The following is a 57671-nucleotide window of genomic DNA, read 5'->3' as shown; positions in this document are numbered from 1 at the left end:
GATGTGGCAGGTATATCAGGGGATAAACTGCCTGAGCTGATTGAAACGGGTCAAGTCATCGGTCAAATCTTACCTGAACTTTATGACAGCTACGACTTGCCTCAAGCTCAAGTCATAGCAGTAGCGACTCATGATACAGGTTCTGCGGTCGTTGGTGTTCCTGCCACGACTGACAACTGGGCTTATCTCTCAAGTGGCACTTGGTCTCTGATTGGGGTAGAAAATGACAAGCCTATGGCCACTGAAGCAGCCTTTGCGGAGAACTACACTAATGAGTGGGGAGCTTACAAAACCTACCGCTTCCTCAAAAACATTACAGGTATGTGGGCCGTACAAGAAATTGCTCGTATGCTGGATTATCAGTATTCTTTTGCGGAAATGGCAGAGCAGGCCTATCAGGTTGAACCATTCTTACAATACATCAACCTCAACGATGACCGCTTCACCAATCCTGACAATATGATTGAAGAGATCCAGGCAGCTTGCCGTGAAAGCAATCAAATCGTTCCTGAGACCGTGGGTGAGCTGGTCATGTGTGTCTATTCTAACCTAGCACTAGCTTACGCTCATGAATGGAAGGTTTTGGAGCGCTTGACAGGTCGTGAGCTGGAAGTACTCCATATTGTCGGAGGCGGCAGCAATGTTAAATTGCTTAACCAATTGACGGCGGACGTTATCGGCAAACCAGTTGTTGCTGGTCCGGGCGAAGCGACAGCTCTGGGCAATATTATGGTGCAGATGCTGACATCTGGTGAGTTGAAAGATTTGAAAGAAGCTCGCCATTGGCTTAGCCAAAACCAAGAATTAAGTCGCTATGAGCCACAGCCTATTGCAGATAGGGATCATTTAAAACAATATCAAAAAACAGTATTTTAGGAGAAAAAACATGAGAAATGCAGAAACTGTACAAAAAGCTTATGAAATTGCTAAAGAGCAATACGCAGGTATCGGGGTAGATGTTGATAAGGCTATTGAGGCCTTGGACAAGGTGAGAATTTCAATGCACTGCTGGCAGGGTGATGACATCAATGGGTCTCTTTTCCCAGATCAAGAGTTGTCAGGGACTATCTCTGTAACAGGTAACTATCCTGGTAAGGCTCGTAATGCTGATGAGCTTCGTGCAGACTTGGATAAGGCCTTGAGTCTGATTCCTGGTACCCACAAGGTTAATCTTCATGCTATTTATGGGGAATCTGATGAGCCAATTGATCTTGATCAAATTGAGCCAAAACACTTTGCCAAATGGGTTGAGTGGGCTAAGGAACGTGGTCTAGGTTTGGACTTCAATGGGACTTTCTTCTCACATCCAAAAGCTGAGTCAGGCTTCACACTTTCATCAGCTGACCCTGAAGTTCAGGAGTTTTGGATTGAACATCTTCGTCGTGTGCGTGAGATTTCTAACTACTTTGGTCAAGAAACTGGCATTGTTTCTTGTAACAATATTTGGATTCCAGATGGTTACAAAGACAATCCAATTGACCGTGTGTCACCACGTAAACGTTTGATGGAAGCTTTGGACAAGGCGCGTGAAGTGGACTATCCTGCTGAAAATACCTTGGATGCTGTTGAAGGGAAACTTTTTGGTACAGGTGTGGAAGCCTACACTGTTGGGACTCATGAATTTTATCTTTCTTATGCCATGAGTCGTGGCATCCTTTGGACAATTGACTCAGGTCACTTCCATCCGACTGAAGATCCTGGTGATAAATTTGCAGCAGTAGCTCCTTTCAATCAAGGTCTATACCTCCATGTTTCTCGTCCAATGCGCTGGGATTCTGACCACGTTGTTATTGCGGATGATATGCTCCGTAACATTACCAATGCCTTGGTTTACAATGACTTGATTAAGACAACTCATATTGGTCTTGACTTCTTTGATGCAACCATCAACCGTGTAGCGGCTTATGTTGTCGGAACTCGCAATACTCAAAAAGCCTTGCTTCAATCCTTCTTGACACCGCTTGAAGACCTTAAAGCAGCTGAAGCTGAAGGTGATTTGACAGCTCGTTTGGCTCTTGTTGAAGAGTATAAATCTTTCCCATTTGGTGCGGTTTGGGATTACTATTGCTTGACTAAGGGTGTGCCAGTCGGAGAAGATTGGTTGGCTGAAGTTCGTCAATATGAAAAAGATGTTTTGAGCAAACGTGCATAATTGTAAAAATTAAGAGTAACATTCATTAGAATAAGCAGGCTAATGCAGTCAAAGCTCTGCTATTTTCAAAAAAGAAAGGAATTGAACCCGACCGGAAGGCTCGGAAAATAGATGCAAGTATCTTGGTTGCGTTTCCTATTTTTCAGTCACCTTCTGGTCGGCCTTGGTATCTGATATTATGGCAAAATTTATTGATTCTCCTTATGTAACTAATATGCGTGAAGTGACGCGTGAATCTTATCTTCGTTATTGGGATGAGCGTAACGGTGGTAATGTTTCTTACCGTCTTCTAGCAGAGGAAGTTGAAGTCTACGAGGATGTGACTGAGGTCTCAGCTACTTATGAACTTGGTTTTGATGCCTCAGCTCTAGCTGGCTACTACTACCTTGTAACGGGTACTGGTCGTTACTTCCGTAATGTTTATGCTCGTCCAACACTTGATCTTGGATTGGTTAAGATTTCTGCAGATGGTCAAAGCTATGATGTTGTTTGGGGCTTTGAAGATGGTGGTAAACCAACTTCTGAGTTTCCAAGTCACCTTATGAGCCACATTGGACGCCTCAAGGTTAACCCTAATCAGCGCGTGGTCTTCCATTGCCACCCAACTAACTTGATAGCTATGAGCTTTACACAGCCTCTAGAAGAACGTCATCTGTCTCGTATCCTTTGGAAAATGCAGGCTGAATCTATTGTTGTCTTCCCAGAAGGTATCGGTGTGATTCCTTACATGACACCAGGGACTAATGAAATTGGTGTTGCAACCTCTGAGAAAATGTCTGAGTTCCAAGCGGTGCTTTGGCCACACCACGGTCTCTTCGCTTCAGGTGTAACCCTTGATGAAACTTATGGTCTTGTTGAAGTTATCGAAAAAGCAGCCATGATCTTCTCACAAGTAGGAGCTCAAGGTGGTGTTATCAAACAAGAAATCACAGACCAAGAACTCCAAGAAATCGCAGAATTCTTTGGCATGACCCCTCATGAAGGATTCTTGGATTTGTAAGAAAAAATTGAATAGAGTGTGAAACCCAAGCTGAGTGGCTTGGGTTTTAGTGTTGATTCTTTCTGTATTCAGATGGCGTACATTGGTAATGCTTTTTAAATTGTCTGAAGAAATAACTGCTGGAGTTGAAGCCTGATTCAAAAGAGACTTCTTCCAAGGATAAATTAGTGTTAGAGAGTAAGTCGCAGGCAATAAGGAGTCTCTTTTCTAGAAGAATTTCCTGAAAGTTTTTTCCCGTGCTTCGCTTTAACTTGTTACTAAGGTAATTGCTGTTATAGCCAAATTCTTTAGCTAATTTTTCAAGTTTTAAATCTTGGTAATGTTGGTCTATATAATTGAGGATTTTAGCATAATTAAAATGGTTCGTACTATTTAAACGATAAGTTTCTTGGCTATAAATTCGCATTAATTCCATAAGGATTAGCTCTAGATAGTGTGACAGAAATTCATTTCCTTGAGCTTTGTAAGACCAGTATTCGCAAAGCATGAGCTGAATCTGATTATGGATAAGGGAGCTTTCTTTGGCCTCAAAGATAATGAATTGATTGTGCTTGGCTTCTTGGTTGAAGGCATCTGCTAGGAAGTTTGCTAGTAGATTAGTTGTGTTTTGAAGCTTTAGTAGAAAAAGTGAAGAAAAGGTCTCCTCATTAATCAAGATATTAATCAAGATGTCTTCTTCTCCGAGAGCTTCAATAGAATGGGGGACGTCACGATCAAGAACGCAGAAGCTTCCTTGATGGAGTTTAATTTTTTTACCATTAATGTTCTGAGTGCACTGTCCAGAATAGACATAGGTCATTTCAATAAAATCATGAATGTGTTCAATCATAGGAGCAAAGCGGTTATGACGGCTGATGTATATATTATTTCCCTGAGTGAAGAAAACAGATTTTGGGAAACGCACGATATTAAGGACGGGATCTATATATGAATAATCCTTTTTTGAGCTATCTAAGATAGGAATATCATTTTGAGAGATTCCCGTTTCTCTTTGTTTTTTTTCAAAAATATTAATATGGTGGAGGTAGGTTTCAAGTTCACTTAGATTCATAAAATTCCTCAATAATCTGTAGATAGTTCATTATAACCTATCTTTAATGCATTGTAAACGATTACTTCAAAGTGTAAAATAATCTTATAAAAGCGCTTTAAAACATAACTTTGAAAGGAATGCACAAGCATGACTAAAAATACTTCAACAACTAAAGTTCCTTTAGGTGAAAAAGTTACCTTTGGTTTTGGTAATCTTGCAGCCAATCTCATGATTACCACAGCTAATGGTTTCATTACCTATTTCTACACAGATGTCGTTGGTTTAACTATGGGTGTCGTTGGATCTATCCTTCTATTTGCCCGTGTCTTTGATGGCGTATCAGATCTCTTTATGGGAGCGGTTGTTGACAGAACAGCGACAGCGACAGGTAAGGCTCGCCCTTGGATTAAGCGCATGGTTATTCCTTACGCCTTGGCCCTTGTTTTACTTTTCACCTCACCATCCTTCTTGCCTGAAGGGATGAAAGCTATCTATGCCTTTATCACCTATGTTATAGCACTTGCTGGTGTCTACACAATGACCATGGTACCCTATAACACCCTGATGGGGACAACCAGCTCTGATTCAAAAGAGCGTGGTTACCTTTCAACTTCTCGTACCCTATTTGGTTTTGGTGGTGCCTTCTTAGTTAATGGGGCTGTGCTTAAAATCGTAGAAAGTTTTGGCCAAGTTACAGCAGCTTCTTCATGGACCAAAATGGCTGCCACCTTTGCCCTTGTATCCGTTGTTCTTCTGACTGTTCTTTATAAAAATTCAAATGAACGTGTTCTTGAAACTAGTGAAGCTCTTGGAGCAGATCAAGCCCATAAAGTTTCAACTAAAGATAATATCAAAGCTCTATTCCAAAATAAATACTGGGTTATTCTTATTTTGACCATGCTTATCAGCTTTATTGTGTCAGGTCTCGGTGGTATTAACATCTACTATGCTCAGTATATCTTGGGAGATGTGTCAAAAGTCGCAATTATTGGGATGCTTTCTTTTGCTCCAATTATTGCTGGAAGTCTAATTGTTCCCTTTATCATGGCTAAACTTTCAAAACGTGCAGTAATGATTTTAGGAAATATTGTCATGCTTATTGGAACAGGTATCATTGCTCTTTTCCCAACTAACTTTTCAATGGTGATTGTGGGCTTAGTAATCCGCGGATTGGGAATTGCACCAGGTGCAGTAGCAGGATTTGCTATGCTAGGTGACGTTGCAGACTACGGTGAGTGGAAAACTGGTATTCGTTCAGATGGATTGATTTTCTCAGCAGCAACCTTTGGTGAAAAGGTTGGTTCAGGTATTGGTGGTTTGATTCTTGGTGTTGTCATGTCAATTGGTGGTTATGTAGCTGGTGCAGCTACTCAGTCAGTAGCAACCATCTTTGCTATCAAAGCAGTCTTTGCCTACATTCCAATTATTTTATCAGTTTTATCAATTGTATTGATGCTATTCTATGATTTAGACAAAAACTTGCCACAAATTGTTAAAGAAATTCAAGCCCGTCATCATGGTGATGACCAAGATTAATGTTAACAAGGGAGTTGGGTCGTGGACACACTCCCTTGTGATTTTTACAAAGGAGACGAAATGAATTTAAAGGGAAATCCATTTTATTTAGATGATGAAGCAATCGCTTGGGTTGCAGACACACGTGATAGTTTAACGACAGATGAAAAAATTGGGCAGCTTTTTTTGCCAATTGGTTATTCTACAGAAACTGCTTATCTTGATCACCTTGCCTCAGTCAACATTGGTGGCCTCTTTTTCCGACCTGGGGAAGCCAAGGAGGTTCAGGAGACTTACAGCTATATCCAAAAGAAAAGCAAAGTTCCACTTTTGACAACGGCAAACTTAGAAGATGGCGGCAATGGTGCTGCTTTTGAAGCGACAGCCTATGGTCGTCAAATGGCGGTCGCTGCTACAGGTGATGCCAAGGATGCCTATACATTGGGTAAAATCGCTGCGCGTGATGGAAAAGCGGTTGGTGTCAATTGGGGGTTCTCACCCGTTGTTGATTTAGATTTTGATTTTAGAAATCCCATTACAAATGTACGTACTTATGGCAGCAACGTTGAACACGTTATTGCTAATGCTAAAGAATACATTCGTGCCTTTCATGAGAATAATCTTATGACTTCTATCAAGCATTTTCCTGGGGATGGTGTTGATGAGCGAGACCAGCACTTATTAACGTCTGTGAATACATTATCCGTAGAGGCATGGAAGAAGACTTTTGGAAAAGTCTACCAGGAGTTAATTGGCTTTGGCTCTAAAGCTGTTATGATTGGTCATATTGCATTTCCTGCTTATTCAGGAGACAATATGCCAGCAACACTTAGTTCCAAACTTTTGAATAATCTTCTTCGTGAGGATTTGGGTTTCAATGGTTTGACCATAACAGATGCTAGCCCCATGGTTGGCTTCTGCTCTGCTATGAAACGCAGTCAAGCAGTACCTTATACCATCCAAGCAGGATGTGATATGCTGCTCTTCAATCGTGTCTTTGAAGAAGATGTTCAATTTATGAAAGATGGTCTCAAAAATGGTATCCTAACACATGAAAGACTGGATGAGGCAGTTACTAGAATCTTAGCGGCTAAAGCTTCCCTTGGCTTGCATAAGACTGTAGATCATGGTACAGCAAGTTTTGAAGATTACACTGCCGAGCAAGAAGATTTAGCAGACCGCTCTGTGACCCTTGTCAAAGATGAGCAAGCACTTTTACCGTTATCAGCTGATAAGCAAAAACACCTTTTAGTTCAAATTCTTGGAAGTTTTGAATCTAATGCACGTGTGTCTAAGAAGGTAAAGGCGGAGCTAGAGAACCGTGGATTTGATGTTAGTCTCTACGAGCCAGAAACTAATTTCTGGGATTTAGATACAGTAGGTGACTTTTCTAGCAAATATGATGCGGTTCTCTATGTTGCCAATGTTGAAAATGCTAGCAATCAAACCGTCGCTCGTATTAATTGGCATACACTTTTTGGCTTGGGAAATAATTTACCTTGGTTTGTCAAAGAAATTCCTACAGCTCTGATTAGTTTTGGCAATCCTTATCATATTTTTGATTTACCCATGGTTGATACTGTTGTCAATGCCTACTGTAACTATGATCACTTTATCGAGGCGGCCATTGCTAAATTAACAGGTGACAGTGATTTTAAAGGGATTAGTCCTGTGAATCCCTTTTGTGAAAATGATATTTTGGAGGAACTCCAGCATGAAGATAAGTAATTTAAAGGTTAATGGTATCAATGAACCGCTTGGTTACCAGTTTGACTATTTAACATTTTCTTGGGATTTAGAGGCTGCAACTGTGCCAGACACTCTTTCATTCTCGGTTGATGTTTCAGAGGATGCAGACTTCCAAAACATTCTTTGGCAAGGTGAAACTGATAGCAGTTTTAATAATTTGTCAACTGAAGCTGAATTTTTAAAACCTCGCAGCAGATATTTTTGGCGTGTATCAGCTGGGAATAGCAGTGCTAGAAGTTGGTTTGAAACGGCAAAAATGGACGAAGAGTGGCAAGCAGACTGGATTTCATATGAGGAAGAGAGTCTAGCTAGTGTTAGCTTTTCAAAAGTATTACATTTTTCAAAAGCTATTAAAAGTGCCCGACTTTATACGCTTGCTTTAGGTCTTTACGAGTTAGAAATTAATGGAGAAAAAGTCGGTCATGAATACCTAACGCCAGGATATCACAGTTATGATTTAATGAAACAATATCAGACCTATGATGTGGCTGATTATTTAGAGGCAGATACAGACTTAACCTTTTTGGTTGGTGATGGTTGGTATCGCGGACGTTTTGTTTTTGAAGGTGGTTTTGAAAATATTTATGGAGATAAGCAAAAACTTATTGCCGAACTCCATATAGCTTATGAAGATGGTAGCGACGATGTCATTGTAACTGATGGCACTTGGTTGACAAGAAGCAATCATACCCAAGAAAATGCTATCTATGATGGTGAGACTATAGACTACGCCGCTAAAATTCAAAAGTTGACAACAGTAGTTGAAGAGGCGGGAAAAGAACTATTAACAGCACGACTTGATTTGCCAGTGGAGGTTGCTGAAACCTTGAAAGCACGTGCCTTCTTTGATTCCAAGGGAGATTTGATTCTTGATTTTGGTCAAGAAATCACAGGTTGGATTAGTGGGCCTCTACCTGCTGATAAATCCAATGTTAGTTTCCAATTTGCTGAAGTCTTACAAGATGGCGCTTTTTATATCGATAATCTTCGGACTGCAAAGCAGGAATTTATCATCCGAAATAATAAGGAAGAGCGTCAGATTCGACCTCACTTTACTTTCTTTGGCTTCCGTTATGTCAAGGTTACAGGCTTGTCTGAGGAAGAAGCTCTGAAATTTACAGCTCAAGCCCTTCAAAGTAAGATGGATGGGACCTTTACCTTCAATTCCTCACATGCGAAACTCAATCAGTTATTGAGTAATATCCGTTGGAGTCAGAGGGATAATTTCCTTAGTATTCCAACTGACTGCCCACAGCGCGACGAACGTATGGGCTGGACTGGGGACATCACAGTCTTCGCTAATACTGCCTCCTATAATATGGAAACCAGAGCTTTTTTGGGACATTTTATGAAGAACCTTCGACTCGAGCAAAAAGAATTGAAGGGTGCTGTTCCTTTCTTTGCGCCTTATCCTAAGATTGCTCCACAAGAAGGCTTAAATCCATTTTTAGCTTCAGCAGGAGCTGCAGTCTGGGGAGATGCTGGTACGGTTCTTCCTTACACCCTTTACAAACACTTCCGTGACAAAGGGCTTCTTGCTCAGCATATTGATGCCATGACAGACTGGGTGGATTATATTTATGAACAAGACCAGGCGCGTGGTGGAAGGAGACTTTGGGACTTTGGCTGGCAATTAGGCGACTGGTTAGCCCTGGATTCAGGTATTGCTGGTTCTGTTTTTGGAGCTACAGATTCCTCTCTTATTGCAAGTGTTTATTATTATATTTCTGCTACTTATACTGCTCAAGCTTTGGCTGTTTTGGGTGATAGCAGAGCTAGTTTCTATCATGAATTATCTAATCAGGTTAAGCAAGCTATTTTGGAGACCTATTTCATAGAAGACGAGCTTAACCTAACTCCTGTCACGCTTCAATCTGAGGTTGAACTCATGCGTCAGCAGATGGCTCAATCTTACGGAGGTGTTCAAATTCCAACAGCTATCGATACCCAAACAGGACTGGCACTTTTGCTCCGCTATGGCCTTTATCCAAGCCAAAGAGCCCAAGAAGCTCTAAGCCAAAAATTGCAAGAAAAAATGGCAGAGCACGATGGCTTTCTAACAACAGGTTTTGCAGGAACGCCAGCTTTGCCACATGCCCTTTTGGAAAATGGCTTGAGGACTGAAGCTTTTGAACTCCTCTTTAAAGAAGCAGCTCCAAGCTGGCTATTTGAAGTAAACATGGGAGCAACCACTACTTGGGAACGTTGGGATTCTATCTTGCCTGACGGAAGCATTAGTGGAACAGGTATGAATAGTCTAAATCATTATGCATATGGCTCTGTACAAGATTTTGTTGTTGAAAAAATCTTAGGTATTAACTTACCAGAAGTGGATGATGTAACTGATACCTATAAGATTCAACCTCATTATACTAAGCAGCTGGACTGGATAAAAGGTGGTTTGAAAACTCCTAATGGGAACCTGAATGTTAGCTGGAAAATTGAAGGTGATATTGTGACTGTAACCATTGACTTACCTGTTCGCACAAAAGCACACTTCGTCTTGTCAGACGGTAGTATTCGTGATTTAGAAGCTGGTCAGTCACAGATCCAAGATAAGGTGGTTTGAGATGAAGGGAATCTTATTTGATTTAGATGGTGTTATTGCTGATACTGCTGTCTATCACTTTAGTGCATGGAGACAGCTCATTAAAAAGCATTTCAATTGTGACTTACCAGATGAATTGGAAGTGAAAACCAAAGGGGTTAGTCGCGAGGATTCCTTAACAGCTATTTTAAGCTACCTCAAGATAGATATTTCTGAGGAAGAATTTGAAGCTTTAGCTATTGAAAAAAACCAACTTTACCTTCAATCTTTAACTACAATGACAGAAACAGATATCCTACCTGGGATTAAATCTTTAATTGATGACTGTAAGTCAAAAGGCCTTAAACTAGCCTTGGCATCAGCCAGTAAGAATGGTCCAATTATTCTGGATAAATTAGGCCTAGCTCATGTTTTTGATGCCATTGTAGACCCCTCAGAAGTGAGAAAAGGAAAGCCTGCCCCAGATATTTTCCTAGCAGCAGCTCGACAATTAGACTTGCTTCCATCAGAATGTGTTGGTCTAGAAGACTCAGTTGCAGGTATAACTGCTATCAACACAGCAGGAATAGTATCAATCGGAGTAGGCGGACCTGAACTAAATCATGCTAAGGCACGCTTTGAGACAACTAAAGATGTGACTTTGGAGAAGATTGAAAAAGTTTTTAAAAGATAGGAAAAGAGGGTATAAAATATCCCAAGTACACAAAAGGTATAGGATTACGTCATCTAAACGTTGATTCTATACCTTTTTTAAATATTCATTTTTCGAAAGTCAAACTAAGACTCAATTTTCTTCGCAGCCTCGTCTGCACTCATCTTGTTTTTCGATATTGGGCTGGCGTCAGGCCATAGGCTGCTTTAAAAAGTTTGTAGTAGTGATTTAGATTGGAAAAGCCAACTTCCAATGAGACGTCTCTTATGGATTCTTTACTATGAAGAAGGAGAGGTAAACTTGCTTCTAAACGCTTGTCTTGTAATAATTGCATGAAGGTTTGACCAGTGTAGTCTTTGACTAGACTACTAAAATAGCTGGAGTTGTAACCGAAATGCTGAGCGCATTTTTCAAGGTTGGTTTGACTATAGTGAGAGTTGATATAGGAAAGGATTTCTAGGGTTAGTTGTTGCTTATGGGAGTCTTCGCTGGTGCCATTGACCTCTACGGAAAAAGATCGAATTAATTCCAATAAGATGAGTTGTAGGAGATGGTTCTTGTAGTCAGAATCTAGTAGTTTGGGATCATAGACTTCACAAAGTAGTTGCTGAAAGAGTAGTTTTAGATTTTGGGAATTTTGACTTCTAAATAGTAGGTGTTGGTTATGGTTTTGGCTTTTTGAAATGGCCTGAGAGAGGAAATTACTTAGGGCAGATTGATTTTGAAGGTGGTTAAGGAAGTGCTCCTTGAAGAAGGATTGTTCAATGTTAATACTGATGATAATGTCGTTGTAATCAGCACTTTCAACTTGATGGGAAACTTCTGTATCAATAAGAATGAGATCACCTTCCAGGAGGTCAACTTTTTTACCGTTGATGTATTGGGTGCTTTCGCCGTGGTAGACATAATTTAATTCAATAACATCAGTGATATGGGCTGGGACTGGAGCAAAACGGCTTTGTTTTCGAATATAGTAACTGGTGCCATTGTTTTCCTGATCAATCATATGCTTTAAAGAAAATTGGAAGAGTCGACTATCTTTAGGAGATGTGGTCAAGGCTGTCGCCCTGTAATCTATATAGTCATGATGGAGATAGCGTTCTTCACTGTCGGTTAGGCGATAAAGTTCTAGGTCTAGTTCTTCAAAGTTCATAGAGTCTCCTAAAAAAGTGATATTCCTTATATCAAGAATTGATATTTCTATTATAGCATGAAAGCGCTATAATGATATCGAAATAAGAAATAATCTTGGATAAAGAAAAACAAAAAAATGATATTTGATTTAAACTAAGAAGTAATCTTGGAAAGGAGTAGCATGTTTCAAATAGCAAAGAATCAGCGTCACTTTGAAAAAGATGGAAAAGCTGCATTTTACCTAGCGGACACCTGTTGGTCAGCTTTTACCAATATCGATGACAAAGATTGGGATTATTATCTAGATTACCGCAAATCGCAGGGCTTTAATGTTTTACAAGTCAACATGTTGCAGCAATGGGATGCTAGTCAGACAGAACTTGATATGAAGCCTTTTGAAGTCCATGCAGATGGAAGCTTTAATTTTGGCAGCTACAATGACACCTATTTTAAACGGGCTGAGTACATGTTTGAAAGAGCCTACAGTAAGGGCATGACCATTGCCCTAGTTCTACTATGGGCTAATTATGTTCCAGACACCTGGGCCAGCCAGATTCCCATTAAGCAATTAGGAATTTTTCCAAAAGATAAAGTGAAATCTTATGTCGATAAGGTCATGAATCTTTTTGACAAGTATAATCCTATCTATGTCATTAGCGGAGATACAGATTTTCAAACGGATGAGGTCATTGAGGACTACTATAATACTGCCCTTGACAGTGTTAAGAACAATAATCCTCATGCGGTGACGACCTTCCATATTCGTGGTCGTGAGGCCGATTTGCCTAAGGCTATAAAAGAAAATCCTAATTTAGATTTCTATATGTTCCAATCGGGACATAATAGCGAGTTCAAGGAGATGAGCTATCAGTTAGCGGAAAGCTTCTACCAAATGGAACCCAAGCGTCCCTTGCTCAACTCTGAACCTTGTTATGAAATGATGGGCTACAGTCGCCGTGTCTACGGTCGTTTTTCTAGGGAAGATGTCCGCAAGGCGGCATGGCAGAGCGTCTTATCGGGAGCCACTAGTGGCTTAACCTACGGAGCTCACGGCATTTGGTCTTGGCACAATAGTCAATTAGACTTTGATTCCAGTGTTGGCGAGGCCTTTGAAAGTCCCTATGATTGGCATGATGCTCTGCATTTTAAAGGAGCATGGGATTATGCCTTTATCAAGGATTTCATTGAGAGTCAAAACTTATTTGACTTGCAGCCAGCTCAAGAGCTTTTGCAAAATGAGACATCAGAAATTCGTCTTGCTCAAAATGACAGACTTATCCTGGTCTACATTCCATCAAACATCACCCTTAAATTATCAGGTGACTTGACGGATGCTCAGATGACTTATCTGGATCTTGAGTCCAAGGATAGGATGGTTGCGACAGCTCATTACGCTGCTGAAAAGAATCAAACTCAAGTGAACATGCATCGTTTTACCAAAGATGCTCTGCTTATTATTCAAAAATAAAAACTTAAAGGAGAAGATCCATGGCTTACGAACAATTAGTTACAGATATTCTTGCTGCTGTAGGTGGTAAGGATAATATTACACGGGCAACTCACTGCGCAACCCGTCTTCGTCTGGTTTTAAAAGACGAGAAAGCGGTCGACAAAGAGAAGGTTGATAGTTTGGAAAAGGTTGCTGGTTCGGTCTTTTCAGGGGGACAGTATCAAATTATCATTGGAATGAGTGTACCTGATGTACACAAAGAATTTTTGACAGTAATGGGAGCTCCTGAAGTTGATGAGGAAGTGGTAGAGGAAAAAGAAACCAACCTTTTCAATCGCTTCTTTAAAGCCATCGTTGGTATCATGTCACCTACCTTTGGTGTAATGGCTGCTGCCGGTATTATCAAGGCTTTTGTTTCCTTGGCTTTATCAGCTGGTCTCTTAGCAGAAACTGATGGTGCTTATCAAGTGTGGTATGCTATTTCAGAAGCTTTCTTCTATTACCTTCCAATTTGGGTTGGTTTTAATGCCAGCAAGGTATTTGGAGGAAACCAATTCATTGGTGCGGCTCTAGGTGCAGCCCTCATTTATCCAGATATTGTTGCGCTACAGTCAGCTGGAGAAGCCATCAGTTTCTTTGGTATTCCGATTGTCCTAGTTAACTATACGCAATCACTCTTCCCAGCCATGCTTGCAGCTTGGGTTGCAGCCAAAATTGAGAAATTCTTTATGAAACACATCCATGAAACCATTAACTGGATGCTGACACCAGCCTTGACCTTCTTAATTACAGCACCTTTGGCATTTCTTGCTATTGGTCCTGTCATGACTTGGTTGTCAAATGCATTGGCGACAGTTGTTATGGCTATTTATGGTATCAGCCCAATTCTCTTTGGTATCATCGGTGGTGCTTTCTGGCAATTGGTGGTTATCTTTGGTCTTCACTATGCCTTTGTACCAATCTTGATTAACAATACTTTTAACTTGGGACAAGATCCACTTAACGCTGTATTTAGTGTAACCGTAACAGCACTTGCAGGGGCAGCGATTGGATTTGCCTTGAAAACAAAAAATCCTAAAAATAAATCACTTGGTTACTCGGTTGGGGTAACAGGTCTAGTTGGTATTACAGAACCAATTATTTACTCAGTTGCTCTTCCATACCGCAGACAGTTTATCTATGCCATGATTTCTGGTGGTATTGCTGGTGCTATTCAAGGATTTAACCATGCGGTAGCTTATGCCTTTGGTGGCGGTGGTCTCTTTGCCTTCCCTCTCTTTATTGGACCTGACGGCAATATGAAGAGCTTCTATTCATTCTTAATTGCTTCAATTATCGCTTTCTTCGGACCAATTATTCTCAACTTAGTATTTGGTACAGGTGAAGAGTCTAAGAAATAATGTCACTTAATCCTGCTCAGAAAGAAAATGCTTTGGGCAGGATTTTCTAGTTTAGTATGAGGTGTTTATGAAAAGTTCTAATCATTTATTCCCATTCTTCTGGCAACATGGAGAAGAAGAGGAAATTTTAGTAGAATACGTTGAAAAAATCTATCAGTCCGGAATGAAGGCTGTTTGTGTTGAGTCTCGTCCCCACCCTGATTTTGTAGGGGATAAATGGTGGACAGACCTAGGTATTATTATCCGTGAGTGTCAAAAGCGGGATATGAAGATATGGGTCCTTGATGACTCTCATTTTCCAACTGGCTTTGCTAATGGAAAAGTGAAAGAGGACTATCCTCAATACCTTAAACAATATCTAACCATGCGTCGTTTTGACGTGGTAGGTCCAATGGCTGGCGCTCGTATTGATGCCGCTCAGCTTAAAGGTCGTCCATGGGAGCCTGGACAAACTGAAATGATTGATGTCATTGGTGTTTACATGGTTAAACGCCATCTGGATTACAAGACATCTGGCGACCCAATTGATATGACTAGTCTGGTTGATATTTCAGACGCCTTCAAAGACGACACCATCTATTTGGATATTCCTGCTGGACATTGGTCTGTCTTTGTCGTCTTTTCAACTCATGAAGGTGGTGAAGCTAGTACCAAGGATTACTTGAATCCACTTGTTGCTGAAGCGACGCAGGTTTTGGTTGATGAAGTTTATGAGAAGCATTTGGCCCATGTTGGAGAACACTTTGGTTCAACCATTACAGCATTTTTCTCAGATGAGCCTCGTTTTGGTAATGCTTCTGGGTCAGAAGCACCAATTGGCAAGCCTGATATGGTCCTTCCTTGGCGACCTGGTCTTGAAAAGGATTTAGCTTTTGACAAGTCACTCCTTCCTTTGCTTTGGGTTCCTTCTGCTGATGAATCCGAGCGTGAGGTTCGTTATGCCTATATGGACTTGATTACTAAGGAATACAATAAGAATTTTGTAAAAGTTCTAGCTGACTGGTGTCAGGCTCACGGCCTTGATTATTTGGGGCACAATATTGAGGATAATGGAGCCCATGCTCGCTTAGGATATGGTGCTGGACATTTCTTCCGTGGTCAAGAAGCCCAGCATTTTTCAGGAATTGACGTTATCGGCGGTCAAGTCGTTCCAGGTATGAATTACCACCACGATTCCTTCCAATCAGTGGGCAGTGATGGTCAGTTTTACCACTATGCCCTTGCCAAATTGGGTGCTTCAGAGGCGGACCTCTACCCTCATAAAAAAGGCCGTGCCATGTGTGAAGCCTACGGGGCTTATGGATGGAATGAGGGTCTAAAAACCATGAAATGGATTACAGACCACCTGATTGTCCGCGGTATCAATTATATCGTTCCCCATGCCTTTAGTCCAAAAGACTACCCAGATTGGGATTGCCCACCGCATTTTTATGCCCGTGGCAACAATCCTCAGTTTAGATACATGAATCAATTGACGGATTACATGAACCGCCTCATGACCCTCTTTAGCGATGGCCACCACAAGGCTCCTGTGGCACTCTTTTACCCTGCTGAGTTTGAGTGGGCTGGCGCCTACATGCCGGTCGAAGTTCCTGCTCGGGTTTTGACCCAGGCACAAATTGATTTTGATATTGTTAGTGCCGATCTTTTGGAAAAAGCGGAGCTTTCTTCAGATAAATTGACCATTAATCAGCATGACTTTAAAGCTTTGGTGGTCCCTTATGCAGAGTACATTCCAGAAAAAGTGATGGGAATCCTTAACAAGCTTATGGCAGCTGGAATTCAAGTTGTCTTCCTTGACGCCCTTCCTAAAAACAAGGCAGAGCTTCATAGCCAGGCGGAAGTGGTGGCCCTGGAAGAACTCAGTCAAAAAATGGCAGTTCATGTAGAATTGCAATTAGATCAAGAATTCCCTGAATTAGTTTATTACCACTATCAAAAAGATGGCAAAGATTATTGGATGTTCTTCAATGAAAGCTTGTCAGAGACTGTCAATACTAAGGTCAACTTTGCAAGTAACCAGGGCAGAGCTATTGCCTATGATGCCTATAAGGATTGCTTTAAAGTAGTCAATGATAATCAACTTGTCTTAGAACCCTACCAAACCATCGTCTGGGTCTTTGGTGAAGAAAACGAACTTGACGAGGAGGTTCAAGCAAGTCATGAGCTACTATTAAGCGCAAACTGGCAAGTTGATTTGGCAGATGCGCAAAGCTATCCAAACTTTGAGCCTGTAACGACCATGTCAGCTCTCAAACCAATTAATCTCCTTGATGGTTATGATCGCAAGAGTGGAACAGTTGCTTATTCTGCGACAGTTAACCTTGACAAGGCCAGTGATATCATTGGATTGGATTTAGGCCACGCCTATGAAATTGCTCAAGTCTTTGTCAATGGACAGTCAGCTGGGATTCAGATTGCCCCACCTTACCGCTTTGATGTTGCAGGTCTTTTCCATGATGGTGAGAATGAGCTTCGCATTGAGGTGACAAATACCCTTGGAACAGTTTTCCGTGGAGGACTTAACCAGTATTTGCTGGTTGAGCCATTTGGATTGACTGAAGAAATTACATTACTTAGCAAATAAGCTAATAGGAAGAGGGATTAGGGCTACATGACCTGATCCTTGCTTTCTTTACTGATGAAAGTGAGACAATGATGATTATTGAAAAAATATCGTTAGATGAGACCAAGCCGGAATTGACATTAACCACTTATCTTTTAGAAGATTCTCAGGAACTCCTCAATGGCAAGAATAGGCCAGCGGTTATCATTTGCCCGGGAGGTGCTTACCTCTACTGTTCGGATAGGGAGGCTGAGGCAGTCGCCTTGCGCTTTGCTGCTATGGGCTATCATGCCTTTGTGCTGCGTTATCAAGTCTTGTCGGATGGTAGGGGAGAAGGCAGAGCTAGGGACTTTGATTTTTCACAGCTGAGCCAGATTTCTCTAGAAGATAGGGAGGAGGACATCTTTCCTGCTCAAATGAGAAATATTGCGCAGGCTTTTACCATTATCCACCAAAGGGCAGAAGAATGGCTTGTGGATACCGATAAATTAATCCTCTGTGGATTTTCAGCTGGTGGGAACAGCGTCACCAATTATGCAGTACATTGGAATAAACCTGTTTTAACACAGGACTTTGATGTGGCAGTTTTGAAGCCAGCAGCGGTCATAGCTGGTTACCCTATTACTGATTATCTCTCTCATCAAGCGTATGTTGATCAACAAGAGGACTGGATGAAGGGGCTCTTTAAGCTTTCGAATTTAGCCTTTTTTGGGGCTGAGAAACCAAGTGACCAGCAACTACTAGCGGCAAGTGCCAGTCGTCTGATTGATGAGGCAACTCCTCCCATGTTTATCTGGGCAACAGCAGGTGACCAATTGGTTCATGTTAGTCAATCTACAAGGTTAGCTACAGCCCTGGCCGAGAAAGGAATTCCTTTTGAACTCCATATCTTTGAAGAGGGTGAACATGGCCTTGCTCTTGGTACTCAGGCAACAGCTTCAAAGAGCTCTCACCTCAACTCAGACGTTAGCAAGTGGATAGACTTGGCAGAAGCCTGGTTGGAGAAGCGCTTTAGCTTAGATATTTAGAAATGTAGCAATGGACTGTTTTCCGTTGCTTTTTCTTATTAGTCCAATCGTCAAAAATTAGCTTAAATACAGTCACAAAATCAAAATATTGGCAACAATTTTATAATATATTTTTGTAAATGTACTCTAAAATAAGGATAAACGAGTCGATAAGGAGTTTGAGATGAAGAACTATAGCCTTTTACTTGAACAATTGACCACCCAAGAGAAGGTGGCACTGGTCTCAGGAACAGAATTTTGGAAGACTAATCCTATCCCACGATTAGGAATCCCTTCAATTAATTTAACTGATGGTCCTTGTGGGGTAAGGCGCCAGGAAGACAATGCAGACCACTTAGGATTAAACGAGAGTCAACCGGCTACCGCCTTTCCAACAGGATCGTGTACAGCTTCTTGTTGGAATCCTGAGCTATTTGAACAAATGGGTCAGGCCATGGCTGAGGAGGCAAAATTTTATGATGTTCAGGTGCTTCTTGGGCCAGCTGTCAATATAAAGAGAAATCCCAGATGTGGTCGAAATTTCGAGTATTTATCAGAAGACCCTCTCTTAAGTGGAAAATTAGGTGAAAGGTTTGTTGCTTCAATTGAGAAGGCTGGTGTCGCCACTTCACTCAAGCATTTTGCCGTCAACAATAACGAAAATTTCCGTTTTAATGGTGATTCACGCCTGGATCAACGTGCTCTTCGTGAAATTTACTTGAAGGCTTTTGAAAGGATTGTGAAAAAGGCTAAACCTTCTACAGTTATGAGTGCCTATAACAAGGTCAATGGTCTCTATTGTTCAGAGAACGGATACCTTCTAAATGACATTCTGAGAAAAGAGTGGGGTTATCAAGGACTTGTTGTTAGTGATTGGGGTGGTGTCAATCATCGGGTGAAGAGCCTTAAGGCTGGAATGGACTTGGAAATGCCTGGTGATGTTGAATTTTACCGTTTTCAATTGCTTGAAGCAATCCGTTCTGGCGAATTGTCAGAAATAGAGCTGAATCAGTCAGTTCTTAGAGTCTTAGAGTTGATTGACAAAACCGTTTCGACAGAAGAAGTGATAGAACCTGATTGGAAGAGGCATCATGACTTGGCCATTGAACTTGCTACTGAGGGGGCTGTCTTAATGAAGAATGATGGGATCTTACCTCTTTCAAAAGATAAGAAGTATCTCCTTGTTGGCGACTTCTTTGAAGACATGCGCTTCCAAGGTGGAGGATCTTCTTTAGTCAATCCCCGACAAATCACAAGTCCAAAAGAGGCTTTTGAAATGCGAGGACTTAATTATTCTTTTGCAAAAGGTTATGATCAAACTGGCCTAGCAGATTCAGAAGTCTTGTGGTCGGAGGTTGAGTCTAAATTAGCTGATGCAGAAATCATACTTTATTTTATGGGGCAAACGGACTTCACTGAGAGTGAGGGCTATGACCGTGATGATATTTCTTTACCAGAAAATCAGTTAGAGTTACTAGACAAACTTCTCTTAACTGGGAAGAAGGTTGTAACCATCCTATTTGGAGGGTCTCCTGTTGAACTGTCTAAAGTGAATCAAACTAACGCAATATTAAATATGTACCTACCTGGTCAAGGTGGGGGTGAAGCAGCAGCTAGACTCCTTTTCGGAGAAAAGAACCCATCTGGAAAACTGGCGGAGACCTGGGTTAGCAGTTATGATTCAGTGCCCTTTGGAAAAGATTATGTTACTGGTAAAGTCGAAAACTACCGTGAGTCTATTTTTGTTGGCTATCGCTATTACGACGGAGTTGATAGGAGTAAAGTTGCTTATTCATTTGGCCATGGCTTATCATACACTAGCTTTGATTATTCAGATTTCAAGGTAGATTATCTAGATGAGAAAATAATAGCGTCTGTAAAAATAAAAAATAGTGGTAAGTTTGCTGGTGCTGAGGTTGCACAGCTCTATGTCTCAAATCCAAAGTCAGATGTTTATAAGCCTGTTAAGGAACTTAGGGCATTTGAAAAAGTCTTTTTAGAAGTTGATGAAACTAAAGTAGTGACCTTTGAGTTTGACTTAAAGGACCTTGCTTATTACCACACACAACTAAAGGACTGGGTTGTTGAGAATGGTAAATACTTATTTCATATTGCCACTTCAAGCCAAAAAATCTTAGATACAAAAGAGATAAGAATTGAAGAACAGCCGGATATAAGAAGTCCTTATCAGCGAGATATTTTAGAAGGATATTATGACCTTGCCTTGATAGAAACCATATCTTTGGAAACTTTTGAAACTTTGCTAGAAAGTAGCGATTGTTCAGAACTGACCCAATCCGAAAAGTATTCTCTGGACAGTAAGTTAGATGAATTCAAGTCTCATTTCCTTGGTAAGTATTTTTACCGAGCGGTAGTTGGTGTTGGTCAGAAACAGTATCAAAATGCGCTTAAACTTCCTGATGGGCCTGAGCGGACCACGCGCTTAAAGAATGGGGTCTTCATTTCCAAAATGATGCCAAATAATAGCATCCGATCCATGAGTGCTGCCTCTGCGGGTCAATTCAAATACCAAATGGCGCAGGGAATCCTTGATCTCATGAATGGACATGTCATTAAAGCCATGTTCTACTTTTTCAAAAAATATAAGGTTCCAAATCTACCGAAAAATCAGAAATAGAGGAAAGATATGAAAGTATTAATGACGGGTGCCTCTGGTGCCATGGGGCAGTGCAGTTTAAAAGAAATTGTAAAGGGGAATATGAACTTTGAATTGGTCTTACCCATTTTAGACACGGAAAAAGACAAAAAGGCTGTCAAAAACTATTTGGATCATCCCAAAATCAAAATGGTCTATGGGGACTTAACCGACAAAGGCTTTGTTCAAACCATCGTTAAAGAGATTGATTTGATTGTTCACATTGCAGCATTTGTATCGCCTGCAGCAGATTACTATCCTGAAAAGGCCATGCAGGTCAATTATGGTTCCATGAAAAATCTGGTTGAAGCCATCTATCACTGGGGCCAGGAGAAAAGGACTAAACTAGTCAGCATTGGGACAGTTGCTGAGACCGGTGACCGCATGCCTGGAATTCATTGGGGGCGGGTTGGAGATCCCATAAAGCCTTCTATTTTTGACTACTATGCCGTTTCTAAGGTGGCTGCAGAACGTTACCTAATTGAATCCGGCCTGTCTTATTGGGCCAGCCTTCGTCAAACAGGAATTATGGGACCAGCCATGGCAAGTATAGATGACGCCATCATGTTCCATAACTGCTTGGACAATGTCTTAGAGTATGTTTCAGATAGGGATTCGGGCAGACTGGTCGCCCATCTTTGTCAGTATGTTGCAGATTCTAGTCTTCCCGACGACTTTTGGAACCATGTCTATAATATCGGTGGGGGCGAGTCCTGTCGGGTCAGTACCTATGAGATGTATCAAGTCATGTATGGCGGTATGGGCTTTACCAACTTAGACCATGTCATCAATCCTAAGCTCTACGCGACGCGAAATTTTCATGGCCAATATTATTTGGACTCAGATAAGTTAGAAAACTACCTCCATTTTCGCCAAGACAGCATCCAGTATTTTTATGATTGCTTAGACAAAAATGTTGAGCGTACCAAACCACTGATTCGCTTCATCAATAAATTGCCTGGTGGGCAAAAATTGATGGGTAGTATCATCCAAAGGCGTTTTAAAAAGGTGGCTAGAACTCAATTTGGTACCCTTCGCTTCATTGAAGATAAGCTGGACGATAAGGTTGAAGCCTATTGGGGTGGTTGGGAAAAATGGCAGAGCCTTCCGACCAAGCTAAGTCAGATGACTCATTTTACCAACTGGTCAGAAATTCAGCTATTGGATCATGGCTATGATGAATCAAAACCAAAAAATCAACTATCTCTTGATGATGTCAAAAGCGCAGCTAAATTCCGGGGTGGGGCTTGCCTCTCAGATAGGATGATTATGGGGGACTGGACTACAAAGCTCCGCTTCCAATGCGCCTTCAATCACCACTTCCAAGCCAGTCCTAAACTAGTACTAGAGGCGGGGCATTTCTGTCCCGAATGCGAAAGCAAATCATGGAATTATGGCCAGAGAGCCTTGAAGGAGCCCTTCTTTGCCCAAGTCTGGAACCCACTGCATGATAAGACAGAATTAAGAGAGTACCCAAAAATTGTTTCAGAAAAGAATGTGAGGTAGGCAAATGAGAGTATGTATTATTGGTGGAACAGGTCTTTTAGGGGCCCAAGCTGCTCAAGAATTAATAGACCGGGGCCATGAGGTGGTAGGGGTTGCCCTTCCTCCTTTACCTGAAGGGGCCATTCTTCCTTCGGAAATGGAAATTGTTTACGGCAATTATCTGGACATGTCTGATAGTGAACTTGAAACATTATTATCTGGGTGTCAGGGTCTAATCTTCGCAGCTGGTATTGACGAGAGAGTTGAAGGTCCGGCGCCAATTTACGACTTGTTCAAGAAGTATAACATTACGGCCTTGGAACGCTTGCTTAGGATAGGTAAGTCAGTAGGTGTCAAACATGCCGTTGTCTGCGGTTCCTATTTCGCCTACTTTGAAAAAGCCTGGCCTGAACTGGAACTAAGTAATTTCCATCCCTATATTCGCAGTCGCAGAGACCAGGAAATCATGGCCTTGTCTTTTGCGGATGAGAGTTTTGATGTCTCTATTATTGAACTGCCTTACATTTTTGGGACACAGCCTGGCAGAAAGCCAGTATGGTCTGTTTTTGTTAAGTCAATTCGTGATATGAAGCCATGGACCTTTTGGACAAAAGGCGGAACGACCATGGTTACCGTCAAACAGGTTGGACAAGCCTTGGCTGGTGCCTTGGAAAAGAATCGTGGAGGTAATGCCTACCCGCTTGGTTATTACAATATGGACTGGAAAGAATTGTTAGGCCATTTTCATGATGCCATCGGAACACCAAAGAAAAAGGTCATCTCTATTCCCAAATGGGCCTACGCTTTAGCTGGCAAACAGATTGTTAAGGCTCAGGAAAAAGCAGGGCATGAAGGTGGCTTGGAAATGGTCAAATTTGCTGACTTGCAGTGCAATAAGCTCTTTATTGACAAAACACAGGCTGCGGAGTATCTTGGTGTGACAGAAGATGACATTGTTGCTGCTATCCATGATTCAGTAAAACAATCTCTAGAATCCCTGGATAAAACCATGGTTGAAATGAGAGCGGAGTGAGCTGAGAATGCTTTTTAACAGCCTATTTGTATAAAATTAGTAAAGATTCAAGAATATTCAAGAAAGGAATTTCTAAGTGTAGCCCCACTGTTTTTCTGGATGTGATTCAATCGTTCAGGTATAGCTATTACAGACCAATTGAAACAAGTAACTATTTCAAAAAATAAGTAACGAAAATGAAATAATTATATTTTGAAATGCTGTATCATAGAAGCTTAACTTAAAGATTGGAGTAAACAGTTTAGAATGAGATTCTTGAAAAATACAAAAATAGTGCGTTTAGCATTAGTTGCATTGACATTTTTGGTATTGGTAATTGGAGGGAAGATCCTGATATCACAGTTTTATTATTCTGAAAAAGGCTACGAACCAGTTGAAACTGACGAACCATTTCGTTTAGCTTTATCAGTCAGTCCTTTTACAGAGAAAAGTTTCAAGGAAGGTTATACTTATGAATACGAAGGAAAAACCATCACTTCAACAGAAGAACTTGAACAATTGTATATAGATAAGGGTGCTACTGAGATGTATGTTAGGATTGCAACCAAACGCCATGTTAGCCAAGAAGATACTACGGATGGCGAGAAGGATAGCAATGCCAATGTTCATACCTTTGATCAAGCTATTGAATTGGCTAAAATCTCTGCAAAATTAGATATTCCTTTAAATCCAGAAGTAATGGTAGCTTATACATACATGGATATGGAAAAACAGCAGGCTCCAAGATTTCATGAATATCCAGAAATTTACGCTTTGCAAAAAGGTAAGGATTGGAGTGAATTAAGCTTAGATGAAATGAACCTAGTCTTAAAAGCTTATGGTAAATTTCTTGCCACTGAAATTCTAAAAACAGGAAGTAAAGTTAATAATTGGAATCTTGGAAATGAAGCAAATTTTGGTTTTGCAGGAGTGAGTTTAGGATTGAAAACCGCGGTCAATCCAAAATTGGAGAGCGTTCCGGATATGATGCGCTATCTTCTTCCTCTTTTTAATCCAGGATGGTTGGAGAAAAATATTTGGAAGTACAATGCAAGTCAGTTTCTTGCAGTTAAAACAGGCATTTTAGAAGCCTATGATGACCTTGGGGTAGATAGTAAAAATGTTAAATTTTCAACACATATTGCAACTGTTGTCATGACCCCTAAGGCTAGTGCCCGATATTTTACAGCCATGCAAAAATATGGCTATGACATGGATACAGCAGGAATTAGCTTCTATCCAAGCGCACCCTCTATGTACCTAGATCCAATGATTCTTTACAAAAAGACTGTCATGGCTATCAATAAACAGGCTAAACTTCCGGTATTTATTGGTGAATTTTCTTATCCTTCAGGGCAGATGTCTGGCGATTTTGCAGGTTGGAATAAGAAGGCAAAAGGCTATGAGGATAGCGAAGAGGGACAAGCGGCTATCTATCGAGATGTAACCGAGTGGGGGAAAAATCACGGTGTGAATGGTATCCGTTATTGGGCAGCAGACTATGAAAATTGGGGCAGTATGGGGCTTTTCAAGTTCGAAGAAAAATATGGAAGACCGAAAAAAGCTCTTTTGGATCAGTAGTTTTTAGTCAGTCCATGTAAACAAAAAAATGAGTTGCTAGAGTCAGATATTAGGATGACTTTACAACTCATTTTTTATTAAGAATAAGATTTTTCTTGATTTCTGTATTGAACGGGTGTCAGACCAGTGTGTTTTTTAAAAACCGTTTGAAAGTAAGATTGACTAGAAAAGGCAAGAAAATTACTAATCTCGCTGATTGATTTTTCACTAAAGCGCAATAGATCTTTAGCCTCAATAATTTTCCGAGTCAAAATATACTCACTAAGGTTGACAGACATCTCAGCTTTAAAAAGTCGTGACAGATAGGAACGGTTTTGATAAAGCTCTTGGGCAAGTTTAGCAACAGATAGAGGTTCATTGATATGAGTTGCTATATAATTGAGAGTGTTTTGGACTACTGGACTGACTTCCTTACTTGTTTTTAAAGCTGCAACCTGTTTTGTCAATTCATACATTGAAGTTCTTTGCCATTCCATCATTACTTGAAGTGTGTTCAGTTTTTCCATCTCTAAGATTGCTAAATCACTAAAGTGATAGGCGACTTGAGGTTCCAAGCCACCTCTAATTGCTGCTCTGGTTGCCAGTGTAATTGATGCAATAAAGAGATTTTTTATTTGTCTTAGATTGTCATCGGCAACAATACCCGTATCTACATTTATGGGATTATCTAATAACAACCTCAGTTTTGCTAAATTTCCTTCTTCAATATAGGTCAAATAACGCTGTTCAAATTCCCAAGAGGTGTGAAAATTTTGTTCCTCTGTCCGCTGATAAAATTCTTCAGTCTTTTTTTCTGCAAGGGAAATAGAAGTCGACTTGTCTATGATGTTGGTGATTTCAAGAGGAGCAATATGTTTATCTAAGATGGTTTGATGAAGGAGGCTAAAGATATTAAATAAGCGAATCTGTTGATAAATCGGTAAACCTAGTATTTCCTTGATTAGCCATTCTGAAGATGGCAATTTACATGTTTGAAGTAAAGATTTGGCGGTCGATTTAGATACAAGAGTTGAAGGAACCGGCCCTATTATTAATTTATAACCTTCAGCAGCGTTAAAAAAACAAGCAACAGTATAGAAGAGTTCATTAATATGATAGTGGACAGACTGGTTCATGTTTGCAAATGTCTTCTGATAAGGCAGGAGTAATTCTTGATAGTGCTTGACCTCGGGATAGAAAATAAAATCTTCAGAATCGCTAATTTTATAGAGCATGACTGGAATTTCAAAGGACTGATAGATTTGTGGTAACAAGTTGGAAATATCTTCAAAATTAAGCATAATACCTCCTTTTGATTGCTAATTGAGGAGAAGTTGGACTGAGTGAGTTAGTTAAAAATGCTGTGATAGGTCTCATGCATGTTTAGGACAAAACTAGGTTAAATAGCCTAAGTCTTTTGATAAATATCTGCTCTATTTCCCCTTTCTGTACTGCAGCGGTGTGATGCTATAGTGTTTTTTGAAGAGGTTTTGGAAGTAGGATTGGCTGGAGAAGCAAAGATAGTTACTAATCTCGCTGATGCTGTAATCAGAGTACTTGAGCAATTCTTTGGCCTCTTCCAGTTTGGTGTGGGTGACGTATTCAGTGATGGTCATGCCCACTTCGTTTTTGAATTTTTTCTTTAAGTAGGAGTAGCTATAGCCACAGTTTTCTGCTACATCTTCCACTTGAATGCTTTGGTTGGTCTGATTGTGAATGAACTGGATTGCATCAAAGACTTCCTTGCTCATTTGGGTGTTCAATTTCTGTCTAGCCACTCTACTTGTGAAATCAAGATACATGGTTTGGCTGAGGTCCAAAATCTTATTGATGTCACCCAGGCGTTCGCATTCTTGAATGTAAATGTTACTCAAACTGTAAGCTTGTTCGATGTCTAGCCCACCAGCAACCGCAGCGCGTGTGACTAAAGTGACAGCAGTAATGAAAATATTTTTTTGCTGACGAAGGGTATTTTCTGCTACCTTCCCAGCGCTAATATTGCCAGCTTCATTAAGAATCTCCATAATTCTCTTGGTATTGCCAGTCTCAACAGCCTTAAGCAGACTTTGTTCAAAATGATAGGTATTGTGGATACGTTTTTCCTCTTTCCTCTCTGTCAATTGCTGAGCTAATTGACGATTGAAGTCTGTCCTGTGTTTGTTTTTGGGAGTTATAATTTGTGTTAAATCCATGAGCTCATTGTTCAAATAGAGATTGAGAAAATTGAGCATGTGGAGACACTGATTGAGAGAGTAAACAGGTGTATTTTCTAAAAGATTGTGCAGAGTTTCTTCATAATCTTTTGGAATGTCAAATTCTTGCATAAAGGCTTCCACGTGATTAGAGACAAAACTTGTGCTGAAGATTGGGCCAATGACTAAATAGTCTGAGCTATTTTTGATTTCAATAATACCAAAGAAAGCAAAGGATTTGGTGATGTAGTAATCTGTCTTCTTGTTAAAGTGAATATTTTGCGTGTAGCTAGAAAAGACAGGTAGATCCATAGTGTGCTTAGGAAAAGAATAATTAACTTGAGCAGGTACCGTCATTTTGGTGATGGGAATATAGGTAGCTAAGTAGAAGGTTTGGCAAAATTTTTCTAAATTCATGACAGTTTCCTTTTTAAATAAAATCTAATTTTACAAGAAAAAATCTCTTTTTACAATAAAACGCTTTCAATAAATTGTATTATAAATGTAAGAAAAAAACAAGTGAGGTTTTTCAATGACTAGTAAAGAAATCAAAGAATTGATTAGTAAAATGACTTTAGAAGAAAAGGCTTCTCTCTGTTCGGGGAAAGATGTCTGGCGTACAAAAGCAATTGAACGATTGGGAATTCCATCAGTAATGGTATCAGATGGTCCGCATGGGCTGCGCAAACAAAGTGAGGGTGGGGACCATCTTGGCATGCTTGATAGTATTGAGGCAGTTTGCTTCCCAGCAGGCTGTGCCATTGCTTCAAGCTTTAGCCGTGAAGTAGCTCAACTATTAGGTGAGACACTTGGAAATGAATGTCAAGCTGAAAATATTAGTACCATCCTTGGTCCAGCAATGAATATCAAGCGTTCTCCTCTTTGCGGTCGAAATTTTGAGTACCTTTCTGAGGATCCTTTGGTCTCAACAGAGATGGCCGCAGCTTACGTCAATGCCGTTCAATCAAAAAATGTAGGAACAAGTCCTAAGCATTTCTTAGCTAATAACCAAGAGTACCGTCGTATGACTAGCGATTCCATTGTTGATGAGCGCACCCTACGTGAAATCTATCTTGCATCTTTTGAAGGAATGGTAAAAAATTCCAAGCCATGGACTATCATGAACAGCTACAATAAGTTAAATGGCACTTACCTTTGTGAAAATGAAGCCATGCTTACTGGTGTCCTTCGTGATGACTGGGGCTTTGACGGTTTCGTAGTAACCGACTGGGGAGCAATGAATGACCGTGTTAAGTCACTTCAAGCCGGTTGTGAATTGGAAATGCCAGGTGGCAACACGACTAATGATTTGGAAATTGTGGATGCAGTCAAAGCAGGTCATTTAGATGAAGCTGTCTTGGACCAAGCAGTTGAGCGCCTCCTAAACATTGTCTATCGCTTTGAAGATAATCGTGATAAGGAAGCGACTTACACTTTAGACCAAGATCATGAAGTAGCCCGTCAATTGGCTGAAGAGTCTATTGTCCTTTTGAAAAATGAGGCTTCACTTTTACCATTAAAGACTAGCCAAAAAGTTGCCTATATCGGTAAATATGCAGACAAACCACGTTTCCAAGGTGGTGGTAGCTCACATATTAACAGCCATAAGGTTGAGTCAGCTCTTTCAGTCGCTGGAGAAAATGTTAGCTATGCTCCTGGCTTTGATGATTCTACAGAAGACGTGAACCAAGACTTACATGCTCAAGCTGTTAAGCTTGCTGCTGAATCAGATGTGGCGGTTCTCTTTGTGGGGTTACCTGATAGCTTTGAATCAGAAGGTTATGATCGCAAACACTTACAAATGCCAGCTAATCAAGTTGCCTTAATCGAAGCAGTAGCAGCTGTTCAAGAAAATCTTGTTGTCGTTCTTCATAATGGCTCAGCTATTGAAATGCCATGGATTGATAAGGTTAAATCGGTGCTTGAAGTTTACCTTGGCGGTCAAGCAGTCGGCGGAGCAACAGCAAATGTTCTTTACGGAAAAGTAAATCCTAGCGGCCGTTTAGCTGAAACTTTCCCACTTCGTCTCCAAGACACACCAGCCTATCTAACCTTTGGTGGTGAAAAAAATCAGTCAATTTATTCAGAAGGAGTCTTTGTTGGCTATCGTTACTATAATTCGAAAGAGATGTCCGTTATTTTCCCATTTGGACATGGACTTTCTTACACATCTTTTGCCTACAGTAATATGACCATTGATAAAGAAAAACTATCTGATGCAGAGACTCTTAAAGTTTCAGTTGATGTCACTAATACTGGTAGTCTTGCTGGTAAAGAAGTGGTTCAACTTTATGTGTCACCAGAAAATAGTAAATTGATCCGTCCTGTCAAGGAACTGCGTGCCTTCGACAAAGTCTCACTTGAGCCAGGCGAGACTAAGACTGTGACCTTCGAGCTTGACAAACGGGCCTTTGCTTACTGGGAAACAACTATCCATGACTGGTATGTCGAGGATTTAGATTACGAGATTGGTTTTGGACGTTCAGCTGTGGATACTATTGTTAATGCTAAGGTTCATGTAAGCCCAGCTCTGCCATTGCCAAAAGTCTTTACACTTAACTCCACCATGGGGGAAATCATGGCAGATCCAAAAGGTAAAGCTATTCTTGAGCAAAGCATGGGGGCTATGATGGGAAATTCAGAAGCTGCTAAGGTAGCTGAAGCAGGTCCAGACGACATGATGAATGCTGAAATGTTCGCAGCCATGATGGAAGGAATGCCTTTGCGTCAGCTGCTCAGCTTTGTACCGGGTGTCGAAAAGGCTAGTTTGCAGCAACTTATCGATGCTTTGAATAGCTAAAGTCCTATGAGGCTGGAAGCAAGTAGAAAATCAAGAGAATAATAAAACACCATGAGTAAGGTCAAACTGACAATAATGCTCATGGTGTTTTTGCTATAGGTTGCTATCAAATTGTAATTGAATCCCTGACTGTTGACCAAGAGAAAAACGATTAGAAGATTTTTGGGGACTAGTCATTTTCTACTTTTTCAAGAGCTTTATTAATGTGTTCAAAGACAAGAATGGCTTCTTCAAATTTTGAGGTTTTTCTGTGTACAGTAAATCCTTATGAAGATTTTGATAGGCGCTTCTTATTTCTTTGTCTTCAAAGAGATGCCTCCAATCTTCAAAGGAATAAGGATTCATATGTAATAGTGATCTGTATGTTTTGTTAGGGTGAGAAGATTTTTAAGGTCATGATGGGACTCCATGAATAGTTGGATTTCTGTGGTATGAAAGAGTTGGACGACATCATATATATGACGGACCTTACGTTTCAAATCATTATTAAAAGCATGACGTTTAACGGCTAAAACTTTATCTAAAAATGTTCTTGTAATATCTAAAACACTAAGATTTACAGATTCTAGCTCAAAGGTTGAAATAAGATCAACATACCCATTTTCTTCTAAAAACTCTTGAAAGTAAGTTTTTAGAGTCATTTTTTGACTTGGCTCAGGACGGATGGTACTACCAATTTCTAGTTTGATACGATTTTCTTTGCCAATTTCTTTTAACCATACAAATGAGCTCTTTGAAATCCTGCTACGTTCGTCAGCAATTTTTTTATGAGGCAAATCTGCCCATATAACTTTTTCGATTTCTTTTAGCATTCTATCTTTTTGTTTGTTACTCAGAACAGTATCTAAAAAAGTTAAATCAATATCTTCAGAGAATCGTTGGATAGTCCCAGGATAACATTTGCTTAATGAGGTTCCACCTTTGAAAATACAGGAATCAGCAAGATGGCTTTTAGATAAGTTTTGGAGCATAAGGACGATTAAATAATCTCGCTTTACTGCTTCAATGGGTATTTGTCGCCACTGACTTACGATTTGTGAAAGATCTTCAAATGTGTTTATATCCAAATGTAGTTTCATAATACCTTACCTGCGGTTCTTTATATTTGGATAATCTTGATAGGTATTTTTGTAGGGTATTTGGGACCTGATAGGCATCTAAAATCAACTTAAGAAAATAGAGTGTGGACTTTTTATATTTCATTTCCTGCAAAACAGTTTCTAAAACAAGATTATCATAATATTTATTCGCAAATTCTTTACAAAAAATAATAAATTTTTCTTCATTTAAATCTTGTATTGTATCCACATGGGACAGCACCTCAAGCATGGATATTATCTGTTTAACAGATTCTGTAAATTTAAGATGACATTCTTTTATGGATATATTTTGTATGGTGGATTTTCCGTGTGAACTATTGGTAAGGACCTTATAATTTTTTGAAATTTGGGTTGTTAACTCTAATTGGTTATAAAGATGGTAACCGATTAGCATCCCCTTCTCATGGTCAATAAATAGACTGATAATTTCGTCATCTGTTGGACCTATCGGACCGAAATGAGATACCTTTGGCCGGACGTAAACACCTTTACTAATACGCATTAGAGATTTTTTAGTTACTAGTCTTTCTAATACTTTGTAAAAATTTTCTTCTGAATAGTCTTCGCCACTAGTTAGTTTTAGAAATAGCTCACTTGCGAAAATAACTTTGTTTTCTGAAATATTTGAAATTGCAGTTCTAATTCTTTTGGATTGATTCATTATTTCACCTCTGTTTAGGAATAGTATGGCAAATCCAAGAAAAAGTTCAAGTTTTTTTGTGTTTTACTCGACACCTGCTTATTTTTCTAAAAAATGAAAAGAATTAGTAGCAATAATTGGTAGATTATCACATCTTTTCTTGAGTTTAATAATAAGTCAAGAAGATGACCTAAAATTATAAAAAAAAGACCAATACTACAATAAAACGCTTACAATATCATGTAAAATAAACTTAAGAAAAAACTAAAAGGAGCTTCTCATGGCTAGAAAACCTAAAAAAGATAAGAATGCTATCCGTTATGACCGTGACGGCATTCAAAAAGTAATGCGTGTTCGTGACTATTTTGCGGATTCGCTTGGACAGTTCTCGCTTAATGTGATTTCTGGACTTGTTGGACAATTGACCTATTTCTACACCGATAAGGTAGGTTTGGCTGCAGGTGCCATTGCTACCATCTTCATGGTCAATAAAATCTTTGATGCTTTCACCGATGTTTTCATGGGGAACATTATTGATAATACCAAACCTGGTAAGGAAAAGTATCGTCCATGGTTGCTTAAGGCTGGTGTTCCAGCTGGTCTAATGCTCATTGCCATGTTTACAGTGCCTAAAGGAACAGACGTTTTCCAATTAGGTTACGTTATGGCAACCAATCTGCTTTTGACAGCAATCCTCTATACAGCTATAGCAGTTCCTTATGTCTCTCTTCAAATTGTGCGGACACATAGTCAGGAAGAGCGTTCTTACATCGGAACTTGGCGTGCGGCTGCAGGTTATGTATCAGGGATGTTTATCTCTATCTTGGTTATCCCTGTGACAAATCTCTTGGGTGGTAATCAGGCAGCCTGGGTAAAATTGGGAACAATCTTTGGCGCTCTCATTGTTGTCTTTATGCTCGTTTGTTATGCTTTTGCTAAAGAATCAGCAGTTGATCGTAAAAATAAAGTTGAGACTGCAGAGGTGGTTGCTGAAGAAGAGCAAATGACCATGCGTGATGCCCTTTCAAAACTCGTCAAAAACAAATACTGGGTTCTTTTATTGATTGTAAACTTTGCTGCCAATGTTTCTTACGGTTTGACTGGAACTTCAGGTGCCTACTATGCTAAATGGATTTATGGCAATGATAACCTTGTTGCGGTTATGGGTGGTTTGGGACTGATTCCAACCTTCCTAGGATTTGCTCTTCTAACACCACTTGTTAAGAAATTTGGTCCTACAAAACTCTTGAAGAATATGGCTTTGATTACAACTATTGTGACAGCAGTCAGAATTATCAATCCAGATCACTTCATCTTTAATACTGCTATTGGTTTGGTAACAACCTTTACTGGTATTCCAGTTATGGCTCTTACAGGTGTTCTCATGGGAATGGTTGTTGACTATAACGACTACAAGTTTGGTTCAAAAATGGTTGGACGTTCTTCTAGTGCACAAAGTTTTGCTAATAAAATTGGTACTGGTATCGGAGCATCAATGGTCGGTTGGACATTAGCTCTTGCAAGCTATGATGGAACTGCTACTGTTGCAACAGAACCTGTTCGTCAAGCCATCTTTACTTTCTCAATTTATATTCCGCTTCTCTTGAACTTGGCTGTCTTCCTAGCCCTTCGCAAATTTGACTTAGAAGGTCGTATGGTTGAAATTTATGCAGCCATTGCAGAGCGTCGTGCTGGGGGCGAGGCAAAAGAAGCTGCGCTAGCCATCGAAAAAGCAGAAGTTGTGAAAGGCGAAGTCCTTCTTGCTCCTGTTGCTGGTCAAACCTTCTCATTGCAAGAAGTGAATGACCCAGCCTTCTCAAATGGTGCAATCGGTCAAGGTATTGCCATCAAACCAAGTGAGGGTGTGCTCTATGCCCCTGCTGCTGGTCAGGTTAGCCTAGCCTTTGCCACAGGTCATGCCGTTAATATTGTGAAACCAAATGGTGCCGAAATCTTTGTTCACGTCGGTATTGATACCGTGACAATGAATGGTGATGGTTTCGATCTTAAGGTCTCACAAGGAGACAGAGTCAAAGCAGGCGACATTATTGGTACTTTCGACAAGGCTAAAATTGCTGACGCTGGTCTAAGCGATACAACAGTCCTTCTTGTAACTAATACTAAAGACTATACTGAGATTAAACCTATAGCTGCTGACACAGTTGCTAAGGCAGATAAGGTCTTGGAACTTAAAGCCTAAATGCAGACAAGGGTTGGAAAGGAGGCTTTTCAATCCTTGCTGTTTGTTTTTAAGAATAATGGAGAAATGTATGAAACTTTATGATATAACTATTGAATACCAGACAGAGCCTCTCGGTTTAGCTGTGAAACTCCCACGATTTTCATGGAAATTGGCTAGTGACCAAAATGACACTGTCCAAAAAGCCTACCAAGTTATTGTTTCAAATGGTGATTCACTTGTATGGGATAGCGGAAGAGTTGCGTCTGACCAGTCTATTCTAATTGAATATGCTGGCGCTGACTTAGAAGATGAGACAAACTATCAGGTCAAAATCACAGTTGAAGACAATCATGGGGAAATTGCAGAAGCAGTGACACAATTTACAACAGGTATTTCTGATCCTCAGAACTTTGTTGCAGAAATGATTGGCCATGATTTTGATGCAAGTGTGACAGCACCGCCTATTTTCAAAAAAGCCTTTAGCCTTGATAAGAAGGTGAAGAAAGCTATGGTCTATGTGACCAGCCAGGGTGTTTATGAATTGGAATTGAACGGTCAAAAGGTGGGGCAAGACTACCTTGCACCAGGCTGGACCTCTTACAATAAACGACTTCAGTATCAAATCTACGATGTGACGGAACAGTTATCAGAGTCTAATGAACTTGCTGTGACGGTCGGTCAAGGCTGGTATGCTGGCATCATGGGATTTGAGATGAAAAACCACCACTATGGTGACCATGTTGGAGCTTTTTTACAACTCAATGTCACTTATGAAGATGGTAGCAGAGAAAGCATTGCCACAGATGAAACTTGGTCTGTTGAGACGGGTGCTATTAAATCCAGCGAAATTTACCTAGGCGAAACCATTGACAGCTATCAACCTCAAATTCTAAAAGGTAATGTTCTTGTCTTGCCATTTGATAAAACAACTCTAGTGGCTCAAGAAAACGAACCCGTTCGCATTACAGAACGCCGTGAAGTTGTCGCAGACTTTATTGCACCAAATGGGGAGCGCTTGCTTGACTTCGGTCAAAACATGACTGGCTGGGTTGAGCTTAAGGTCAAGGGCAAAGCAGGTCAAAAATTGGTGGTTGAACATGCAGAAGTTCTTGATAAGGATGGTAATTTTTATAAGGAAACCTTGCGTCAGGCGGTTTCTGTTGATACCTATATCTGTGATGGGACTGAGCAAGTTTTCCGTCCTCACTTTACCTTCCATGGCTTCCGCTATATCAGAATTACTGGTTTTGAAGATGCTGATGCCAACTTTACAGCCTGTGTCCTTCATTCAGACATGAAGCAAACAGGAACTTTCACCACTTCAAATCCTAAGATTAATCAACTCCAGAGCAACATCCGCTGGGGACAGCGTGGCAACTTCTTAGATGTGCCGACAGATTGCCCGCAGCGTGATGAACGTTTAGGCTGGACAGGGGATGCCCAGGTCTTCTCTTGGACCGCTGCTTACAACTACAATGTAGCACCATTCTTCAGTAAATGGATGAAGGATGTGGCAGCCGATTCCTCTCTTGAAAAAGGGGTACCACACGTAGTTCCTGATATTCTAGGTTCCTACAGCTCATCTGCCTGGTCTGATGTGGCAGTTGTAGTGCCTTGGGTTGTCTATCAAGTTTACGGTGACCTTCGTGTTTTAGAAGATTCTTGGACAGTCATGCATGAATGGGTTGATTACATCACCAACCATGCCGAAGACAATGGCCTTTGGATGTCAGGTTTTCAATATGGTGACTGGCTGGCTTTGGATAAGGAAGAGAGTGCAGACCGTACAGGGGCTACAGACAAGTATTTGATTGCCAATGCCTACTATCTCTATGTGACAGACCTTGTCAGTCAAACAGCTCAGCTATTGGGCAAGGAAAAAGAAGCAGTGGCCTACAAAGAACTCTATGATAAGGTGCTAGCAGCTTTCCAAGATGAATACTACACCAAAACAGGCCGTATCGTTAGCGAAACACAGACAGGTGCTATTCTCTCACTATATTTCAATTTGGCAAGACCTGAGGACCGTGAGCGCATCCTCAAGACCTTGGTGACCAATATCGAAAATCATAAGAATCATTTGGCCACTGGCTTTGTGGGGACACCTTACATCAATCATGCCTTGTCAGAAAATGGTGCCCATGATGTGGCAGGAACACTTCTTATGCGTGAGGACTACCCATCCTGGCTCTATGCTGTTAATATGGGGGCAACCACCATTTGGGAACGCTGGAACTCTATTAAACCAGACGGAACCTTTGATGAGTCTGGTATGAATTCTCTTAACCACTATGCCTATGGTTCTATTGGTTACTGGCTCTATCGCAAGGTTGCGGGTATTAATCAAACATCTCCAGGTTATAAGACCTTTGCCATCAAGCCGCTTTTTGTCAAAGGGATGGATGAGGTGACAGCTACTTTGGAAACACCTTATGGAGAGATTTCAAGTCACTGGATTTGTCGAAATGGCCAAATTATCGTTGATGTGACAGTTCCAGCCAATACGACAGCCCAGCTTTATCTGCCAGAAAAAGAAGAAGTCATTACACTTGGTTCCGGACAGTATCATCATGAATATGAAACGACCACAGATTTAACCCTCCTACGCTTTAGTTTGGAAAGTACTTTCGGAGACATTCTGGAGCAACCATTAGCGGTGGCAATGTTTAACCAAATGGCACCAGGCATGCTTGACAATCCTATGATTGACATGGCTAGAGGCATGACCTTGGTTGAAGTCCTAGGTGCGGCACCTGAAGCAAGACCGCTCTATGAAGCAGTTATTGACCAGCTTAATAAGCAGGAGATTTAGGATATAAAATGCTGACGCAGAAGCTGTGAGCTTTACCGTGCCAGCAGATGCTAAATCAGGAGATAGCATCCACCTGATTTTAGAAGTTCAGAACAAAGTTGCACTTCCTTTAAAAACCTATCGTCGTGTCATCGTGACGGTAGACTAATACTCTTCGAAAATCAAAATGATACATCGTCAGTTTCGACTTGCCGTACCCTAGTACTGCCTTCGTCTCACTTCCTCGTCTGATTTTGATTTTCATTGAGTATAAAAACACTCCCTTGTGTCTCAGGATATTACCTAAAAACAAGGGAGTGTTTTATAATGTCTGAAAAGAGTCAGCTAGATTCCATTTTTCCTTGCAATTATCCTTCAAACTGTTACAATCAAGCTAGAATAATCAGGATTAGTGAGGTGTTGAATGTTTGAAAGTAAGAGAGCTAACTTGACTGCAGATGATTATGGGGGAGTAGAGCTTATCTGGGACCCAATAAGCCAAGAACTTGTTGGATTTGACCAAGATTCCTTTGATAGTTTAAAAGCTCAGCTATCCAAAAAAGCAAAGGGAACACTGGCTCGTAAACAAATCTACAGTGCAGAGGATTTGGCAAGATATTCTAGCAAACAAATCCTGAATTTTCCTGGTTTTTCTTCAAAGGAACTTGAACTGATAAAGCACCTAGAGATACGAATCAAATCACAAAAAACTCAAGATGAAAGAATACAGTGTAAACTGGTTAATGAAAATGAGCTTCCATTTTAAAAGGAAATTTAGGAAGATTATTTAATCTTTTTTTACCTGTATTTTTGATCCAAAATGTAATAGAATTTGATATTGTGATTAAATGAGCAAATGATAAAATAACATTGTAAACGATTTCTAAAAATCTATAAAATGGGCTTTGCCCCAATATGAAGAAAGGACTTATTCCTATGTCAGTATTTTATGTTCCTGCAGTCAACCTTATTGGTCGTGGCGTTGTTAATGAAATTGGTGGTCACATCAAAGAATTGGGCTACAAAAAAGCTCTTTTGGTAACAGACCACTTTATTGCGTCAAGTGATATCTTGACTAAAGTTGTTGCCCCTCTTGATGCAGAAGGTATTGATTATGTTGTCTTTAAAGATGTTGAGCCTAATCCAACTTGTAAAAATGTCTATGATGGTTTGGCTGTCTTGAAGGATAATGACTGTGATTTCATCATCTCAGTTGGTGGTGGTTCACCTCAAGATGCTGCTAGCTGTATTTCAGTCATGGCAACAAATGATGTAACTCCGCAAGAACTTGAAGGCCTTCACAAATCAGCAAACAAAGGTCTGCCAGTTGTTGCTATCAATACAACCGCAGGTACTTCAGCTGAAATCACTATTAACTACGTTATCACAGATGAAGAACGTAAGGTCAAAATGGTTATGGTAGACAAGAACAGTCTTGCTCTCATGTCCGTTAATGACCCTGAACTCATGTTGTCTAAACCAGCAGATCTTACTGCAGCAACTGGTATGGATGCATTGACCCACGCTATTGAAGCCTTGGTAACACCAGGTGCCTACGACGTTACTAAAAAATTGTCAATTGGCGCTATTGAACTCATCAAAGAATACCTTCCACGTGCGGTAGCAAATGGCCAGGACATCGAAGCCCGTGAAGCTATGGTAAATGCTATTTTCCTTGGCGGTATGGCCTTTAATAATGCAGGGCTTGGTTATGTGCACTCAATGGCTCACCAACTTGGAGCAGTTTATAAATTGCCACATGGTGTCTGCTGTGCTATGATTCTCCCAATTGTTGAAAAAGAAAATGCCAAACGCGTACCAGCAGCCTTCCGTAATGTTGCCAAAGCTCTTGGCTTACATGTAGAAGATAAATCTGACCAAGAATGCGCTGATTACGCCATCGCTGAAATCGAAAAACTGTCTGAAACAGTTGGTATTCCTAAGAAATTGACTGAACTTGATATCAAGGAAGAAGAATTTGACTTCGAATACCTTTCTAAAAACGCTTTGATTGATGCCTGTGCACCAGGTAACCCATTCATGCCAACACTTGAAGAAACCATTGCCTTCTATAAAGAACTTTTCTAAAAAAATTTTTTGCTGAAATGATTGAAGCCACCTAGAATTTCCTTGGTGGCTTTTAGTAATATCTATTATTTTCTTTCTTCACGAGGTGAGTGACCAAAGTGTTCACGATACTTGTCGTAGAAATAGGTTTTGTTTGAGAAGCCAACCTCAAGTGCAATCTCGTAGATTGGCATACGGGTTGATTGGAGCAATAGCTGAGCTTTCATCAATTTTCTTTGTGTGATTAACTGAGTAAATGTTTTACCAGATTGCTCTTTAATCAAATTGCTGAGATAGTTTTTATTGAAATTGAGCCTATCTGCCAGTGAAGATAGTGAAAGTGTTTGAAATTCTTCATCTATCAATCGGAGTACTTGCAAATAAGGTGTTTCCTCTAAGTTAATCTTCTTACTTGTACTAATAGATTCCATTGAACGTGCCAATTCATAAAATAGAATTGGTAGATATTGACTGATAATCTGTTGAGAAAAATCACGTGGAATGAAATATTCAGTCATCATCTGTTTTATGATAGTCTGAACATGAGTATTATTCTTTGTAGGTAAAATCAAGTAATTATTTAGATGGTGTTCGGTCGAATTAGCTAGAAGTAGCTGATAAAGTAAACTATTCTGTCCTTGTAATCGAGAAAGCCAATCAAGGGAGACACTGTTATTTTGAAAGAGGATATTGATTAGAATATCATTCTTTCCAAGAGCAGAGATAGCTTGTCGACTACCTGCATCCATTAAAAGAATATCACCTTCATGTAAATCATACTCTTTCCCGTTAATCATTTGGTGACAACTTCCTTTGTACATATAGTTGAGTTCCAAAAATTGGTGAGAGTGTTCAGGGTAGTCGGCATAACGACTATGCTTTGAGATATGGATATCCTTATTATCAAAGAAGAGCCGGGAAGGTAATTGCATGACTCCATTTTGGATTTCAGTATCACTGACATCAGGAATGAAGCCTGCAACGCGTTGTAAACGTTCATGCTCAGTTTCAGTCATTAAAAATTGATCAAGGTCCATATAGCCTCCTAACTTCCAAAAAACACTAGTATTTAAGATTATAATCTGTAAATATGATACATTACATATTCTATCATAAAATGTAAATGTTGTGATTCTTCAGTAGTGATAGTATGAGGGTCACTATAATATTACTAAAATAAAATGATGATTAGTTAGATGTTCTATAGATATCAATTCAATTCCAACAAAAAAACGTTGATTGCTATCAACGTTTTTTAGGTAAAACAATCCTCCCTGTAGGACTCGAACCTACGACCCATGGATTAAGAGTCCACTGCTCTACCAACTGAGCTAAGAGAGGAGGAAGCTGTATTGGCACCGGTGATTCACGTTTTGTATTGAACCCGCGCAATTAAGCAGGTGGGCAACTCGCTTCATCTTAGTTGCTTCCGGGTGTAACGGCATGCATACTGATGAAAGACTTTTGTTTCCCGAAAATACAAAAAAATAGTCGGTCAACACATTGATGTGAATTCGTATGCCACAGCAATTTATCTATGTACTTATGATACCACTTTTTAGAAAAATTTCAAGGGGGAAAGTGAATTTTCTGTAAACGTTTGCGCCTGACAACTGTTAAGATATTATTGTGAAAGCTTGTCAATTCGGTCTTTATTAGCTCCTAAAGCTCGCTCATATTTTCCAGTTTCATTAGGTTGGAAGTAGTTTTTACCGACCAATTTATCTGGCAGGTATTGCTGTTTAACCCATTTCTCAGGATAAGCATGAGGGTATTTATAGTCTTGAGCATTGCCAAGCTCCTTGCTTCCTGCATAGTGGCCGTCTCGTAGGTGACGAGGGATAGGAAGATTACCACTCTTATGAAGGTCAGCGATAGCTTTGTCCATAGCCTCATAAGCGGAATTGGACTTGGGTGAGAGCGCTAAATCAATGACAACATTGGCAATCAGGATACGGGCTTCAGGAAAGCCAATCTGTTTGGCGGCCTCAAGGGCAGTCACGGTGTGAATCTGGGCTTCGGGGTTAGCAAGGCCAATATCCTCATAGGCAATGACAGTCAGACGGCGAGCCAGACTAGGCAGGTCTCCAGCTTCAATCAGCCTAGCAGCATAGTGAAGGCTGGCGTTAACATCAGATCCGCGAATGGATTTCTGTAGGGCGGACAGGACATCATAGTGGCCATCACCGTCCTTATCCATGGTAATATAGCTGCGCTGGAGGCTATTTTCGACGATGTCTAAACTGATGTGGCGGCTGCCGTCCTGGTCTGCCTGAGTAGACATGACTGCTAAATCAAGAGAGTTAAAGGCAGACCTGAGGTCTCCGTTGGTAGCTGTCGCAATGAAATCCAATGCTTTGTCATCTAGTTTGACCTCAAAATCAAAACCGCGCTCTTTATCAGAAAGAGCAGTGCTGATGGCTTTTTTGACATCTTCATTAGAGAGGGGCTCCAGTTCAAAAATTTGCACCCGGCTTCTGATGGCAGGTGTCACAGAGAAAAAAGGATTCTCTGTTGTTGCCCCTATCATACTGATATTTCCATTTTCTAAGAGAGGCAGGAGAAAGTCTTGTTTGGTTTTGTCTAGGCGGTGGATTTCATCCAGGAGAAGAACTAAACCGCCGGAAAACTTAGCTTCCTCGGCAATTTCTTGCAGCCGCTTCTTACTGTCAGTAGTGGCGTTGAAGGTTCTAAAGGCATACTTAGTCGTCCCTGCGATAGCGCTAGCGATTGAGGTCTTCCCGATTCCGGGAGGACCGTAGAGAATCATAGAAGAGAGCATGTTGGCCTCAACCATGCGGCGGATAATTTTTCCCTGACCAACCAGGTGCTGCTGACCAATAACCTGGTCAATCGTTTTGGGGCGCATACGAAGCGCGAGATTATTTTGCATGAATTTTCTCCGAGTAGTGGGTATAGTTAAATATTAGTCCTGGAATAGTTGGGAGTCTTTCATCCCAAGTATGGTATAATAATTGTATCACAAAATGAAGATTGGAAGAAAAGAGATGGCTAAATTTGGCTTTTTATCAGTGCTTGAAGAAGAAATGGACAAACATTTTACATTTGACTATGCAATGGATTGGGACAAGAAAAACCATGCTGTGGAAGTGACATTTGTCCTTGAGGCCCAAAATGCCGCTAACATCGAGACCGTTGATGCCAGCGGAGAAGTGAGTAAAGAAGACATCATTTTTGAAGATTATGTTCTTTTTTACAATCCTGCCAAGTCAAAATTTGACAAGGAAGATTACTTGCTGACCATCCCTTATGAGCCTAAGAAAGGCTTGTCACGTGAGTTCTTGGCCTACTTTGCTGAGACGCTTAACCAAGTAGCAACTCAAGGATTAGATGCCCTCATGGATTTCCTTACCGACGAAAATGCCCTAGACTTCGGCTTGACTTGGGATGACGAAGCTTTTGAAAATGGCAGAGCGGAATTGAAAGAAAGTGAGTTTTTTGCCTATCCGAGGTATTGAGATGGGGAAAAGAGGCAAAAATATCAATATCTTTCTCATGGATGGCGATGTTACAGGCAAGATAAAGTGCACTCTTTCCAACTGGACAGGTGTGATTTATAAAATTCCTAGAATTCAGCTGGCGGACTTAAAAACACGTCTTGAAATGAAACAGAGCGGTATATATTTCTTGTTTGGTCATGATGAGGACAAGCAACAAGACACAGTCTATATCGGGCAAGCAACAACGAGAAAAAATGGCGAAGGCGTCTTATTGCGTGTGCAGGAGCACACTCGGGACAACCACGCAGATTATTTTAACGATGTGATTATTTTGACTACGCAAAATAATTCCTTTGGACCAACGGAAATCAGCTATCTGGAAAATCAATTTACCCAGTTGGCACAGGATGCCAATCGATTTTTGGTGCGAAATGGGAATGAGCCCAATTCTGGAAATGTGACGGAAGAAAAGCAGTCTGAGTTGGATGAGGTGGTTGAAAACACAAAAATCATCATTGGGTCGCTGGGGTATCGCTTGTTCATCCCGCGGGTGAGTAGTGAGATGGTAGAACAGATTGATGCGGAGCAGATCTTTACACTGAAGCGAAAGATTAAGCGGACAGGGCGTGAAATCACAGCAACTTGTAAACAGACGACAGAAGGATTTGTTGTGCTCAAAGGGAGCATGATTGAGACGGAGGACGGTAAAGTCATTCCAGAAGTCATTCAAACCTTGCGAAATGAATTACAAGACAAAGGTATCATTCAAGATGGAGTCTTGTGTGAAAATCAATTTTTCAACAGCCCGTCTTATGCTGCCTCGTTCGTATTGGGGAGGAATACTAATGGACGAACGGATTGGAAAGATGAGCAGGGGCGTACGCTGAAAGAAATAGAAGATGAGTTGTGAGAGTTGGTATATGGGAGGTATCACTTTTTCTACTCAACACAATATTATTTGAAAGAAAGGAGAGTTCAGTTACAGAGCCAAACTGAACCTGGGCTAAATACTAGGAACTCCTTTGAAACAATTATAGAAAGGAAAATTCAGTTAGCCTATCTAACTGAACCCGCCCTAAATCCTGTGCAAAAATGATGCCTCTTTCAAGGCCAAATGGCCTTGTTCAGAGTCCTTATTTTTGCTGTGGCTTTTACGGGCTTGGTAACTTATATTATGAATTCATGGCAAGAATTAACCATTCACGTTCATCGTGATGCAGAAGAGGCTGTTTCAAATCTCTTGATTGAAACAGGCAGTCAGGGGGTTGCAATCAGTGACTCTGCTGACTATATCGGTCAAGAGGACCGTTTTGGGGAGCTTTACCCTGATGTGGAGCAGTCTGAAATGGTTGCCATTACGGCTTACTATCCAGATACTATGGACATTGAGGCAGTCAAGGCAGATTTGGCTAGTCGCTTGTCTGAACTGACAGGTTTCGGATTGGAGACAGGGGATATTTCTCTGGAAAGTCAAGAGTTGGTTGAAGAAGACTGGGCTGACAATTGGAAGAAATACTATGAACCAGCTCGTATCACCCATGACCTGACCATCGTGCCATCTTGGACCGATTATGAGGCTGGTCCTGCTGAGAAAATCATCAAGCTGGACCCAGGTATGGCCTTCGGTACAGGGACTCACCCAACAACTAAGATGAGTCTTTTCGCTTTAGAACAAGTCTTGCGCGGCGGTGAAACCGTCATCGATGTGGGGACAGGGTCAGGTGTCCTTTCCATCGCAAGCTCTCTTCTTGGTGCCAAGGAGATTTTCGCTTATGATTTGGATGATGTAGCAGTGCGCGTGGCTAAAGAGAACATCGATATGAACCCTAATATGGACAATATCCATGTGGCAGCCGGCGATCTTCTCAAGGGTGTTGATATCCAGGCTGATGTTATTGTCGCTAATATTTTGGCGGATATCCTGGTCAATTTGACAGCGGATGCTTACCGTCTGGTCAAGGACGAGGGCTATCTGATCATGAGTGGCATCATTTCTGAGAAGTGGGACATGGTGCGTGAGAGCGCTGAGAAGGCAGGCTTTTTCCTTGAGACCCACATGGTTCAGGGCGAGTGGAACGCCTGTGTGTTCAAGAAAACCGACGATATTTCAGGCGTGATTGGAGGATAGATGCAGCAGTATTTTGTAAATGGCAGAGCTGAAAATCCTGTGACTATCACCGACAAGGACACGGTCAAGCACATGTTTAACGTCATGCGCTTGGCTGAAGAGGACGAAGTCGTGCTGGTTTTTGACGACGGTATCAAACGCCTAGCGTGCGTGACAGACAGCGCAGCCCATTCTTTGAAAATCATCGAAGAACTAGACGATAATGTCGAAATGCCAGTTCAGGTGACCATCGCGTCAGGTTTTCCTAAAGGTGATAAGCTGGACTTGGTCACTCAAAAGGCAACAGAACTTGGTGCTCATGCCATTTGGGCCTTCCCAGCAGACTGGTCAGTGGTCAAATGGGACGGCAAAAAATTGGCTAAAAAGGAAGATAAATTAGCTAAGATTGCTTTGGGAGCAGCCGAGCAATCCAAACGCAATCTGGTTCCTGAGGTCAAACTCTTTGAGTCAAAACGTGATTTTCTAGCGACCGTGGCAGACTTCGAGAAGGTCTTCATTGCCTATGAAGAGACAGCTAAGGCTGGAGAACTGGCGACTCTAGCGCGTGAGTTGGCTGACTTAGAGAGAGGACAAAAGATTCTTTTCATCTTCGGACCAGAAGGTGGCATTTCGCCTAAGGAAATTGAAGCCTTTGAAGAAGCTGGCGGAATTAAAGTTGGCTTGGGACCGCGCATCATGCGAACAGAAACAGCACCATTTTATGCTCTTAGCGCTGTCAGCTATGCGACTGAAATGAATAAAATGCTTTAAACCTAGTCTCCTGCTAGGTTTTTTGGTTTCAAGAAAAAGTCAAAAACTACCTACAGACATGTCTTGTCTGAATTTGATTTTTTTGAGCATTAAACAACCAAACTCTCTATGAAGAGCTAATTGAGACAGGCGTATTGTCTTATTTTTTCTTGACAGGGTTCTTGAAAATGACTATTCTAGATATAAGAATGAATGTGTGAGGGAATACGATGGCAACCATAAAAGATGTGGCAAAATTAGCTGGGGTATCGGCCTCGACAGCCTCCCGAGCTTTACACGATAGTAATATGATTAGTGAAGCAACTAAAGAGCGGGTACGCAAGGCAATGGCAGAGCTTGATTATTCACCTAACTATGCTGCACAAAATTTAGTTAATCGAAAAACTAATACTGTGGGGATTGTTCTACCTGTCCGTGAAAATCAGGATTCACTTGGAAACAATCCCTTCTTCATGCAGATTATTCAGGGAATTTCAAGCATCTGTAGTGAGAATGATTACATGGTAAGTCTAGCGACCGGGCGTTCAAATGAAGAATTACAAAAAAATGTTCAGACTTTGATCCGAAGTGGCAATATTGATAAACTGATTTTCCTTTATTCTAAGAAGGGAGACCCCGTCTTTGACTATGTCAAACAACAGAAAGTATCTTGTGTGGTTGTTGGACAAGCATATGATGCTCCAACGGCTCATATTCAGTATGTGGATAACAACAACTTCCAAGCAGGCTATGATGCAGCAGTATTTTTAGGGCAGAAGGGTTATCATAATATAGTTTATGCCTACACTGATCTTGAAGAGCTGGTCCAAGCTGAGCGTTATGAAGGCTACCAGTCTTACATTAACCAGCAGGGCCTCAGGGACCATCATTTAGGCTTATCTCGTGTAGATAACCGAGCTAATTTGGAGAAATTGCAGAGCTTTTTAGCCAAAAATCCAGAAATTGAGGCCTTTATCGCTTGTGATGATATTCAGGCCATCCGTCTGCAGCGCCTTTTCAAAGAAGCTGACATTGCTAATAATCGTTATGCTCTTCTGGGTTTCAACAATTCTTTGATAACAGAGATCGCTAACCCATCACTAACATCAGTTGATATTTTCCCACAAGAACTTGGAGAAGAGGCCGCGAATCTCTTACTTAAGAAGATTCTACAAGAGTCGCAAACTCTAATTATTCCTCACCAAATTATCGAAAGAGAATCAACAGCGAGTATTAAATGAATCTAAATCTTCAGTTTACCCTGAAGATTTTTTTAAAAAAAGTTTACGGAAACGTTTGCATTATTGAAAAAATGTGCTATAATAAATTCATAAAGATAGCGCAAACGTTTGCGCAACTGATAAAACTAAAGGAGTTGTCTAATGAAAAAGGCATTTAAAAATTTGACTAGTTTCGAATTTTGGCAAAAATTCGGGAAATGTTTGATGGTGGTTATCGCCGTTATGCCAGCAGCTGGGTTGATGGTATCTATCGGAAATTCTATTCCACTCATCAATCCTAATTCAGAGCTTTTGGCTACTATTGGTAACGTTGTAGCTCAAATTGGTTGGGCTGTTATCGGTAATCTTCATCTATTATTTGCTTTGGCTATTGGTGGTAGTTGGGCTAAAGAACGTGCTGGCGGTGCGTTTGCAGCTGGTTTATCATTTATCTTGATTAACCGTATCACAGGTGGTATCTATGGGATTTCAAGTGATATGTTAGCAGATTCAACAGCTGTTGTAAAAAGCTTCCTAGGTACTGAGATGGTAGTTGCAGACTACTTCACTAGTGTTCTTGAATATCCTGCACTAAACATGGGTGTCTTTGTTGGTATCATCGCTGGTTTTGTTGGTGCAACTGCTTATAATAAATACTACAACTATCGTAAACTTCCTGACGTATTGTCATTCTTTAACGGAAAACGTTTTGTACCATTTGTTGTTATTACACGCTCTGCTATTGTTGCGATTGTTCTTGCCCTCTTCTGGCCTGTCATTCAATCAGGTATCAATGGTTTTGGTAAATGGATTGCAACATCTCAAGATACTGCGCCAGTTTTGGCGCCATTCTTGTATGGTACTTTGGAACGTTTGCTCTTGCCATTTGGTTTGCACCATATGTTGACCATTCCAATGAACTACACAGCTCTTGGTGGTACTTATGATGTTATGACAGGGGCAGCAGCAGGCAGTCAAGTATTTGGACAAGACCCACTATGGTTAGCTTGGGTAACTGATATCATTAATCTTAAAGGTGCAGGTGACACTTCTGCAGCAGCAGATCTTTTCGCTTCTGTTACACCAGCTCGTTTCAAAGTTGGTCAAATGATTGGTGCTACTGGTATCCTTATGGGAGTTGCCCTTGCAATGTACCGTAATGTCGATGCTGATAAAAAGAAAAAATACAAAATGATGTTCGTTTCTGCAGCAGCAGCTGTATTCCTTACGGGGGTTACAGAACCACTTGAATATATGTTCATGTTTGCTGCAATGCCACTCTATGTTGTTTACGCACTTGTTCAAGGTTGTGCCTTTGCTATGGCTGACTTTGTACACCTTCGTGTTCACTCATTTGGTAATATTGAATTGCTCACTCGTACACCAATGGCTATCAAAGCAGGACTTGGTGGAGATCTTATCAACTTTATCTGGGTATCTGTTCTCTTCGGAGTTATCATGTACTTCATCTCTGACTTCATGATTAAGAAATTAAACCTTGCAACAGCAGGTCGCAATGGTAACTATGATGCCGATATGTTGGAAGAATCAGCTGACGCTCCTGCAGCAAGTGAGGTTGATGCCGATACTCAAGTTGTCCAAATCATTAATCTTCTTGGCGGACGCAGCAACATTGAAGACGTTGACGCTTGTATGACACGCCTTCGCGTGACTGTTAAAGACGCTAATCAAGTGGGTTCAGAAGATAATTGGAAAAAAGCAGGTGCTATGGGGCTTATTGTCAAAGGCTCAGGTGTTCAAGCTGTCTATGGACCTAAAGCTGATATCTTGAAATCTGATATTCAAGACTTGCTCGACTCTGGTGCTGCAATCCCAAGTGTTGACTTCTCAGCTGTTGATGATAGCAAAGCTGCAACAGATAACTTTAAAGGTGTGACTGAAGACGTTCTTTCAGTTGCTGATGGTCAAGTCATCGACCTTGCAGATGTTAAAGATCCTGTCTTTGCTCAAAAAATGATGGGTGATGGTTTCGCTGTAGAACCTGAAAATGGCACTATTGTAGCTCCTGTTTCAGGTCTTGTAACTGGCGTATTCCCAACTAAGCATGCTTATGGTTTATTGACTGATAAGGGATTGGAAGTTTTGGTTCACGTTGGATTGGACACTGTAGCTCTAAATGGTGTGCCATTCTCAGTTAAGGTGACTGAAGGTCAACGTGTTGAGGCAGGGGATGTCTTGGCAGTTGCAGACCTAGCAGCCATCAAATCAGCTGACCGTGAAACAACAATCGTTGTTGTCTTCACAAATACAGCAGAAATCAAATCTGTTTCATTGGAAGCAAAAGGCAATCTTGCTGCAAAAGCTCCTGTTGCTAAAGTTGAACTCTAATGAGATAATATAAAGAGAACTACAGAGGAGTTGGGATTTCCCAACTCCTTATCTGTTAATAGTCGAAGAAAAGCAACATCAGACTAGATCCTGTAAGCTTGATCAAACCCTGATAGGCTAATCTTCATCTTGGTAATACTCTTCGAAAACAACTAGAGAGAAGGAAAGAAATAGATGATTAAATGTTTGACTCTTAATACGCATTCTTGGCTTGAGGATGCTCCATTGGACAAGCTTGAGGCTATTACAGCTCAGATTATTGAAGGATCTTATGACTTGATTTGTCTGCAGGAAATTAATCAGCTCATAGCATCACCCCTTGCGGATAAGCTAGGTTCTTATGTAGAGATTCCTGAAACGCCCCCAATTCATGAGGACAATTTTGCCCTTAAACTGGTCCAACTTCTTGAAAAGCAGGGCCAGACCTATTACTGGTCTTGGGCTTACAATCACATTGGTTACGACAAATACCATGAAGGCGTAGCTTTATTATCCAAAACTCCTATAAAACCCGATGGAATCCTAGTTTCGGAGATGGATGATGAAACGGACTACCACACGCGCAGGGTCCTTGTGGCAGAGACTTTGGTCAATGGCAGAGCAGTGACCGTGGTTAGTCTTCATCTTTCTTGGTTCGGCAAGGGATTTGAAGGAGAGTGGAGCAAGCTTGAGGCTGCGCTTTTAGATAGAGATGGTTCTCTGGTTTTGATGGGGGATTTTAACAATCCAAGTCATGAGCAGGGCTATCAAATGATTTTATCTAGCCCATTGGAGTTGCAAGATAGCCACCAAGTTGCAGACCTTGTTTCTGGTGATTATACGATCAAAGCTGACATCGATGGTTGGGATGGTAATGAGAAGAATCTGAAAGTTGATCATGTTTTTACCAGCAAGGATGTTAATCTTGTAAGTTCTCAGGTTATTTTTGATGGGAAAGCTAGTCCTGTTGTGAGTGACCACTACGGCTTAACTGTGACATGGAATTAAAAGGTTTGTTCATCTTATTTTCATGAATGGATAATATGAGGAAGTCTTTTAAGTGAAACAGTTTATCACGAAGGCCAATGCAATGTTTAAGAAATGAAAAATGTAATTGTCTGCCTGAAAATACTTTACAAATGATTCAGAAATGCTAGAATAAATATAAATAGCAAGCGATTACAATGCTTTGCTTATCATAGATTTCTCGATTTAGGATGATAAAAGATGACCGCTAAATTTTTAACTTTAAATACCCATTCTTGGAGAGAAGTGAATGCTCTCAAAAAATTATTTGACTTAGGCGAACATATCTTGGAAGAAAAATGTGATGTGATTTGCTTGCAAGAAATTAATCAAGGTATCGGCAGTGAGCTGGCCCAGGTTGCCTCAAATTACCAAGAGCTCCCAAACTCACCGGCACTAACAAAAGATAATTTTGCTCTGCAATTAGTTCAATATTTGAAAACTCAAGGGAAGACCTATTATTGGACATGGGCTTATAATCATATCGGCTACGATAGGTATCATGAAGGGATTGCGATTTTATCTAAGAGCCCCATTCAAGCAAGAGATGTCCATATTTCAGAGACAGATGATGAAACAAACTTTAATACACGCCGTGCTATTCTTGCTGAGACTGAGGTTGATGGCAAATCTGTCACAGTGGTTGGTGTCCACATGTCTTGGCTTGGAAAAGGATTTGAGACGGAATGGCCCCGATTGGAGGATGCACTCCGTGATGCAAAAACACCAATTGTATTGATGGGAGCCTTTAATAATCCAACCGATGACGTTGGTTATCAGATGATTTTGGATAGCCCATTAAATCTTCAAGACAGCCATGCCGTAGCGGAAAAGGTGAAAGGACGGCATACTATTATAGAGGATATTGATGGCTGGGAAGATAATAAGCAGTCTCTCAAGGTTGACCATATCTTTGCTACTCAGGATGTCCATATCTTATCTTCAAAAGTAGCTCTTGATGGAGGTACAGCTCCCGTTGTGAGTGACCACTATGGACTAGAAGTTGAGCTTGATTTTTGAGTTCTATCCCCTAAAGAATATTATAAATAAGATGAACCTGCACTCGGATTGAGGAAGGTTCATCTTATTTTATGTGTAGAACTTATCGTTCAGAGAGGATTCTAATACTCTTCGAAAATCAAAATGATAGATTGTTAAGCCTCTTTGCCTACCATTAGATATGCCTGCGTCGGCTTGCCTCCTCTAATTTTGATGTTCATTGAGTATAAGACAACTATAATAGAGCTGAATGAAGAGCTTTCAGACAAGGAACTGAGCTGGGTCTTAGGAAACATCTTGCACTCAGCCGAGGGTAGAGCAAGACGAAAGTGACGATGTATCAACAAATTCAAACGGCTATATCATTTATAATTCTTTCCAGATTATTCTCTAAGCTCGCATCAGCGTATATTTTTTTCTCGTGAATTTGATCAAGATAGTCTTTCTCATTCCACCAACGTTTGAGGGCATCTGCCCCAAACTCTTTAGACTTTTCTCTGCTAGCATGGCGTATAAGCGTATCTTCAAAACTAAGATCGTAGTAGTAAGCAAAAACATTTTGCCCATAAAGTTCCAAGATAGTCTTCCAAACGGGCTCATACCAATCTGAGCGAAGAATACCTTCTAGGATGACGTATTGACAATTTTTATACCCATAAGTTAGAAGATTTTGTAAAAGTGGAATAGTCGGTGTATCGAAGCCATCATGTGCTATAAGCATATGGCGTCTAAGCTCATCTTGACTAAGGAGTAAAGTATTTTCGCCTAACTCAGCCTGTAGTGCCTTAGCCAAAGTAGTTTTACCTGATGCGGAATTTCCACGAATCAAAATGAGTTTTGACATTTTTCCATCCTTTCCACCAATATCCTCATTTCCTTTGTATTTATGCTAGCTTGTCCACCGATAGCTACTGTGAATAGGGGCTGGGTGTGGGCAAAGTCTAAGTCATAGAGAACTGGAATGGTCTTGAGGATGGGGTGCTTGTCTAAGATAAAGTGTAGGACTTCTTCAGTCATCTGACATTCTTTTGGAAAACGTCCTATGAGCAGGGCTTTTGGATTGGGATAGACTTGCAGGAGGGCTGCTAGCTGACGGGCTGTGTGTTCGGGCGGGTAACCTTCCGCCTCCTCAATAAGGAGGATATAGTCACTTTCCTGAGGAGCATAGTCTGTACCTGATAGGAGAGAAAAAGTAGATAAGTTACCTCCGATTAAAGTACCGCTAGCTCTGCCATTAGCATAAACCTTCCAAGCCGTAGGCTTAAACTGTCGAGGAGAGTCAGGGATAAACCAGGCATCGCTAGACCATTCTTTACTTGGCAGGAGCTTATAAGAAGGCCAGCTCAGTGCCTCAAGCCACATCTTGGTCTGGTAGTCTTGACCCAGATTCATTTTAAAGCTGGAATATGCTGGTCCCATAAAGGTCTGGAGTCCAGTTTTAGCGTAGATGGCGTTGAGAAAAGCTGTCGAATCAGAGTAGCCGCAGATAAGTTTGGGGTGTTGTCTTATCAAATCGTAATCCAGGTAAGGAAGGAGCTCGTTTGAGTTAAAACCACCAATGGTAGCCAGAATGAGATCCACGGAATCATCAAGGAAAGCCTCATGAAAATCAGCCACACGACTTGCAATTGAAGTGGAGCCAAAAGCATCTGCAGCTTGTAAATAATTTTTTGAGAAAGTTACTTTAAAACCAAGTGCTTCTAGTCTTTCTTTAGCAGCTAGATTTGCTTCAAAACCACCAATCCTATGAATGGAGTCTGAGGGGCTTATGACACGAATGTGGTCACCTTTTTGTAAGAGTTTCATGGATTCTCCTTTTCATTGCAATCGTGAGGTGTTTCGGATTTTCTAGAATGACTTTTCTTCTTCTGACTTGATGACTTTTACCATTTCTTTGGCTAAGAGCTTGTAGGTCAGACTTCCAAAGTGCAGGCCATCGTCTAGGATTCCCTTGGTCAGTTCTTCAAGGGGATAGCCACTGTTTTGGAAACAATCTTGGAGTGAAATAAAGTGCGTTCCATAGTCTTGGCTGACTTTTGCTAGGACCTCGGTATATTTTGCGACCAAGTAGTTGCTGCGGTAGGCCTGCTTGCTTTCGTCAACTGGTGGTGGAGAGATAAGACAAATGCCTTGGCTGGGATAGGTTTCTTTGAGTAGCTTGACAATCGCTTTGAGGTTCTCCCAGTATTCTCCCAGAAAGACTTGCTTATGTTGTGCCAAATCATTAGCGCCAATGAAGACAAAGACCCAGTCAGAGGGGGTTAGAATCTGCTTTTGTAAGATTTTGAGTAAGTCAAAGCTATTGTCGCCAGAGACAGCTTTGTTATCAATCTGAACTAGGGGCAAAAGGTTTTTGAGGGCGACATTGATGTGGGGCTCTGCCATTCCCTCAAAACGGGCAAAGAGAGAGTCCCCCAAGAGGAGAGCTGAATGCATTAGAGGACCGCGCTCTTGAGGTAGGCGTCAACCAGGCGTTCAGTCGCTTCCACAGAATCGGTGTGGGTGCGCTCGTAAGAGTGGCTAGACTCGATGCCGGCACCAAGAAGGGCGTGCTTAACTTCAGCCCCAGCACGCATAGCAGCAGATGCATCAGATCCATAGTAAGGGTAGATGTCTAATTTATAAGGAATATTGTTGGCTTGGCAGAGGGCTACCATGTGCTGGCGAAGGTCATAGTGGTAAGGGCCAGAACCGTCCTTGACGCAGATTGAAACGGTGTATTCATCAGTGGCTTGGTCATCCCCCATAGCTCCCATGTCAACGGCTAGATATTCCACGGCCTTTAGATGAAGGCTTGAGTTAGCCCCGTGACCAACCTCCTCAAAGGCAGAGAAGTAGAAGTGAGTGGTATGTGGCAGCTCAACTCCTTCTTCCTTGTAGGTTTTGAGGAGTTTTAGGAGAATGGCTGCGCTGACCTTGTCATCCAAGTGGCGGTATTTGATGAAGCCTGACTCAGTCACGACAACGCGAGGGTCAAAGGAAATAAAATCTCCAACTTCAATGCCAAGGGCGCGTGTTTCATCAGCTGTCGTCACTTTTTCGTCCAAACGGACTTCCATATTAGCTTGATTACGTTCAGCAGTTCCTGCGTCTTTGTAAACATGGACAGAAGTCTGATGAATGAGAATAGTCCCTGAAATTTCTTTACCATTTTTGGCAAGGTGAACCGTACAGTTTTCACCTTCGATGGCATTGTAAACAAAACCACCGACCAAATCCATTTTAAGGCGGCCATCTGCTTTGATGGCACGAACCATAGCACCAAGAGTATCTAAGTGAGCTGTTACAATACGGTGCTTGCCATCATCTTGGCCTTGAACAGAAACCATTAGCCCGCCTTTATTAGTACGAACAGGTGTATAACCAAAAGATTCTAGCTCATTTTGGACATAGTCCATGATTTTACCAGTAAAACCAGTTGGTGAAGGAATATTAGTTAATCTTGTAATGTAATCTACGGTTGTTTTCATAATTGCTCCAATCTAAAATATCATCATTCCATTATATCAGAAAAAAATCTTATTGTGCTGGTAGTAAAAAGTTGAGTTTAAATTATTATTAAATCGGAAATTTTTTAAAGTAAGTTCCACTTTCCTTTCCAAACTGGAAGTTAGGTGAGAAGGATTTAAATGGGGAAAGTTATACTCTTTTAAAATCAAAATGATCCATCGTCAGTTTCGACTTGCCCTACCTAATACTGCCTTCGTCTCGTTTTCTCGTCTAATTTTGATTTTATTTAAGTATTAGTCTGATAAGTTATCATTTTTCTTTTATTTGAAAAAGCAATCAGAAAATTTTCTAGATTGCTTTGCTTTATTATTTATTGACCTCTAGGTCATACAAACTCCCTGCTTTTTCGTAGCGAGTGAGGCGTGAGATTTGATTTTTTTCATTGACGAAGACGACGTGAGGTTTATGACTTTTAGCTTCTTCAGGAGTTAAATCAGCATAAGACATAATGATGATATGATCACCAAGGTTGACCAGTTTAGCAGCAGCGCCATTTAGACAAATTTCCCCTTTGCCAGGCTCACCCGCTATAATGTAAGTTTCTAGACGGTTTCCAGTTTCAACATCGGCAATCTGAACTTTTTCATATTCTAGCATACCAGCAGCTTCAAAAAGGACAGGGTCCACAGTGATACTGCCGATGTAATCGACCTCCGCTCCAGTAACAACAGCGCGATGAATTTTTGATTTTAGCATTTGAATGTGCACGATTAGACTCCCTTATTCGTAAATATGATTATCAATTAAACGTGTTTTACCAATGTAGACAGCGATAGCATTCAACACAGGTCTATCAATTAAACCTACAGGTTCAAGTGTTTTCCAATCAACAAATTCAACATAGTCAATCTTTGCCAGAGGTTCATTTTCGATATGTTTGGTCATTGCCAAGGTCAACTTCCCTGTGTCTCTCTCGCCTTCATTAATCATCTTTTGGGCAATAGCTAAGCTTTGAGAGAGGACGAGTGCAGCCTTTCGTTCATCTTTTGAGAGGTAAGAATTACGTGAACTCTTAGCAAGACCGTCAGCTTCGCGTACAATTGGACAACCTACAATTTCAAGATTGAAATTTAAATCCTCGACCATATGTCTGATTACCGCTAATTGCTGGGCATCTTTTTGGCCAAAGTAGGCTTTATTGGGTTCAACGATGTTGAAGAGTTTTCCAACAACAGTACAGACTCCTTGGAAGTGACTAGGACGAGTTTTTCCACAAAGTCCTCCAGTTAGAGTGGACATGTTAATGAAGCTTGAAAAAGTTGGTGAGTACATTTGGCTAGGATCTGGATGGAAAATGAGACTAGCGCCAGCTGTTTGGCAAAGTTCAGAATCTTTTTCAAGATCTCTGGGATAAGTCTCTAAATCTTCAGCTGGTCCAAATTGAATAGGATTGACAAAAATACTGACAACAACATGGTCGTTTTCGGCAACGGCTCTGTCAATCAAACTTTTATGTCCCTCATGCAAATACCCCATGGTTGGAACGAGACCAATGGTTTTACCTTCAGCTTTCCAAGTTCTTACAGCTTGGCGGACTTCTTCAACAGTACGAACAATTTTCATGTATTTGCTGCCTCTTTCTACTTAATAAAGTTTATCAATGATGCTGTCATCAATCTGATATTGATTTTCTGGACCAGGGAAGATCTGTTGGTCAACGTCATCAATAAAGTTTTTGACAGCTTGATCGATAAGTGTGGCAATGTTTGCGTAGCGCTTAACAAATTTTGGAGTGAAATCTGAAAAGAGTCCTAACAAATCAGCATAGACCAGCACCTGACCATCTGTTTGATTTCCTGCCCCGATTCCGATAGTTGGAATATCTAGTGTTTGGGTAATCAATTTGGCTAGTTTGGCTGGAATGGCCTCGAGAACTAGGGCAAATGCACCAGCATCCTGAACAGCTTTAGCATCCTCAAGGAGTTGTTTAGCGGCCATTTCAGTCTTACCTTGGACTTTAAAACCACCGAGGGCATTAATGTGTTGTGGTGTTAAGCCCAGGTGAGCACAAACAGGTATGCCAGCAGCGACCATGGCTTCGATTTGTGGACAAATATTTTTACCACCTTCGAGTTTGACAGCTTGGCAATGCGTTTCTTTCATCAAACGCCCTGCATTCTCTAAAGCCTGTTCAACAGAAATTTGATAAGACATAAAGGGCATGTCTACGATAACTAAAGCATTTTTTGCCCCACGGCACACAGCTTTACCATGATGAATCATGTCTTCCATGGTTACTGAAATAGTATCTTCATAGCCTAGGATGACATTTCCAAGCGAATCACCAACAAGAATGCTATTGACACCGGTACTGTCGATTAGTTTTGCTGTTGAGTAGTCATAGGCGGTTAACATCGTTAATTTTTTACCGTCAATTTTAGCCTTTTGAAAGCTTAATACGGTATTTTTCATGAGAATCTCCTTCTACTAAAAACAGAAAAGGCTTTCAGAATAAAACATATTTAGCTACCATTATAGCAAAAGGTCAGAAAATTACAAATATAAACTGTATAAAAATAAGGGATTAGAACAGATTTTTTTAAAGAGCCTGCTTTAGTCTGATATCAAAAGACTTCATTAGTCTACTGCTTTTAGACATTCTTCAAAGAATTTTAAAAAGACTCAACTTTCGTTTAGTCTTTTTAGTATAAATATAAAATTATGAGATAGTTTACCTTTATCTTTGAGCTGTAAATTCTTCTTGTGCTTTTAGGATGATAGCTGCTAGGCGCTCGATATCACTAATGGTACCACGAAGTTCGAAATCTCCTAGCATTGGAAAGCCAAAACGTTGGCTATATTGTTTGGCAGTTAGACAATATTGATTGTTGAAGTTACGGTTACCTGAGCCAATTATCCCAAAACAGTTTTTGTAATTATCGTGAGCAGAAATAAAATCTCCCAAAGGATTGGTAAGAATTTCGATATCGCCATGATCAATTCCATTTCCCCCTTCAAGGTAAGTAGGCAAGATAGCTACGAATGGCTCATCAACTGGGAAAGTTTCGTGATTAAGATCTTTAATGTTAATTTGGCGCGTGTCAATGTTATGATTCAATTTGAGATAGTCACTCAAACGTTTGACGAAGCTCAGTGTATTGCCACTGAGGCTGATAAAAGCAACAGTTAAGTTGGACATATATTTCTCCTAAAACTAGATATCGTATTGTTAAGGATAGTTTAGCACAATATATGGGACCAAACAAGGCAAAACCACCCCAGTCAATGAGATACTGAAGTGGTTTATTGAATTTTGCTAAAAGTTGAGAAATTCTAGCTAAAATCTATCTATTGTTAGTGTAAAATAATACTCGGAAAAACGTTTACATGTTTTCAAAATAAAAAAAGTCCTATATCCTAGGAAATGACGAAATAACCCAAAAGGATATAGAACCTATGACTATTGTAACAAAGATTGGAAAAATTTTAAAGACTAGTAAACATTTATCTGAGTTAGAAACAGAAATAATGAGTTTGATGAGTAAGGTCTTTACAGAGAGTTTGGCTCATTGCTTAGAACGCTTAGATAAGGAACTTATTTCAGACTACCATAAGGATGGCTGGGAGATTGATAGAATT

45 protein-coding genes, 1 tRNA gene, 1 other RNA gene and 1 pseudogene (1 of these 48 running past the window's edge) are annotated in these 57671 nt (G+C 40.7%); 30 read left to right on the top strand and 18 right to left on the bottom strand.

All coding sequences use genetic code 11. The features are described from left to right. The 3 genes from rhaB to rhaD all read left to right on the top strand — a co-directional run. Positions 1-876: the 3' portion of a rhamnulokinase gene (gene rhaB, locus F601_RS0105365; RefSeq protein WP_018164642.1), read on the top strand. Its footprint begins 567 nt before the window's first position; 876 of the gene's 1443 nt are visible here — the last part of the coding sequence; its start codon lies off the left edge, out of view; its stop codon occupies positions 874-876. A 10-nt stretch (positions 877-886) separates the two neighbouring features. Continuing rightward, a complete protein-coding gene (locus F601_RS0105360; RefSeq protein WP_018164641.1) occupies positions 887-2152 on the top strand; it encodes an L-rhamnose isomerase in 1266 nt (421 codons plus the stop codon). A gap of 178 nt (positions 2153-2330) precedes the next feature. Next, complete coding sequence (rhaD, locus tag F601_RS0105355) at positions 2331-3152, top strand: rhamnulose-1-phosphate aldolase (RefSeq protein ID WP_018164640.1); 822 nt, start codon at positions 2331-2333, stop codon at positions 3150-3152. A gap of 46 nt (positions 3153-3198) precedes the next feature. Here rhaD and F601_RS0105350 read toward each other — a convergent pair whose 3' ends face one another. Continuing rightward, positions 3199-4203 carry an AraC family transcriptional regulator gene (locus tag F601_RS0105350; protein ID WP_018164639.1) on the bottom strand — a complete coding sequence of 335 codons (1005 nt, stop codon included), beginning with the start codon at positions 4201-4203 and terminating at the stop codon, positions 3199-3201. Between the two features lie 129 nt (positions 4204-4332). Here F601_RS0105350 and F601_RS0105345 point away from each other — a divergent pair, with 129 nt between their 5' ends. Genes F601_RS0105345 through pgmB form a run of 4 tightly spaced genes read left to right on the top strand, consistent with a single transcriptional unit; the run spans position 4333 to position 10670 of the window. Beyond that, positions 4333-5721, top strand: coding sequence for an MFS transporter (locus F601_RS0105345; protein ID WP_018164638.1), 1389 nt, complete (start codon positions 4333-4335; stop codon positions 5719-5721). Between the two features lie 60 nt (positions 5722-5781). Further along, entirely contained in the window at positions 5782-7428 is a 1647-nt protein-coding gene (locus F601_RS0105340; RefSeq protein WP_018164637.1) for a glycoside hydrolase family 3 protein, read from the top strand. Next, a complete protein-coding gene (locus F601_RS0105335; protein WP_018164636.1) occupies positions 7415-10018 on the top strand; it encodes an alpha-L-rhamnosidase in 2604 nt (867 codons plus the stop codon). The genes F601_RS0105340 and F601_RS0105335 overlap by 14 nt, the downstream gene beginning before the upstream one ends. A gap of 1 nt (position 10019) precedes the next feature. Further along, positions 10020-10670, top strand: a complete 651-nt coding sequence (gene pgmB / locus F601_RS0105330) for a beta-phosphoglucomutase (RefSeq protein WP_018164635.1) — start codon at positions 10020-10022, stop codon at positions 10668-10670. Positions 10671-10809: 139 nt separating this feature from the next. On the opposite strand, the gene F601_RS0105325 is transcribed toward pgmB, so the two are convergent. Continuing rightward, positions 10810-11802: an AraC family transcriptional regulator gene (locus tag F601_RS0105325; protein WP_018164634.1), complete on the bottom strand. Its 993-nt coding sequence runs from the start codon at positions 11800-11802 to the stop codon at positions 10810-10812. Positions 11803-11964: 162 nt separating this feature from the next. On the opposite strand from F601_RS0105325, the gene F601_RS0105320 reads away from it, so the two are divergent. The 8 genes from F601_RS0105320 (at position 11965) to F601_RS0105285 (ending at position 24940) form a co-directional block, all read left to right on the top strand. Beyond that, positions 11965-13251: a glycoside hydrolase family 140 protein gene (locus F601_RS0105320; protein WP_018164633.1), complete on the top strand. Its 1287-nt coding sequence runs from the start codon at positions 11965-11967 to the stop codon at positions 13249-13251. Between the two features lie 20 nt (positions 13252-13271). Further along, positions 13272-14633 (top strand): PTS transporter subunit EIIC, encoded by a 1362-nt coding sequence (locus F601_RS12370; RefSeq protein ID WP_018164632.1) that lies wholly within the window; start codon positions 13272-13274, stop codon positions 14631-14633. A 67-nt stretch (positions 14634-14700) separates the two neighbouring features. Continuing rightward, on the top strand, positions 14701-17220 hold the full coding sequence (locus tag F601_RS0105310) for a glycosylhydrolase-like jelly roll fold domain-containing protein (RefSeq protein ID WP_018164631.1): 2520 nt from the start codon (positions 14701-14703) through the stop codon (positions 17218-17220). Positions 17221-17288: 68 nt separating this feature from the next. Further along, positions 17289-18227, top strand: a complete 939-nt coding sequence (locus tag F601_RS0105305) for an alpha/beta hydrolase (protein ID WP_018164630.1) — start codon at positions 17289-17291, stop codon at positions 18225-18227. Between the two features lie 163 nt (positions 18228-18390). After that, positions 18391-20844 carry a beta-glucosidase gene (locus F601_RS12365; RefSeq protein WP_018164629.1) on the top strand — a complete coding sequence of 818 codons (2454 nt, stop codon included), beginning with the start codon at positions 18391-18393 and terminating at the stop codon, positions 20842-20844. 9 nt (positions 20845-20853) lie between these two features. After that, complete coding sequence (locus tag F601_RS0105295; protein ID WP_018164628.1) at positions 20854-22368, top strand: NAD-dependent epimerase/dehydratase family protein; 1515 nt, start codon at positions 20854-20856, stop codon at positions 22366-22368. Positions 22369-22372: 4 nt separating this feature from the next. Further along, positions 22373-23380 carry an NAD-dependent epimerase/dehydratase family protein gene (locus F601_RS0105290; protein ID WP_018164627.1) on the top strand — a complete coding sequence of 336 codons (1008 nt, stop codon included), beginning with the start codon at positions 22373-22375 and terminating at the stop codon, positions 23378-23380. A gap of 273 nt (positions 23381-23653) precedes the next feature. Beyond that, positions 23654-24940 (top strand): glycosyl hydrolase 53 family protein, encoded by a 1287-nt coding sequence (locus F601_RS0105285; RefSeq protein ID WP_162138186.1) that lies wholly within the window; start codon positions 23654-23656, stop codon positions 24938-24940. A gap of 77 nt (positions 24941-25017) precedes the next feature. On the opposite strand, the gene F601_RS0105280 is transcribed toward F601_RS0105285, so the two are convergent. Both F601_RS0105280 and F601_RS12360 read right to left on the bottom strand, forming a co-directional pair. Further along, positions 25018-26220: a helix-turn-helix domain-containing protein gene (locus F601_RS0105280; RefSeq protein WP_018164625.1), complete on the bottom strand. Its 1203-nt coding sequence runs from the start codon at positions 26218-26220 to the stop codon at positions 25018-25020. 132 nt (positions 26221-26352) lie between these two features. Continuing rightward, positions 26353-27528 carry an AraC family transcriptional regulator gene (locus F601_RS12360; protein WP_018164624.1) on the bottom strand — a complete coding sequence of 392 codons (1176 nt, stop codon included), beginning with the start codon at positions 27526-27528 and terminating at the stop codon, positions 26353-26355. A 115-nt stretch (positions 27529-27643) separates the two neighbouring features. Between F601_RS12360 and F601_RS0105270 the strand changes: the two genes are divergently transcribed. Continuing rightward, a complete protein-coding gene (locus F601_RS0105270) occupies positions 27644-29911 on the top strand; it encodes a glycoside hydrolase family 3 C-terminal domain-containing protein (protein ID WP_018164623.1) in 2268 nt (755 codons plus the stop codon). 341 nt (positions 29912-30252) lie between these two features. Here the strand turns inward: F601_RS0105270 and F601_RS0105265 are convergent, their stop codons facing one another. Beyond that, positions 30253-30990, bottom strand: coding sequence for a nucleotidyl transferase AbiEii/AbiGii toxin family protein (locus F601_RS0105265; protein ID WP_018164622.1), 738 nt, complete (start codon positions 30988-30990; stop codon positions 30253-30255). Next, the gene (locus F601_RS12665) at positions 30959-31672 is read right to left on the bottom strand and encodes a DUF6088 family protein (RefSeq protein ID WP_018164621.1); all 714 of its coding nucleotides are present in this window, start codon (positions 31670-31672) and stop codon (positions 30959-30961) included. Before F601_RS12665 ends, F601_RS0105265 begins: the two co-directional genes overlap by 32 nt. 259 nt (positions 31673-31931) lie before the next feature. On the opposite strand from F601_RS12665, the gene F601_RS12350 reads away from it, so the two are divergent. From F601_RS12350 to F601_RS0105235, 5 genes are all read left to right on the top strand, one after another. Then, entirely contained in the window at positions 31932-33851 is a 1920-nt protein-coding gene (locus F601_RS12350; RefSeq protein ID WP_018164620.1) for a glycoside-pentoside-hexuronide (GPH):cation symporter, read from the top strand. Between the two features lie 70 nt (positions 33852-33921). Next, a complete protein-coding gene (locus F601_RS0105250; protein WP_018164619.1) occupies positions 33922-36645 on the top strand; it encodes a family 78 glycoside hydrolase catalytic domain in 2724 nt (907 codons plus the stop codon). Between the two features lie 25 nt (positions 36646-36670). Further along, positions 36671-36793, top strand: a complete 123-nt coding sequence (locus tag F601_RS13615) for a hypothetical protein (RefSeq protein ID WP_018164618.1) — start codon at positions 36671-36673, stop codon at positions 36791-36793. A gap of 255 nt (positions 36794-37048) precedes the next feature. Continuing rightward, positions 37049-37390, top strand: a complete 342-nt coding sequence (locus F601_RS0105240) for a hypothetical protein (protein ID WP_018164617.1) — start codon at positions 37049-37051, stop codon at positions 37388-37390. A gap of 170 nt (positions 37391-37560) precedes the next feature. Further along, positions 37561-38712, top strand: a complete 1152-nt coding sequence (locus F601_RS0105235) for an iron-containing alcohol dehydrogenase (protein ID WP_018164616.1) — start codon at positions 37561-37563, stop codon at positions 38710-38712. A gap of 65 nt (positions 38713-38777) precedes the next feature. On the opposite strand, the gene F601_RS0105230 is transcribed toward F601_RS0105235, so the two are convergent. The 4 genes from F601_RS0105230 to F601_RS0105220 form a co-directional block, all read right to left on the bottom strand. Next, entirely contained in the window at positions 38778-39728 is a 951-nt protein-coding gene (locus F601_RS0105230; protein WP_018164615.1) for a helix-turn-helix domain-containing protein, read from the bottom strand. A 231-nt stretch (positions 39729-39959) separates the two neighbouring features. Continuing rightward, positions 39960-40032, bottom strand: a tRNA-Lys gene (locus F601_RS0105225). Continuing rightward, a non-coding RNA gene (gene ssrS, locus F601_RS12890) (6S RNA) lies at positions 40032-40224 on the bottom strand. Before ssrS ends, F601_RS0105225 begins: the two co-directional genes overlap by 1 nt. A gap of 91 nt (positions 40225-40315) precedes the next feature. Further along, on the bottom strand, positions 40316-41584 hold the full coding sequence (locus F601_RS0105220) for a replication-associated recombination protein A (protein WP_018164614.1): 1269 nt from the start codon (positions 41582-41584) through the stop codon (positions 40316-40318). Positions 41585-41699: 115 nt separating this feature from the next. Here F601_RS0105220 and F601_RS0105215 point away from each other — a divergent pair, with 115 nt between their 5' ends. The 8 genes from F601_RS0105215 to F601_RS0105175 all read left to right on the top strand — a co-directional run bounded on the left by F601_RS0105215 (position 41700) and on the right by F601_RS0105175 (position 50603). Next, positions 41700-42170, top strand: coding sequence for a DUF3013 family protein (locus tag F601_RS0105215; protein ID WP_018164613.1), 471 nt, complete (start codon positions 41700-41702; stop codon positions 42168-42170). A 1-nt stretch (position 42171) separates the two neighbouring features. Further along, positions 42172-43062, top strand: coding sequence for a GIY-YIG nuclease family protein (locus F601_RS0105210; protein ID WP_018164612.1), 891 nt, complete (start codon positions 42172-42174; stop codon positions 43060-43062). 264 nt (positions 43063-43326) lie between these two features. Continuing rightward, positions 43327-44280, top strand: coding sequence for a 50S ribosomal protein L11 methyltransferase (gene prmA, locus F601_RS0105205; protein WP_026183116.1), 954 nt, complete (start codon positions 43327-43329; stop codon positions 44278-44280). Further along, positions 44281-45030: a 16S rRNA (uracil(1498)-N(3))-methyltransferase gene (locus F601_RS0105200; RefSeq protein ID WP_018164610.1), complete on the top strand. Its 750-nt coding sequence runs from the start codon at positions 44281-44283 to the stop codon at positions 45028-45030. Positions 45031-45239: 209 nt separating this feature from the next. Then, entirely contained in the window at positions 45240-46250 is a 1011-nt protein-coding gene (locus F601_RS0105195) for a LacI family DNA-binding transcriptional regulator (RefSeq protein WP_018164609.1), read from the top strand. A gap of 141 nt (positions 46251-46391) precedes the next feature. After that, a complete protein-coding gene (locus F601_RS0105185; RefSeq protein WP_018164607.1) occupies positions 46392-48578 on the top strand; it encodes a PTS transporter subunit IIBC in 2187 nt (728 codons plus the stop codon). Positions 48579-48752: 174 nt separating this feature from the next. Then, the gene (locus F601_RS0105180) at positions 48753-49565 is read left to right on the top strand and encodes an endonuclease/exonuclease/phosphatase family protein (RefSeq protein ID WP_018164606.1); all 813 of its coding nucleotides are present in this window, start codon (positions 48753-48755) and stop codon (positions 49563-49565) included. A gap of 219 nt (positions 49566-49784) precedes the next feature. Next, positions 49785-50603, top strand: coding sequence for an endonuclease/exonuclease/phosphatase family protein (locus F601_RS0105175; protein WP_026183115.1), 819 nt, complete (start codon positions 49785-49787; stop codon positions 50601-50603). A 328-nt stretch (positions 50604-50931) separates the two neighbouring features. On the opposite strand, the gene F601_RS0105170 is transcribed toward F601_RS0105175, so the two are convergent. The 8 genes from F601_RS0105170 to nrdI form a co-directional block, all read right to left on the bottom strand. After that, positions 50932-51426, bottom strand: a complete 495-nt coding sequence (locus F601_RS0105170; protein WP_018164604.1) for a kinase — start codon at positions 51424-51426, stop codon at positions 50932-50934. Then, positions 51408-52388, bottom strand: a complete 981-nt coding sequence (locus F601_RS0105165) for a S66 family peptidase (RefSeq protein WP_018164603.1) — start codon at positions 52386-52388, stop codon at positions 51408-51410. The genes F601_RS0105170 and F601_RS0105165 overlap by 19 nt, the downstream gene beginning before the upstream one ends. 42 nt (positions 52389-52430) lie before the next feature. Beyond that, complete coding sequence (locus tag F601_RS0105160; protein ID WP_018164602.1) at positions 52431-53018, bottom strand: GDSL-type esterase/lipase family protein; 588 nt, start codon at positions 53016-53018, stop codon at positions 52431-52433. Next, on the bottom strand, positions 53018-54052 hold the full coding sequence (locus tag F601_RS0105155) for a M42 family metallopeptidase (RefSeq protein WP_018164601.1): 1035 nt from the start codon (positions 54050-54052) through the stop codon (positions 53018-53020). Before F601_RS0105155 ends, F601_RS0105160 begins: the two co-directional genes overlap by 1 nt. A 346-nt stretch (positions 54053-54398) precedes the next feature. Further along, positions 54399-54788, bottom strand: coding sequence for an aspartate 1-decarboxylase (panD, locus tag F601_RS0105150; protein ID WP_425423680.1), 390 nt, complete (start codon positions 54786-54788; stop codon positions 54399-54401). Between the two features lie 24 nt (positions 54789-54812). Then, on the bottom strand, positions 54813-55655 hold the full coding sequence (gene panC / locus F601_RS0105145; protein WP_018164599.1) for a pantoate--beta-alanine ligase: 843 nt from the start codon (positions 55653-55655) through the stop codon (positions 54813-54815). Between the two features lie 21 nt (positions 55656-55676). Then, entirely contained in the window at positions 55677-56504 is an 828-nt protein-coding gene (panB, locus tag F601_RS0105140) for a 3-methyl-2-oxobutanoate hydroxymethyltransferase (protein ID WP_018164598.1), read from the bottom strand. Positions 56505-56769: 265 nt separating this feature from the next. Continuing rightward, positions 56770-57231, bottom strand: a complete 462-nt coding sequence (gene nrdI / locus F601_RS0105135; RefSeq protein ID WP_018164597.1) for a class Ib ribonucleoside-diphosphate reductase assembly flavoprotein NrdI — start codon at positions 57229-57231, stop codon at positions 56770-56772. Positions 57232-57488: 257 nt separating this feature from the next. On the opposite strand from nrdI, the pseudogene F601_RS12345 reads away from it, so the two are divergent. Continuing rightward, positions 57489-57671: pseudogene (locus F601_RS12345) on the top strand (ISLre2 family transposase); the annotation flags it as partial.

Source organism: Streptococcus henryi DSM 19005, assembly GCF_000376985.1.
GTDB classification, from domain to species: domain Bacteria; phylum Bacillota; class Bacilli; order Lactobacillales; family Streptococcaceae; genus Streptococcus; species Streptococcus henryi.
Note: the sequence above shows the minus strand (reverse complement) of the source record. Positions and strands in the feature narration are given on the sequence as shown.

Excerpts from the sequence above, each read along its gene's own strand:
- F601_RS0105160 (WP_018164602.1), bottom strand. The coding sequence starts at position 53,018 with ATGCATTCAGCTCTCCTCTTGGGGGACTCTCTCTTTGCCCGTTTTGAG.
- F601_RS0105310 (WP_018164631.1), top strand. The coding sequence starts at position 14,701 with ATGAAAAGTTCTAATCATTTATTCCCATTCTTCTGGCAACATGGAGAA.
- F601_RS0105350 (WP_018164639.1), bottom strand. The coding sequence starts at position 4,203 with ATGAATCTAAGTGAACTTGAAACCTACCTCCACCATATTAATATTTTT.
- F601_RS0105165 (WP_018164603.1), bottom strand. The coding sequence starts at position 52,388 with ATGAAACTCTTACAAAAAGGTGACCACATTCGTGTCATAAGCCCCTCA.
- F601_RS0105320 (WP_018164633.1), top strand. The coding sequence starts at position 11,965 with ATGTTTCAAATAGCAAAGAATCAGCGTCACTTTGAAAAAGATGGAAAA.
- F601_RS0105280 (WP_018164625.1), bottom strand. The coding sequence starts at position 26,220 with ATGCTTAATTTTGAAGATATTTCCAACTTGTTACCACAAATCTATCAG.
- F601_RS12360 (WP_018164624.1), bottom strand. The coding sequence starts at position 27,528 with ATGAATTTAGAAAAATTTTGCCAAACCTTCTACTTAGCTACCTATATT.
- F601_RS12350 (WP_018164620.1), top strand. The coding sequence starts at position 31,932 with ATGGCTAGAAAACCTAAAAAAGATAAGAATGCTATCCGTTATGACCGT.
- nrdI (WP_018164597.1), bottom strand. The coding sequence starts at position 57,231 with ATGTCCAACTTAACTGTTGCTTTTATCAGCCTCAGTGGCAATACACTG.
- F601_RS0105215 (WP_018164613.1), top strand. The coding sequence starts at position 41,700 with ATGGCTAAATTTGGCTTTTTATCAGTGCTTGAAGAAGAAATGGACAAA.
- panB (WP_018164598.1), bottom strand. The coding sequence starts at position 56,504 with ATGAAAAATACCGTATTAAGCTTTCAAAAGGCTAAAATTGACGGTAAA.
- F601_RS0105290 (WP_018164627.1), top strand. The coding sequence starts at position 22,373 with ATGAGAGTATGTATTATTGGTGGAACAGGTCTTTTAGGGGCCCAAGCT.
- F601_RS0105200 (WP_018164610.1), top strand. The coding sequence starts at position 44,281 with ATGCAGCAGTATTTTGTAAATGGCAGAGCTGAAAATCCTGTGACTATC.
- F601_RS12665 (WP_018164621.1), bottom strand. The coding sequence starts at position 31,672 with ATGAATCAATCCAAAAGAATTAGAACTGCAATTTCAAATATTTCAGAA.
- F601_RS0105295 (WP_018164628.1), top strand. The coding sequence starts at position 20,854 with ATGAAAGTATTAATGACGGGTGCCTCTGGTGCCATGGGGCAGTGCAGT.
- F601_RS0105235 (WP_018164616.1), top strand. The coding sequence starts at position 37,561 with ATGTCAGTATTTTATGTTCCTGCAGTCAACCTTATTGGTCGTGGCGTT.
- F601_RS12370 (WP_018164632.1), top strand. The coding sequence starts at position 13,272 with ATGGCTTACGAACAATTAGTTACAGATATTCTTGCTGCTGTAGGTGGT.
- F601_RS0105185 (WP_018164607.1), top strand. The coding sequence starts at position 46,392 with ATGAAAAAGGCATTTAAAAATTTGACTAGTTTCGAATTTTGGCAAAAA.
- F601_RS0105360 (WP_018164641.1), top strand. The coding sequence starts at position 887 with ATGAGAAATGCAGAAACTGTACAAAAAGCTTATGAAATTGCTAAAGAG.
- F601_RS12365 (WP_018164629.1), top strand. The coding sequence starts at position 18,391 with ATGAAGAACTATAGCCTTTTACTTGAACAATTGACCACCCAAGAGAAG.
- F601_RS0105155 (WP_018164601.1), bottom strand. The coding sequence starts at position 54,052 with ATGAAAACAACCGTAGATTACATTACAAGATTAACTAATATTCCTTCA.
- panD (WP_425423680.1), bottom strand. The coding sequence starts at position 54,788 with ATGCTAAAATCAAAAATTCATCGCGCTGTTGTTACTGGAGCGGAGGTC.
- panC (WP_018164599.1), bottom strand. The coding sequence starts at position 55,655 with ATGAAAATTGTTCGTACTGTTGAAGAAGTCCGCCAAGCTGTAAGAACT.
- F601_RS0105175 (WP_026183115.1), top strand. The coding sequence starts at position 49,785 with ATGACCGCTAAATTTTTAACTTTAAATACCCATTCTTGGAGAGAAGTG.
- rhaD (WP_018164640.1), top strand. The coding sequence starts at position 2,331 with ATGGCAAAATTTATTGATTCTCCTTATGTAACTAATATGCGTGAAGTG.
- pgmB (WP_018164635.1), top strand. The coding sequence starts at position 10,020 with ATGAAGGGAATCTTATTTGATTTAGATGGTGTTATTGCTGATACTGCT.
- F601_RS0105180 (WP_018164606.1), top strand. The coding sequence starts at position 48,753 with ATGATTAAATGTTTGACTCTTAATACGCATTCTTGGCTTGAGGATGCT.
- F601_RS0105340 (WP_018164637.1), top strand. The coding sequence starts at position 5,782 with ATGAATTTAAAGGGAAATCCATTTTATTTAGATGATGAAGCAATCGCT.
- F601_RS0105220 (WP_018164614.1), bottom strand. The coding sequence starts at position 41,584 with ATGCAAAATAATCTCGCGCTTCGTATGCGCCCCAAAACGATTGACCAG.
- F601_RS0105335 (WP_018164636.1), top strand. The coding sequence starts at position 7,415 with ATGAAGATAAGTAATTTAAAGGTTAATGGTATCAATGAACCGCTTGGT.
- F601_RS0105345 (WP_018164638.1), top strand. The coding sequence starts at position 4,333 with ATGACTAAAAATACTTCAACAACTAAAGTTCCTTTAGGTGAAAAAGTT.
- F601_RS0105270 (WP_018164623.1), top strand. The coding sequence starts at position 27,644 with ATGACTAGTAAAGAAATCAAAGAATTGATTAGTAAAATGACTTTAGAA.
- F601_RS0105170 (WP_018164604.1), bottom strand. The coding sequence starts at position 51,426 with ATGTCAAAACTCATTTTGATTCGTGGAAATTCCGCATCAGGTAAAACT.
- F601_RS0105305 (WP_018164630.1), top strand. The coding sequence starts at position 17,289 with ATGATGATTATTGAAAAAATATCGTTAGATGAGACCAAGCCGGAATTG.
- F601_RS0105195 (WP_018164609.1), top strand. The coding sequence starts at position 45,240 with ATGGCAACCATAAAAGATGTGGCAAAATTAGCTGGGGTATCGGCCTCG.
- F601_RS0105250 (WP_018164619.1), top strand. The coding sequence starts at position 33,922 with ATGAAACTTTATGATATAACTATTGAATACCAGACAGAGCCTCTCGGT.
- F601_RS0105230 (WP_018164615.1), bottom strand. The coding sequence starts at position 39,728 with ATGGACCTTGATCAATTTTTAATGACTGAAACTGAGCATGAACGTTTA.
- F601_RS0105210 (WP_018164612.1), top strand. The coding sequence starts at position 42,172 with ATGGGGAAAAGAGGCAAAAATATCAATATCTTTCTCATGGATGGCGAT.
- F601_RS0105325 (WP_018164634.1), bottom strand. The coding sequence starts at position 11,802 with ATGAACTTTGAAGAACTAGACCTAGAACTTTATCGCCTAACCGACAGT.
- prmA (WP_026183116.1), top strand. The coding sequence starts at position 43,327 with ATGAATTCATGGCAAGAATTAACCATTCACGTTCATCGTGATGCAGAA.
- F601_RS0105240 (WP_018164617.1), top strand. The coding sequence starts at position 37,049 with ATGTTTGAAAGTAAGAGAGCTAACTTGACTGCAGATGATTATGGGGGA.
- F601_RS0105265 (WP_018164622.1), bottom strand. The coding sequence starts at position 30,990 with ATGAAACTACATTTGGATATAAACACATTTGAAGATCTTTCACAAATC.